This is a genomic window from Iodobacter fluviatilis (genome assembly GCF_004194535.1).
In the GTDB taxonomy this organism is placed as follows: domain Bacteria; phylum Pseudomonadota; class Gammaproteobacteria; order Burkholderiales; family Chitinibacteraceae; genus Iodobacter; species Iodobacter fluviatilis_A.
Genome location: NZ_CP025782.1, coordinates 1 through 56,235, shown reverse-complemented (window position 1 = coordinate 56,235; position 56,235 = coordinate 1). Strand labels below are relative to the sequence as shown.

70 protein-coding genes (1 of these 70 only partly in view) are annotated in these 56,235 nt (G+C 40.9%); 30 read left to right on the top strand and 40 right to left on the bottom strand.

Translation table 11 applies throughout. The annotated features are described in order from the left end of the window. The 18 genes from C1H71_RS20060 to C1H71_RS19975 form a co-directional block, all read right to left on the bottom strand. Positions 1–898, bottom strand: the 5' portion of a protein-coding gene (locus C1H71_RS20060) for an LPD7 domain-containing protein (protein WP_130108369.1). 326 nt of this gene lie to the left of the window's left edge; the window shows 898 of its 1,224 coding nt (coding positions 1–898); it begins with the start codon at positions 896–898; its stop codon lies beyond the left edge, outside the window. A 57-nt stretch (positions 899–955) separates the two neighbouring features. Then, on the bottom strand, positions 956–1,159 hold the full coding sequence (locus tag C1H71_RS20055) for a hypothetical protein (protein ID WP_130108368.1): 204 nt from the start codon (positions 1,157–1,159) through the stop codon (positions 956–958). Then, on the bottom strand, positions 1,116–1,823 hold the full coding sequence (locus tag C1H71_RS20050; RefSeq protein ID WP_130108367.1) for a KfrB domain-containing protein: 708 nt from the start codon (positions 1,821–1,823) through the stop codon (positions 1,116–1,118). The genes C1H71_RS20055 and C1H71_RS20050 overlap by 44 nt, the downstream gene beginning before the upstream one ends. Positions 1,824–1,912: 89 nt before the next feature. Next, the gene (locus C1H71_RS20045; protein ID WP_262488485.1) at positions 1,913–4,213 is read right to left on the bottom strand and encodes a type IV secretory system conjugative DNA transfer family protein; all 2,301 of its coding nucleotides are present in this window, start codon (positions 4,211–4,213) and stop codon (positions 1,913–1,915) included. 15 nt (positions 4,214–4,228) lie between these two features. Beyond that, the gene (locus tag C1H71_RS20040; RefSeq protein WP_130108320.1) at positions 4,229–5,389 is read right to left on the bottom strand and encodes an ATPase, T2SS/T4P/T4SS family; all 1,161 of its coding nucleotides are present in this window, start codon (positions 5,387–5,389) and stop codon (positions 4,229–4,231) included. After that, the gene (gene virB10 / locus C1H71_RS20035; RefSeq protein ID WP_130108319.1) at positions 5,379–6,656 is read right to left on the bottom strand and encodes a type IV secretion system protein VirB10; all 1,278 of its coding nucleotides are present in this window, start codon (positions 6,654–6,656) and stop codon (positions 5,379–5,381) included. Before virB10 (C1H71_RS20035) ends, C1H71_RS20040 begins: the two co-directional genes overlap by 11 nt. 5 nt (positions 6,657–6,661) lie before the next feature. Then, on the bottom strand, positions 6,662–7,498 hold the full coding sequence (virB9, locus tag C1H71_RS20030; RefSeq protein WP_130108318.1) for a P-type conjugative transfer protein VirB9: 837 nt from the start codon (positions 7,496–7,498) through the stop codon (positions 6,662–6,664). Then, positions 7,498–8,289 (bottom strand): virB8 family protein, encoded by a 792-nt coding sequence (locus C1H71_RS20025; protein ID WP_130108317.1) that lies wholly within the window; start codon positions 8,287–8,289, stop codon positions 7,498–7,500. Before C1H71_RS20025 ends, virB9 (C1H71_RS20030) begins: the two co-directional genes overlap by 1 nt. Before the next feature lie 108 nt (positions 8,290–8,397). Further along, a complete protein-coding gene (locus tag C1H71_RS20020; protein WP_130108316.1) occupies positions 8,398–9,609 on the bottom strand; it encodes a type IV secretion system protein in 1,212 nt (403 codons plus the stop codon). A gap of 9 nt (positions 9,610–9,618) precedes the next feature. After that, positions 9,619–10,329, bottom strand: coding sequence for a P-type DNA transfer protein VirB5 (gene virB5, locus C1H71_RS20015; protein WP_130108315.1), 711 nt, complete (start codon positions 10,327–10,329; stop codon positions 9,619–9,621). Between the two features lie 52 nt (positions 10,330–10,381). Then, the gene (locus C1H71_RS20010; RefSeq protein ID WP_130108366.1) at positions 10,382–12,844 is read right to left on the bottom strand and encodes a VirB4 family type IV secretion/conjugal transfer ATPase; all 2,463 of its coding nucleotides are present in this window, start codon (positions 12,842–12,844) and stop codon (positions 10,382–10,384) included. Between the two features lie 63 nt (positions 12,845–12,907). Then, complete coding sequence (locus tag C1H71_RS20005; protein ID WP_130108365.1) at positions 12,908–13,213, bottom strand: type IV secretion system protein VirB3; 306 nt, start codon at positions 13,211–13,213, stop codon at positions 12,908–12,910. A gap of 3 nt (positions 13,214–13,216) precedes the next feature. Beyond that, a complete protein-coding gene (locus C1H71_RS20000) occupies positions 13,217–13,528 on the bottom strand; it encodes a TrbC/VirB2 family protein (RefSeq protein WP_130108364.1) in 312 nt (103 codons plus the stop codon). A 251-nt stretch (positions 13,529–13,779) separates the two neighbouring features. Beyond that, on the bottom strand, positions 13,780–15,756 hold the full coding sequence (topA, locus tag C1H71_RS19995) for a type I DNA topoisomerase (protein WP_130108363.1): 1,977 nt from the start codon (positions 15,754–15,756) through the stop codon (positions 13,780–13,782). A 37-nt stretch (positions 15,757–15,793) separates the two neighbouring features. Next, on the bottom strand, positions 15,794–15,979 hold the full coding sequence (locus C1H71_RS19990) for a hypothetical protein (RefSeq protein ID WP_130108362.1): 186 nt from the start codon (positions 15,977–15,979) through the stop codon (positions 15,794–15,796). 199 nt (positions 15,980–16,178) lie between these two features. Then, a complete protein-coding gene (locus C1H71_RS19985; protein ID WP_262488484.1) occupies positions 16,179–16,892 on the bottom strand; it encodes a lytic transglycosylase domain-containing protein in 714 nt (237 codons plus the stop codon). A 27-nt stretch (positions 16,893–16,919) separates the two neighbouring features. Continuing rightward, a complete protein-coding gene (locus C1H71_RS19980; RefSeq protein ID WP_130108361.1) occupies positions 16,920–17,567 on the bottom strand; it encodes a hypothetical protein in 648 nt (215 codons plus the stop codon). Between the two features lie 62 nt (positions 17,568–17,629). Beyond that, positions 17,630–17,989, bottom strand: a complete 360-nt coding sequence (locus C1H71_RS19975) for a hypothetical protein (RefSeq protein WP_130108360.1) — start codon at positions 17,987–17,989, stop codon at positions 17,630–17,632. 1,472 nt (positions 17,990–19,461) lie between these two features. On the opposite strand from C1H71_RS19975, the gene C1H71_RS19970 reads away from it, so the two are divergent. The 24 genes from C1H71_RS19970 (at position 19,462) to C1H71_RS19860 (ending at position 35,418) form a co-directional block, all read left to right on the top strand. Further along, entirely contained in the window at positions 19,462–19,725 is a 264-nt protein-coding gene (locus tag C1H71_RS19970) for a hypothetical protein (RefSeq protein WP_130108359.1), read from the top strand. A gap of 1,024 nt (positions 19,726–20,749) precedes the next feature. Continuing rightward, on the top strand, positions 20,750–20,884 hold the full coding sequence (locus C1H71_RS21725) for a hypothetical protein (RefSeq protein WP_262488483.1): 135 nt from the start codon (positions 20,750–20,752) through the stop codon (positions 20,882–20,884). Between the two features lie 18 nt (positions 20,885–20,902). After that, on the top strand, positions 20,903–22,330 hold the full coding sequence (locus C1H71_RS19965; protein ID WP_130108358.1) for a DNA cytosine methyltransferase: 1,428 nt from the start codon (positions 20,903–20,905) through the stop codon (positions 22,328–22,330). Positions 22,331–22,491: 161 nt separating this feature from the next. Beyond that, a complete protein-coding gene (locus tag C1H71_RS19960) occupies positions 22,492–22,869 on the top strand; it encodes a hypothetical protein (protein WP_188053769.1) in 378 nt (125 codons plus the stop codon). Then, positions 22,850–23,383 (top strand): hypothetical protein, encoded by a 534-nt coding sequence (locus C1H71_RS19955; RefSeq protein ID WP_130108356.1) that lies wholly within the window; start codon positions 22,850–22,852, stop codon positions 23,381–23,383. The genes C1H71_RS19960 and C1H71_RS19955 overlap by 20 nt, the downstream gene beginning before the upstream one ends. Before the next feature lie 331 nt (positions 23,384–23,714). Continuing rightward, positions 23,715–24,179 (top strand): hypothetical protein, encoded by a 465-nt coding sequence (locus C1H71_RS19950; protein ID WP_130108355.1) that lies wholly within the window; start codon positions 23,715–23,717, stop codon positions 24,177–24,179. Positions 24,180–24,246: 67 nt separating this feature from the next. After that, a complete protein-coding gene (locus tag C1H71_RS19945) occupies positions 24,247–25,239 on the top strand; it encodes a replication initiator protein A (RefSeq protein ID WP_130108354.1) in 993 nt (330 codons plus the stop codon). Positions 25,240–25,408: 169 nt separating this feature from the next. Next, a complete protein-coding gene (locus tag C1H71_RS19940; protein ID WP_130108353.1) occupies positions 25,409–25,951 on the top strand; it encodes a hypothetical protein in 543 nt (180 codons plus the stop codon). Between the two features lie 435 nt (positions 25,952–26,386). Further along, positions 26,387–26,902, top strand: coding sequence for a hypothetical protein (locus C1H71_RS19935; RefSeq protein WP_130108352.1), 516 nt, complete (start codon positions 26,387–26,389; stop codon positions 26,900–26,902). Between the two features lie 1,077 nt (positions 26,903–27,979). Then, positions 27,980–28,195 carry a hypothetical protein gene (locus tag C1H71_RS19930; RefSeq protein WP_130108351.1) on the top strand — a complete coding sequence of 72 codons (216 nt, stop codon included), beginning with the start codon at positions 27,980–27,982 and terminating at the stop codon, positions 28,193–28,195. Further along, positions 28,192–28,407, top strand: a complete 216-nt coding sequence (locus tag C1H71_RS19925) for a hypothetical protein (protein WP_130108350.1) — start codon at positions 28,192–28,194, stop codon at positions 28,405–28,407. Before C1H71_RS19930 ends, C1H71_RS19925 begins: the two co-directional genes overlap by 4 nt. Before the next feature lie 125 nt (positions 28,408–28,532). Next, positions 28,533–28,946, top strand: coding sequence for a single-stranded DNA-binding protein (locus tag C1H71_RS19920; RefSeq protein WP_130108349.1), 414 nt, complete (start codon positions 28,533–28,535; stop codon positions 28,944–28,946). Next, positions 28,946–29,299 (top strand): hypothetical protein, encoded by a 354-nt coding sequence (locus C1H71_RS19915; RefSeq protein ID WP_130108348.1) that lies wholly within the window; start codon positions 28,946–28,948, stop codon positions 29,297–29,299. The genes C1H71_RS19920 and C1H71_RS19915 overlap by 1 nt, the downstream gene beginning before the upstream one ends. A 7-nt stretch (positions 29,300–29,306) precedes the next feature. After that, positions 29,307–30,092 (top strand): ParA family protein, encoded by a 786-nt coding sequence (locus C1H71_RS19910; protein ID WP_130108347.1) that lies wholly within the window; start codon positions 29,307–29,309, stop codon positions 30,090–30,092. Between the two features lie 59 nt (positions 30,093–30,151). Further along, positions 30,152–31,453: a ParB/RepB/Spo0J family partition protein gene (locus C1H71_RS19905; RefSeq protein WP_188053775.1), complete on the top strand. Its 1,302-nt coding sequence runs from the start codon at positions 30,152–30,154 to the stop codon at positions 31,451–31,453. A 47-nt stretch (positions 31,454–31,500) separates the two neighbouring features. Then, positions 31,501–31,764 carry a hypothetical protein gene (locus C1H71_RS19900; RefSeq protein ID WP_130108345.1) on the top strand — a complete coding sequence of 88 codons (264 nt, stop codon included), beginning with the start codon at positions 31,501–31,503 and terminating at the stop codon, positions 31,762–31,764. Beyond that, positions 31,754–32,182, top strand: coding sequence for a hypothetical protein (locus C1H71_RS19895; RefSeq protein ID WP_130108344.1), 429 nt, complete (start codon positions 31,754–31,756; stop codon positions 32,180–32,182). Before C1H71_RS19900 ends, C1H71_RS19895 begins: the two co-directional genes overlap by 11 nt. Positions 32,183–32,629: 447 nt before the next feature. Next, positions 32,630–33,229 carry a plasmid mobilization relaxosome protein MobC gene (locus tag C1H71_RS19890; protein ID WP_188053773.1) on the top strand — a complete coding sequence of 200 codons (600 nt, stop codon included), beginning with the start codon at positions 32,630–32,632 and terminating at the stop codon, positions 33,227–33,229. Beyond that, positions 33,222–33,749 carry a hypothetical protein gene (locus tag C1H71_RS19885; RefSeq protein ID WP_130108342.1) on the top strand — a complete coding sequence of 176 codons (528 nt, stop codon included), beginning with the start codon at positions 33,222–33,224 and terminating at the stop codon, positions 33,747–33,749. The genes C1H71_RS19890 and C1H71_RS19885 overlap by 8 nt, the downstream gene beginning before the upstream one ends. After that, entirely contained in the window at positions 33,722–34,249 is a 528-nt protein-coding gene (locus tag C1H71_RS19880; protein ID WP_262488487.1) for a relaxase/mobilization nuclease domain-containing protein, read from the top strand. Before C1H71_RS19885 ends, C1H71_RS19880 begins: the two co-directional genes overlap by 28 nt. A 62-nt stretch (positions 34,250–34,311) precedes the next feature. Next, positions 34,312–34,629 (top strand): hypothetical protein, encoded by a 318-nt coding sequence (locus C1H71_RS19875; RefSeq protein WP_130108340.1) that lies wholly within the window; start codon positions 34,312–34,314, stop codon positions 34,627–34,629. Further along, positions 34,622–34,810: a hypothetical protein gene (locus tag C1H71_RS19870; protein ID WP_130108339.1), complete on the top strand. Its 189-nt coding sequence runs from the start codon at positions 34,622–34,624 to the stop codon at positions 34,808–34,810. The genes C1H71_RS19875 and C1H71_RS19870 overlap by 8 nt, the downstream gene beginning before the upstream one ends. Before the next feature lie 13 nt (positions 34,811–34,823). Then, positions 34,824–35,135, top strand: a complete 312-nt coding sequence (locus tag C1H71_RS19865; protein WP_130108338.1) for a hypothetical protein — start codon at positions 34,824–34,826, stop codon at positions 35,133–35,135. Then, positions 35,125–35,418: a hypothetical protein gene (locus tag C1H71_RS19860; RefSeq protein WP_130108337.1), complete on the top strand. Its 294-nt coding sequence runs from the start codon at positions 35,125–35,127 to the stop codon at positions 35,416–35,418. Before C1H71_RS19865 ends, C1H71_RS19860 begins: the two co-directional genes overlap by 11 nt. Before the next feature lie 17 nt (positions 35,419–35,435). Here the strand turns inward: C1H71_RS19860 and C1H71_RS19855 are convergent, their stop codons facing one another. Next, positions 35,436–35,672 (bottom strand): hypothetical protein, encoded by a 237-nt coding sequence (locus C1H71_RS19855; RefSeq protein ID WP_130108336.1) that lies wholly within the window; start codon positions 35,670–35,672, stop codon positions 35,436–35,438. Between the two features lie 50 nt (positions 35,673–35,722). Here C1H71_RS19855 and C1H71_RS19850 point away from each other — a divergent pair, with 50 nt between their 5' ends. From C1H71_RS19850 to C1H71_RS19825, 6 genes are all read left to right on the top strand, one after another. Continuing rightward, complete coding sequence (locus C1H71_RS19850; RefSeq protein WP_130108335.1) at positions 35,723–36,025, top strand: hypothetical protein; 303 nt, start codon at positions 35,723–35,725, stop codon at positions 36,023–36,025. Positions 36,026–36,039: 14 nt separating this feature from the next. Further along, complete coding sequence (locus tag C1H71_RS19845; RefSeq protein WP_130108334.1) at positions 36,040–36,462, top strand: hypothetical protein; 423 nt, start codon at positions 36,040–36,042, stop codon at positions 36,460–36,462. A gap of 80 nt (positions 36,463–36,542) precedes the next feature. Then, complete coding sequence (locus C1H71_RS19840; RefSeq protein WP_130108333.1) at positions 36,543–36,854, top strand: hypothetical protein; 312 nt, start codon at positions 36,543–36,545, stop codon at positions 36,852–36,854. An 84-nt stretch (positions 36,855–36,938) separates the two neighbouring features. Further along, on the top strand, positions 36,939–37,337 hold the full coding sequence (locus C1H71_RS19835) for a hypothetical protein (RefSeq protein WP_130108332.1): 399 nt from the start codon (positions 36,939–36,941) through the stop codon (positions 37,335–37,337). Positions 37,338–37,342: 5 nt separating this feature from the next. Continuing rightward, the gene (locus C1H71_RS19830) at positions 37,343–37,651 is read left to right on the top strand and encodes a hypothetical protein (protein ID WP_130108331.1); all 309 of its coding nucleotides are present in this window, start codon (positions 37,343–37,345) and stop codon (positions 37,649–37,651) included. Between the two features lie 9 nt (positions 37,652–37,660). After that, positions 37,661–38,308: a hypothetical protein gene (locus C1H71_RS19825; protein WP_130108330.1), complete on the top strand. Its 648-nt coding sequence runs from the start codon at positions 37,661–37,663 to the stop codon at positions 38,306–38,308. Positions 38,309–38,376: 68 nt separating this feature from the next. On the opposite strand, the gene C1H71_RS19820 is transcribed toward C1H71_RS19825, so the two are convergent. The 21 genes from C1H71_RS19820 to C1H71_RS22085 all read right to left on the bottom strand — a co-directional run bounded on the left by C1H71_RS19820 (position 38,377) and on the right by C1H71_RS22085 (position 56,193). Further along, the gene (locus tag C1H71_RS19820; protein WP_130108329.1) at positions 38,377–38,703 is read right to left on the bottom strand and encodes an H-NS histone family protein; all 327 of its coding nucleotides are present in this window, start codon (positions 38,701–38,703) and stop codon (positions 38,377–38,379) included. Positions 38,704–38,728: 25 nt separating this feature from the next. Continuing rightward, on the bottom strand, positions 38,729–39,211 hold the full coding sequence (locus C1H71_RS19815; protein WP_188053771.1) for a thermonuclease family protein: 483 nt from the start codon (positions 39,209–39,211) through the stop codon (positions 38,729–38,731). Further along, a complete protein-coding gene (locus tag C1H71_RS19810) occupies positions 39,189–39,572 on the bottom strand; it encodes a hypothetical protein (protein ID WP_130108327.1) in 384 nt (127 codons plus the stop codon). Before C1H71_RS19810 ends, C1H71_RS19815 begins: the two co-directional genes overlap by 23 nt. 101 nt (positions 39,573–39,673) lie before the next feature. Further along, positions 39,674–40,327: an OmpA family protein gene (locus C1H71_RS19805; protein ID WP_130108326.1), complete on the bottom strand. Its 654-nt coding sequence runs from the start codon at positions 40,325–40,327 to the stop codon at positions 39,674–39,676. Between the two features lie 3 nt (positions 40,328–40,330). Continuing rightward, on the bottom strand, positions 40,331–40,663 hold the full coding sequence (locus C1H71_RS19800) for a hypothetical protein (protein ID WP_130108325.1): 333 nt from the start codon (positions 40,661–40,663) through the stop codon (positions 40,331–40,333). Between the two features lie 39 nt (positions 40,664–40,702). Beyond that, positions 40,703–41,629, bottom strand: a complete 927-nt coding sequence (locus C1H71_RS19795) for a hypothetical protein (RefSeq protein WP_130108324.1) — start codon at positions 41,627–41,629, stop codon at positions 40,703–40,705. 12 nt (positions 41,630–41,641) lie between these two features. Then, positions 41,642–42,271, bottom strand: coding sequence for a hypothetical protein (locus tag C1H71_RS19790; RefSeq protein WP_130108323.1), 630 nt, complete (start codon positions 42,269–42,271; stop codon positions 41,642–41,644). Positions 42,272–42,385: 114 nt separating this feature from the next. Beyond that, on the bottom strand, positions 42,386–43,966 hold the full coding sequence (locus C1H71_RS19785; protein WP_130108322.1) for an LPD7 domain-containing protein: 1,581 nt from the start codon (positions 43,964–43,966) through the stop codon (positions 42,386–42,388). A 57-nt stretch (positions 43,967–44,023) separates the two neighbouring features. Next, a complete protein-coding gene (locus C1H71_RS19780) occupies positions 44,024–44,890 on the bottom strand; it encodes a KfrB domain-containing protein (RefSeq protein WP_130108321.1) in 867 nt (288 codons plus the stop codon). Positions 44,891–44,979: 89 nt separating this feature from the next. Continuing rightward, the gene (locus C1H71_RS19775) at positions 44,980–47,280 is read right to left on the bottom strand and encodes a type IV secretory system conjugative DNA transfer family protein (RefSeq protein ID WP_262488485.1); all 2,301 of its coding nucleotides are present in this window, start codon (positions 47,278–47,280) and stop codon (positions 44,980–44,982) included. A gap of 15 nt (positions 47,281–47,295) precedes the next feature. Beyond that, a complete protein-coding gene (locus tag C1H71_RS19770; RefSeq protein WP_130108320.1) occupies positions 47,296–48,456 on the bottom strand; it encodes an ATPase, T2SS/T4P/T4SS family in 1,161 nt (386 codons plus the stop codon). Next, a complete protein-coding gene (gene virB10, locus C1H71_RS19765) occupies positions 48,446–49,723 on the bottom strand; it encodes a type IV secretion system protein VirB10 (RefSeq protein WP_130108319.1) in 1,278 nt (425 codons plus the stop codon). The genes C1H71_RS19770 and virB10 (C1H71_RS19765) overlap by 11 nt, the downstream gene beginning before the upstream one ends. Before the next feature lie 5 nt (positions 49,724–49,728). Beyond that, positions 49,729–50,565, bottom strand: a complete 837-nt coding sequence (virB9, locus tag C1H71_RS19760; protein WP_130108318.1) for a P-type conjugative transfer protein VirB9 — start codon at positions 50,563–50,565, stop codon at positions 49,729–49,731. After that, entirely contained in the window at positions 50,565–51,356 is a 792-nt protein-coding gene (locus C1H71_RS19755) for a virB8 family protein (RefSeq protein WP_130108317.1), read from the bottom strand. Before C1H71_RS19755 ends, virB9 (C1H71_RS19760) begins: the two co-directional genes overlap by 1 nt. A gap of 108 nt (positions 51,357–51,464) precedes the next feature. Beyond that, positions 51,465–52,676, bottom strand: a complete 1,212-nt coding sequence (locus C1H71_RS19750) for a type IV secretion system protein (RefSeq protein WP_130108316.1) — start codon at positions 52,674–52,676, stop codon at positions 51,465–51,467. Between the two features lie 9 nt (positions 52,677–52,685). Further along, positions 52,686–53,396, bottom strand: coding sequence for a P-type DNA transfer protein VirB5 (virB5, locus tag C1H71_RS19745; RefSeq protein ID WP_130108315.1), 711 nt, complete (start codon positions 53,394–53,396; stop codon positions 52,686–52,688). Positions 53,397–53,448: 52 nt separating this feature from the next. Continuing rightward, positions 53,449–54,717, bottom strand: coding sequence for a hypothetical protein (locus tag C1H71_RS19740; protein ID WP_130108314.1), 1,269 nt, complete (start codon positions 54,715–54,717; stop codon positions 53,449–53,451). After that, positions 54,704–55,051 carry a VirB4 family type IV secretion/conjugal transfer ATPase gene (locus C1H71_RS19735; protein ID WP_262488486.1) on the bottom strand — a complete coding sequence of 116 codons (348 nt, stop codon included), beginning with the start codon at positions 55,049–55,051 and terminating at the stop codon, positions 54,704–54,706. Before C1H71_RS19735 ends, C1H71_RS19740 begins: the two co-directional genes overlap by 14 nt. Further along, complete coding sequence (locus C1H71_RS22090) at positions 55,044–55,142, bottom strand: hypothetical protein (protein ID WP_374704468.1); 99 nt, start codon at positions 55,140–55,142, stop codon at positions 55,044–55,046. The genes C1H71_RS19735 and C1H71_RS22090 overlap by 8 nt, the downstream gene beginning before the upstream one ends. Positions 55,143–55,162: 20 nt before the next feature. Continuing rightward, entirely contained in the window at positions 55,163–55,912 is a 750-nt protein-coding gene (locus C1H71_RS19725; protein ID WP_130108312.1) for a VirB4 family type IV secretion system protein, read from the bottom strand. A gap of 80 nt (positions 55,913–55,992) precedes the next feature. After that, the gene (locus C1H71_RS22085) at positions 55,993–56,193 is read right to left on the bottom strand and encodes a VirB3 family type IV secretion system protein (protein ID WP_374704467.1); all 201 of its coding nucleotides are present in this window, start codon (positions 56,191–56,193) and stop codon (positions 55,993–55,995) included. Between the last annotated feature and the right edge of the window lie 42 nt (positions 56,194–56,235).

The window sequence follows — 56,235 nt, the reverse complement described above, 5'->3', positions numbered from 1 at the left end:
AAAGCCGATCTAAATCTGTTGGGCGATAGCCCTTAACTTCAATGCCGGATGATTGAGCATCAAGCCAAACTTGGCGCTTAAATTCTTCATTGCCTGTTACCGTTAATGACTTCCAGCCTTCGGCCTTAGCAACAGCGGCCATATCTTTAGCTACTTCAATTGTTGCATTTTGCGTTTTGAGCCGTTCGCTACCTAGTGCGTTTTTGTCATGCTCAAATGCCACTTTGTCAGGCGTAGCGCGATGATGATATTTACCCGCGACTACATAAAATTTTTCATCAACGTGTTTTTTGGCGTGGACTTGTTCGGGCAGCAATCGAACATCAACACCCTTTTCTTTCGATTCTGAGGCCAGTTCAGCGTCACCACGATCACCAAGAGCCAATTTAGCGCGTACAGCATCTAAAGCGCGATTCTCAGCCAGCATGCGCCTTGCTGCTGGCGTTAAACCATCGGATGAATCAGCTTCAAAATCAGTACGCACCACTTCGGAAGGTGAACCACCCGCTTTAAACGAATCTAGCTTTCTGGCCTGAGAAAGAAGGTTGCGAGTCCGATCGTCAAGAGTAATGATTTCAGCGCCTTGCGCTTTAGTCTGATCTTTGTTTGATTCGGGCTTTGGTTCACTAGCTTCTGTTTTTTCGGCCACAGGCATATCAAATGATTTGCCATTGCGTGACCAGCCAATTTCTGATTTTTCATAATCAGCAATTTTGCGCGATGTTGGGCTGTAACTTTGAAAATGAGTTACGCCTATCTTATCAGCCACTTCAATTGCATCAGGTAATGACTTTTTCAGATACACCAAATCATTTGCTTCATCTTTAACCCTGAATTCAGCTTCAATAGCTTTACTTTTCTTTGGAGCTACCGGAGTTTCTACATTTTCCGTATTCATCGTAACAATCCTTAGTAATGTAAATTGGGTAAGGCTTTGCGCCCTACCCTTTCGCTATTAACGCTCTAATTCGTTATTTTTAGCAGGTTCTTGTTTTGGGGTATTAGCAACTTCTTTTGTTGGCTGATATGCAGTAGTTCGATAGCTTGATTCTTGCGATACAGCCATAGCTTCAACATTTTTAATAAATGTATTGCGGCTATTTGCATTTGAGATATTACCTTTTGCATACTGAACAGCTTTTTTCTGTTTGTTCTGCAATGGCCTTATCACTTTGCTTATTCAATTCAGCTTCAAGCTTTTTATCTGAAACAAGCAAAGCACCGCCAGATTCAGGGTCTTTTGACAAAACAATTTTATTGTTTTGCGAAATAAACGGGGTATCAGTGGGCTTGAGCGAACGAAATTCTTTTACAGCCTGTTCAACACCATTAGTCCAAGCTTCTGTTTTATCTGAACGGACAAGATAAGCATCAACTTTTGCTTCTGGTTGCTTTGCTGGCGATGATTCTTGCTTTTCTTGGGGCGACTTATCAGCAGAGTACGGATAAGCCTTGGCCTTGCTAGTATCAGCAGGGTAATGAATTTGAACGCTCAAACCATCGAGGCGTTTACCATTTTCGGCGCGGAATTTATGATTCTGTGAAACAAATTCAACATCTTCACGCTTATGAACAACAGCAGTTTTATTTTCTTTGCCAACAGCTTGAACAAGATATTTATCAGTAGCCAAAACAATATCGCCTTTATATCCGGCATTTTGTCGGCTTGGTACGATATTGGCATTTGCTTGCAATGATGATTGCGATGAATTGATAAACGCTTTAATTTCTGGCGGTATTTCTTCTTTTGAAAAATTTACCTTGCCAGGTTCTACAGATTTAGGCGCATTGCCATTAGCTGGGATGGTTCTTTCTTGTGTCATTTAATAGCCTCTTTTACTACGTCATAAAATGCGATTTCTCGCCCTTGTCCTTTGAATAATTCAAAGGTAAATCATAATGCTATTTATGTTTAATTATCTACTGTTGAATGTTTTTCGTCAATTCCATCAATACTATATGTTGTATTGCTATCCAATCCCATTCCACCAAATAAACCATTAATTGCGCTATTTACTTCATCATCAGCAACGGCATAGTTATTTACGGAATTCTTGGAAATTCCAAGAACTTCATTTTCGGCAGAATCATTTTTTGTATCGTGATTGAATATTTCACCCGTATCGGTATCAACAAGAATTGCATCAGCGATCAATGAATTGATTGCTGGCGATGATTCAAACTGAGTGATTGCAGCAAATGCGGCTTGGGTTTCATCAAATGATGCAGCTTGATTCTCAGTTGAATCAGCTTCATCAAAATCAATATGTTCGTGATCTTCATCATATACAATTTCTGATTCATCGAGAGGCGCGGAAATATAATCTTCAACATCAGCACCCGCCATTTCAGCCGATTCGGTCATTTGAGCAAAAAAATCATCAACGTATTGTGCAACATCTTCTTCGCTTGGGTTTTCTTCATTCTGCATTTTCAATGCAGAAATATCGACACCAAGAATTGCGGCGCTTTCAATAGCAGATAAATCTTCTACGGTTGCGATACGAATTCGTTTTTCTACCTTGGCAATATGTGTATCAACATCAAGAGTTTTAGGCTCTGCTGCTGGCAGTAAACGAACTGTAAAGTTATCATCTTTGTGATATATGATTTTGCCGCAAATAATCGGCTTCACATTTTCAAGAATGATAATTTCACGTTCAAAGCCAAGCTCTTTTAATTCTTGCGGCAACATTAATGCGCGTCTTTGATCTGATACATTTTCAGACGAGCCACTATTAGAGCTATTAGAGCTTGTACCGCGAGAACGGCCAACAGACTTTGATTTTACAGTGTCATAACCAAGCATTTCAGAATATTCTTTTGCATCATTATTTTCGCGTGGCGAATAAATGATTTGCATTGCATGATTGGTTACAAATGTTTTTGCATCTTCCTTGCCATAAACTGATTCAAGCTGTGATAGGGATTGAATAATAGGCATAAGGCGTAAATTGTAACCCGCCATATAGCTAACAGATTTTGCGATAATTCCAACTTTACCAATTGATGTAAATTCATCCATGAGTAAAAGACATTGGTATTTAAGGCTTGGGTCTTGTTCTGGCAATGTTTTTGTATTTAGATTCACCAGTTGCGAGAATAAAAGATTAATCAATAAGGCTGACTCAGCCAATTTATCAGGCGTGATGCCAATATAAATTGTAATCTTTTTACGGCGCAATTCACGCAAATCAAAATCATTTGCGCTAGTGGCAGCATCAACAATAGGGTTTGCAAAATTGACCAAAGGCGCATTAAAGCTTGCCAAGATAGAAGCAAGGGTATTGTCTGAATTGCTAATAAATCGGTTTAGCGCATCTAAGCAATTGTTCGATAATGGATTGCCGGATTCAATGCGCGTATTAATAATTTCTGTAATGTATTCTTTAATCGGCTTGCCCTTCCCGCTTGATTGCCGGAGGACTTCGCCAAGCGTTCTTGGTAATGATGGTGTTTCAACCAAATAAAGAGTAAGCCCCAAAAAGAGATTACGGGCTTGATCGTTCCAAAAAGCGTCTTTAGCATCTTGAGGATATAAGGCATAACCAATACTTAAAATATCACCCACTGTAAAATGCGGATTTGTTGAAATATATTCAAGTGGATTAAAGCGGCTGGTACGCGCATCTTCTGCAAATGGATTGAATAAATGAACTTCATGGCCGTACTTAGCGCGGAAACCGGATGTTAATTTGTAATTTTCCTGCTTAATATCCATTACAACTAGACTTTGCGAATAGGTTAAGCAATTCGGTATTACAATACCAACACCTTTACCTGATCGAGTCGGCGCGGCCAGCAAAACGAATTGCTGACCAGGGAACATTAAGTATTGATCTTTGTACTTGCCAACAACAACCCCATCTTCGCCCAATAAGCCAGATTTTTTAATTTCTAAGTCAGTGGCAAAACGCGCTTCACCATGTAAAGAGCGTTGCTTCTTGGAAGAACCAAGCCACGCCATTAAAGGCACACCATAGCAAACAGCAAAGCCGCCAATTAATGCTATTTTAATTTTTTTACCGTATATTGCATGGTCACGATAATAATACCAATACTGGTAAATGGTTTCTAAGTTGGCATCTTTAGGACTCATTTTAAGCATGAGCATAAAGATAACACCAGACAAATAAACCGCACCTAGCGTTAGTAAAATTAAAACAATAATAACAAATATTGCTTTAGCCCAAATTGGCGGCTGATTTTGCATTGCATGTCTCCTTAATTAATGAGCAGAGCCGTTTTTCATTTCAGGATTAAACCAAATTTCTGTAATGTGGCGACCCTTGCCGCGATATTTATCATTATCAACACATACAACAATATCAACGGCCATATAAAGCAGGTTTTTAACTACAGAATAAGGCAATCCCGCAACTGATTGATGCTGCATGCACATCATTGCAAGGCGTTCAAAAGTACCCGCAGAATTACCCGCATGGCAGCTTGTAATACTTCCACTATGGCCGGATAAGGCCACGTTGATAAAATCAAAAGTTTCATCGCCGCGTAATTCAGCCAATAAAATACGATCTGGTTTCATACGCAGGCATGATTTCAAAAGACCTTGAGCGGTTACAGTTGATTCATTCTTGCCAGAAGAAGAAGGATAATAAAGATGAACATGATTAGGATGATTAGGCATAAACAATTCCGGCACATCTTCAATCGAAATTAAGCGTTGTTGCTCTGGTATCACTTGCATTAATGATTTCATAAATGTGGTTTTACCAGAACCAGTACCACCAGCAATTACAATTACTTTTTCATACTTCACAGCCAATTCAAGGAATTTACGCCATTCGCCTTTTTGAGCTAATACCATTAATTCTTGATCGTAATTATTCCAATGTGAAGGAATAGCACTTTTCGGCAAAGGCGGCGGCAAGTCTCGCAAATGCTCTGAATCAGGCAAATGCGTTTCAACGGTAATTTCAGGCGCGGTTTCTTCTACAGGAAATTTAAAACCGGACAATTCAGGAACATGCTTGAAATATCCCGCCCCTTCGTATTCATCAAGTGATTTTAATGTAAAGCTTGGCTTGCGAATCGTAATAGAGATTGTCCCATCTTCGCAGGCCGGAGGCATAACAACCTGAATACGCTCACCGTGGGGCATTTTTGCGGATAGAATCGGCACAAGTTCATTAATATCATTATTTGCATATCGGGCTACCGCAGTAGCCAACGATCTGCAATGCTTAAATGATAAAGCCGTAACAGTGTGTTGAATCCATTTACCGTTTGATTCAACGTAAACCTCTTGTGGACGGTTTACGCAAATCTCAGTAATGCTAGGGTCTGCCATAAAGTCTTTTAAAGGCAGCATCCAGTGATCGACTGACGCGCCCTTTTCAATATGTTCCGCATCTTGATTATTTGACATTTAATTTATAAACCCCTGAAAAGTCCAAATCACGCGCAACATAAATACCTACAGTTTCGCCTTGGTTTTTAATTAGGACAGGTGGAATATTAATATTTGCTTTCAAAGCTTCTTCGGCCATTGATTTAGCCCCATCTTGGGTATTTTCAAGGGTAATTGTGTTGCTTGATGTTTTTTGCGCTAAAGCTGCAAAACCATCTTCAAACAATGACAACAACATGGCCGCGCCGAATCTATCCCAAAACTTTGTATCTACATAACCATCAATACCGCCTTGGCCTAAATCGCCAGTAGCCGGAGAATCCAAATTGATAATCACGCCATTCTTAGTTTCAATTCGATTCCACAAAACAAACATACGCGCAGAGCCGCGTTTTAATGAACTACGGTATTCACCAGTTACGGATGAACCACGTTCAATCAGTAATACCTTGCCGTTTGTTGAATAAATATTTTCGCTCACTTTGCAAGCTGTCATACCATCAACGGTTGAATCTAGCTTTGTTTGCAAATTGCAATTAATGAATGAGCCTTTAGTAAGTAAAAAACTGCGATTTGGAAGATTGCCAGCAGTGCGATATGGCATCACAGTGCTTTGCAATTGTTTTGCAAGGGTGTTAGATGAATCGGCAGGTTGTGCTAAATCACCCTCACCGCGTACTTGTGGCGCATTAGCAGCAGCTTGCGTTTTCTTTTCTCCAGCCATAAGTGGCGCAGAGAATTTTGCAGATGCACGAACAAGGTTAGGGTCTGGTAAAGGCTTGCCGTTAGCATCGACCTGACCACCAGAGGCGGCAGCAGTTGAACCGCCAGAGTGCGCAGGATAACCATTTACCATAATCGGTTGAGAGCCACCGCCAGCAGCATTACCAACGGCAGGCACTACAGGCGCACCCGCAGCAACTACAGGGGGGGCGCTGGCAGAAGTCGCAGGTACAGCAGGTGTTCCGGCAAGGCCGGACGACTCAGGTAATTTGGGCGGTGCAACTGGAGCTTCTTTTGGAGGCTGTTTAAGAAAATCCCGCTTTCCAATATTGGAAACCGCTTGGGGTTTTTTGGCCGCAAGCGCGGCCTGTTCTTCTTCATTGTGCTTTTTAGCTTTGTAATCGCGCACAAGTTTTACAGTGACAATAATACCAATAACTAAAACGACCACTGCGAAAATAACGCCCATAAATTTACGGTTTGATTCACCTTGATTTTTCTTTTTGTTGAGCGATGGAATTTCTGCTTCGCCTTCCATGTTTTTGATAGCTGTATTTTCCATTTTTTTTATTCCGCGATAACTTTACGTTCAACACCATCAACAGTAACGCCCGTTGCTGTTGGCACACCATCAGGGTTATAAGCATCGTTATAAAGACCAACGACTTGTTTACCCTGACGTAAAACGAATTCACGGCCAATTTTGTGAATTACCATGTATTCGCCTTCGGAGTTGCTATTAACAATTTTTTCTGTTTTGTCGTCTTGCACTTGGAAAATTGCAGGCCATGAGCGACCAGCGGCGAATTTGATATATGTAAATCGACCATCATCAAAAGCTTCTGATGGTTTAATATCTGATGAATTTTCAGCAACCATCATTGAATACTTCCAATTCTTGGGAATTGGTTGAGCAGCTAATTTTTCTTTTAGCGTTGCTTGCTTCAATGCTTCTTCTGATAATACTTTTACATCTTCGGGATATGAGAATCGAATTGTATAAGCAATATTTCTATTGTTTAGAAATACCGTCGCGGTTTTGCTTGGATTATTTGGCATAATCAAGTCAAATTGATATTCACGCTTATTTGTCACTACAAGCATGTTTGTATCGGCCTTTTCTTGCTTAGGCTTCACATAAATCACATTGCCGCGATCTGCAATTTCCCATGCAGTAGAAAAACCAGTTGCAATATCAGTAACCGTTTCGCCTTCACCCAAAATAATGCGTGTGGCGATGCCAGGATATGTATTTACCGTATAGACTTCATCAGCGTTGTATTGAACTAGTTTTGTACGCGCATCACGCATTGAAGGTACAGGCACTTCGGCAGCATGAATTGCAGGGGTTATGACCCCCGCAATTAACATTGCAATAACGATATTTTTAATTCCATTTTTCATTATTGAGCAACCTCTTGTTGTGCTTCTGCTGCTGGAGCAGGCGCAGGAACAACCGGAGCAGGCGCGATTTGTACCAATTCAGGGTCACGGCGCATAGATAACACATGGAAACCGAATGGATTAATTAAACGATCTTTTTCACTCATACCATTAGCGCCCGAATACTCATAGCTAACAGTAGCAATCCATTGCTTTGTTTCGCCTTTCTTATCCGTTGAATCAATAGATTGCACCGTTTCAGTAAAACGAATTGTGGCAATTCCTTTGCTTGGGTCTGGTACTACAGAAATAATGTTTGTTAAGACGCGCTGACGCTTGCCATAGCGTTTATCACGCGCATTTTCACCTTCAAATTCTTTTAAATACTCAGCCGCAGGCTGTTGGGCGCTTAAAAGCAAAGTTGTATCATAATCAAGCTGAATCGTATTCCAATCATAGGAATAGCGATGTTGAATATATTTAGCCAAAAAATACTTATCCATTACTTCATCTTGAGGAACGGATTTGTTTTTAATTGTTGTGACAATATCAGGAATACCCGTAGAGCTATCTACGCGAATAACGTAAGGAACAACCTCTTTTAAAGGAGTAAGCAAACAAAGAGCGGTAACAGATAAGGCTGCAATTACACCAAAACTTGCCGCCATTCGTTGGGCAAAGATTTTTGATTTTTCAGCTTCACCAATAATGCTAACTTCCCATCCTTGCGCATCACTGAAAGCGTCTTTATCTTTTGCAGTTTGTTTTTGAGTTGTTTTTTCTTGTTCTCTGACTCGTTTTTTACTAAACATGCTTTTCCCTCTTTGAGAGTTTTAACATTACCAATTTACACTATTTTGGTAATCTTGGGTTTAATGAATGTCTATATTTCAATTCTTTGTCTGATTAGTGCAACCGGATTAAGCAGCCTTTTTTTCACCACTTGCGGCTGATCTTGATGGAGGACGGTAATTCATTGCCGCAGTATTTTTTGCTGCTGCTGGACGGTATGCACTGGCTGTTTGACTTTGGCTTGGTTGCGCTTTATTTGCATTAGAGCCTGAATCATTGCGTTTTACTTTTCCGTCACCAGCCGATTTGCCACGATTATAAAAACCGAGACTTCTAGCGGCTCTTGAATTAACCGCTTGGCGATATGCAGGATTTTTAGCGTAATTAACTGCCCTTGTTGAATTGGCCGCACCGCGCTGAACCGCATTTGATACTTTTGAACCGCCACGCATAACACTATTTACGGCATTAGATGCCATTGAAATAGGATTAAACGAAGATAAGCCAAGGCCACCCGCTAATGATGATGCAATACTTGGCGCTTGTAGCGCCAATAGGCCAAGAACAACAGAAACGATAAGAATGGAAAGAATGTTATAAAAAATTTGAATCATTGTTGCATCAGCATCAAACGTGATTTGACCCGCGTATTTAACAAATATGGTCATGCACAACGAAGCTACAGCAGCAGCGACAAATGCAGTTACAACATAATTCATTACAGCACTTACCCACTGATCGCCAAACTTTTGAGTCGGAGGAAAAGCGTAACCAGCAAGAAATATCGGCCCAACCCCTAAAATAATACTAAGAGCGACTTTAGAAATAATAATGTAGGAAGCAGAAATAATAGTTACTACCATCAGCGCAATCGCCATAGTAAAACCCATTATGTAATATGCAATTGTTCCCCCAACATCATCCCAATCGGCTTCATCGGCTTTCATAAACATTTTATGAACACCATCATTAACACCGTCTAAATACGCTTTATCAAGGAGGGTATATACAGTATCGCCAGGTGCGGTAATACCGAATAATTGCGGCAAACCGTCTTGAAGTCCGGTTGCCATTTGAATGATATTCCCCTGATATATTCCTAAATTAATAGCCATTGAAGCAACAATTATTAACTTTCCGCATTTAACCAGAAACTCTTGAAAAGAGTTCTGAACACGACCCGCAATAATCATGTAGCCAAAAATAGAAATATAAAGTGATGCACCTGCAATTACTACAGGAGTAATTGCAGATACAGCATTGCTGGATGCCGTAGTTACCCATGCGGAAGTCAAATTACTAATTGACACACCAAGATATTCAAAGACACCAGAGGCCATGATTTAACCTTATTGAACTGTTAGAGGTTGAACAGATTGAACAACAACCTGTTTACGACCATCTTGAATTTTCGCTTCACGCTGACGTTGGCGATACGTTTCTTTTTCAATATCTGCAATTTGTTTCATTAATTGCAGCTTGGTTTGCTCGTTTTGAATCGCGTTCATTTCATTAGTGATACGCGCTTGCAATTCGGCAATTGCTTTAGGGTCTGATGTGGTATTGATTTGTTTACCAAGTTGCGTAATTTGGTCAATTCGTTTTGATGCCGCATCATAAGCCTGATTCGCTAAGTCACGATTTTGGGCGTTACGCGCTTCTTGTTCTTGGCACAATGCTAAACGATTGCCTGTTAAGCCTTGTTGGTCACAACCGAAAATTCGGTTTGCATCTTTAATTGCTTTTGCAGTACCAGAAATACCCTGATACTTACCATTTTTAACCCCATCATAAACTTGTCGCCAATCAGAAGGTAATGCGTCACGCAAAGCAGGGTCATTAAAAATATCACCAAGGCCGCGCATACCTGAAATAGCATCGTATTGCTGTTTCATTTGATCTAACTGCGATTTCATTTGTGCTAATTGGTCTGCTGCGGTAATTACTTGCTGGACAGTTTGCGCAAGGTTAGCAACGTCCACAACGGGAATACCTGTTGCATTAGCATGTTGAGTAGCAAAAGCAGCAACAAGAACCAAAGAGATAAGCGATTTTTTCATTTAATTACTCCGGTAATGAACTCTTGGAAATTCCAAGATTGAACACCGCTAATCAGCGGCCAAAATGTTGCTTGCGCAACTCATAAAAACGAGGCAACCACAAATCAGATTTTTTACCACGTTCAGAAATAGCTTCATCCATTAGTGGCAATAAATCAGCCGAGCCAGATAAAATTGATAATTCACGATCAAATTCACGCCCGTAATTCATACGGCAAACAGTAGATAAATGTTGTTGTTTATACAGAAATTGGCGTGAATCTTCGCCAAAATGAGAAACAAGATCATATTCAGCAGACGTTAGTTTCAGGCCATTAACGTACTGGTCACGATTTGCGCGAGGATTCGGCAATAGAATTTGCGTTGCGCATTGTTGAATCAATGCAGGTGCAATTTCAGAATCAAGATAATCTTCTGGCGATTGTGTTGCAAAAATCATTACACCATTGCGCTTACGAATTGTTTTTAATTTGTCAAATACCCAATATTGCAATTGCGGGTGTTGCAGGAATTGCCAAAATTCATCCATATAGCACTGGAAACGGCGACCATCAATAATTGATTCCATTCGATAAATCAAATGTTCGGCAAGCAAACCGCCATAATTTTTATTATTAACAAACTCAGTACCATCAAATGCAATATTTGATGAAATATTAAAATCCAATGTATCTTTTGGATTGTCGAAAACAAAACCAAAACGATTACCATAAAGCCACTTTTCAAGGCGGCGAACTAGCGAACGCTGTTTATCTTCTTTGCTACCACCCTCAGTAATATTTTGTGAAAGCGTAGTTAAACGGCGCAGATGTTTAGGCATATCCATAACAGACCGCACAGCTTCATCAATTTGCTGTTCTTCCAATGGGAAAAGCACCGGATTAGCTTCATCAGTGACAAGGCCAGCCACAAAACGATTCAGGTACTCAAGATTTGCAGGCGTAGGCTCAAGACCTTGAAACGGATTAATACCTGTTGGTTCACCAGCAAGGAAGCGGAAATATTCGGCATCATTCGCACGACAAACCAATTCCATACCGCGATCTTTATCAAAGACCACAGTAGAGAAACCATCCGGCGAATTCAGTTCATATTTTTGCGAATTGCAATAAAGGGTACTCAAAAGAACGGTTTTACCCGTACCAGATGCACCGTTTAACATTGTGTGAGCCAGAGGCTTTTTATCTTCTGAATCTTCATCAACTTTTGTTGAGTGAAAATTAATATAAACCGCATTTTTTGATGCACTTTCAGTCAATAAAACAGCCTGACCCCAAGGGTTTTTATCGCGCTTGCCGCTTGCAAAGTTATGGAAAGACATAAGGCCAGCGAAATTGCGGCTTGTTAAGACACAATTGCGTAAGCGATATTTCCAATTTGTCGGGAGTTGCGCCAGGTATGGGGCAATTGTTGCGCGATCTACTTTCGCAACAACAAAACCTAATTCTTCAATGGCCGCTGCAATCTCATTGCGGTTGATTGTGCAAATCTCAGGTGTATCGGCCAGAACAAGCATACTAAAATAATATTCGCCCATCAGGATTTCACCGGATGCACAATCATCAATAGCTTCGTTCAATTGCTCAATTTGCGATTGCGCCCCATCTTCTGAGTTTTGCATTTGACGCTGTGTTTTTTCGAGAAATTCAACACCGCCACTACGCGACATAAACGTAAACGAATGGCACATGATGTATTCAGCAGCTAAATACATTGTAATGTTCAAAATACCCGCCTCAGACATTGACGGATATTCTTTAAAATCTAAAGCTTGCGCATATCGAGTTTGTCGCGGCGTACTCACACGGATTGTTTCAGTTCCGGCCAGAACATGAGCATTATTCAAATACTCATAAAGTGGCTTTTTAGGCACTCGCACACGTTGCCATTGGAAAGTAAGCAGAAAATGGAAGAATTCAAGACCTTCTGAAAATACGACTTTATCGCCAAATTCATCAAGCGTATAGGTTGTTAATTCTTCAATACCATAGCGTTTAAATGACTGGAGGCATTTGTTACCAATTTCATCTAATGCTTGAATGTGTTGCTCAAACTCAGAAATCAATAATTCACGATTACCTTTTAATGATTTAAGGCGCATTTTTGATGCAGTATCACGATAAGGCTTGTAAACAATTGCAATATACAATTCATTTACAAACAATTCTTCTTCGCCAATCTTATCATTGTATTTTTGGCAAAGGTCGCGGGTGAAATTAGTTTTAAATTCACCATCCAATTTATCATGGCGCTTTGTGCGCAACTGGTATTGCCACAAGGCGACAGTAGGCGCACCAATTGACTTATAAAATGTATGTAGCGATTCAATCCGTGATTGAATATCGACAGCATCAGCAGATTCATGCGCGATACCATCTAAACGATATAGACGAATAAAACATTCGTCTTTAGTTTTAATTGTGTTGTGATTGTAATGCGACGAAAACGGAATGTAATCGTCTAGCGTTTCACCTTCCATTGCAGCAGCAACGTGCTTTTCAATAGGCATGTTCATCTTGTTTTTTACCTCGTTATTAAAAAATCAAGGGCGGCACTAAACGCACCGCCCTAGCTTTGATTAACGCTTCTCGATTCGCTTATTGCTGATAGCAGAGTAAGAGTGCATACCATCCCAATAAGTTTTATGCTTTTGCCGCACACCAAGCAATAAACTAACACCGATAATTCTAAATGATTGATCGTCTTTTTCTGTAATTAGACGCATTGCAAAAACTGCAATTGGCGCAAGAATCATAAAGAAAAACGAAAACCAAACAGAGAAAAGAACCAGCCCACAAACTACAATAAAGAACGGCACTAGCGGCACACCGAAAACCATAGCGGGGCGAGTCGCCCCTTTAAAGATCGGGTCTTGTCGAATCATTAATTAACCCAACAGGAATACAGCCAATTGACCAGCGCCACCGATCAATAAGCCAGCAGAAACGATTTTGATAATTTCTTCTTTTTCTGCATTTTTGAACAGGAATTTATAACCCGCCCAAATAATAGCAATCGTTACAACGGCGATAGACGCGCCATTTAACACGCCTAAAATGTTATCCAAAAACGTGTTTACTTTTTCCAAACCACCAGCAGCTTGAACTTGTACGGAAACACCAGCTACAGCCAGCATTGCCGCAACTTTTGCTGATACGTTTTGAACTTTAGTTTTTGCAGCTTTGAAAAATTTACGCATTTATGAAAATATCCTGTAGTTAGTAAGTGCAACGTAAAACGGTAAGCTTTCCCCTGACCGTTGCCAAATTATACCATTTTGGTCGTAATGTGCAACGAGCTTGATACATAACTTTTCATTTGTCGCATATCCGCACAAACGCATATTTTTCATGTATTTATTGAGATTTTCGCTTGCTTTTTTTTATCCAATTACAAATAAAAAAAGGCCAGCGTAATGCTGGCCTATCAAGTCGTCGCACTTCAGGGATTCTATTTAAAAACTGGCTTACCACCTTTATCTTGATAGGATGATTTGCAGCCTTCGGAATATCCGGTACAACCCCAAAACTTGCCCTTGGCGCTGTCAATCAGTCGCAAGGGTTTAGCACACTTCGGGCATGCGTACTTTTGAGAGGCCGGAGCTTGAGCCTTTGGCTGTTTGGGTACAGGCTTGCCCTTTTCGTCATTCATTGAAACCTTGCAACCTTCTTGAAAACGGCTACAACCCCAAAAATGACCATGTTCACCCTTCATACGGCGCAAGGCCGCGCCACATGCAGGGCATGGGTGAGCAATTACCGCCGTTTCAGTCGCTTTTACATGCTCAATTTCTTGGCGTAAACGATTATAAAGTCCTGTTAAAACTACGTTTTGCTGCAATTTGCCAGTTGCAATTGCATCAAGAGCTTCTTCGAGTTTGGCCGTATATAGCAATTCAACAAATGTAAACCGCCCGATCATAAACCCCATTAACAATTCTGCTACTGGAGTAGGATAAAACAGTTTCTTTTTAACTTCGATATACCCGCGATCAAAACACCCTTTTAAAATCGCCGGATATGTAGAAGGCCGACCGATACCCGCAGATTCAAGAGCTTTAATTAATGATGCTTCTGTATAGCGCGAAGGGGCGCTTGTCTTTTTATCCATAACGCGAGTTTTAATTGCAGGTAAAATCATGCCTTCTTTCAATTCTGGTATTTCAGGAGTATCGCCCTTTGCTTCTGCATTTTCATTATCATCATCAAAATCATTAGGCGTTACTTTTCGCCAACCAGGACTAATTAATTTACGACCATTGGCCTTAAATCTATAAGTCGAATTCAAACCTTGAGCTTCAAGGACAACTTCGGTAAGGCTATAAACCGCATCTTCGCACTGCGAAGCTAAGGCACGAAGCCAGATCATTTGATACAGCTTCTTTTGATCTTCATCTTCACCAGCAGACATTACGCTGATTGAATACGGTCTAATCGCTTCATGGGCTTCTTGCGCTGAGTCTTTAGACTTGAAACGGCGAGGCTTTGCAGGCACAGCTAAACCCTTAGAAACCGCAAAATCCCTAATCAATTCGGCCTGTTCAGGCTCAAAATTTACGCTATCAGTCCGGTGATAGGTAATCGCGCCAAGTTCAAATAATTTTTGCGCCAAAGCAGCACTATCGTTTGATGTGAAACCGAGCGTAACCGATGCGGCCTGATAAAGCGTACTGGTTGAAAACGGGGGCGGCGGCGCTCTACGCGCTTCTTTTCCCCTTGAAACGGAAACAACTTTAAACTGTTTTGCCGATGCCGCTTGCTCTGCAACGCGGCGGTCAAGCAAGTATGGCGATGAATCGGCAATGTGATCTGCAACAATTAATTCAGCAGTCCACTTTGGGGCAAACTCAGCTTCTGCCGAATAATGGCTAGTCGCTTTAAATGCTCTAATTGCCTTTTCACGATCTAAAACAAGGCGTACCGCAGGCGATTGAACACGGCCAGCAGACGCATTTTGCACACCGGATAAGGATTGAATTAAAGGCGATACTTCATAGCCGATTAGCCTATCAGCCAATCGTCTTGCCTCTTGTGCGGCAAACATTGCAAGATCAATTTTTCTAGGCGATGCAATCGCCTTTTTAATTGTATCTTCTGCAATTGCATCAAATGTAATGCGGTGATAGTTATCTTTAAGTTTTAATACTTGTTGCAAATGCCATGAAATCGCTTCCCCTTCTCTATCGGGGTCTGTCGCCAGATAAACCACATCAGCGTTTTCAACATCAGATTTAAGACGCGCCACAATATCTTTTTTATCGGAATACACCTGATAAGTCGGCTTGAAATTAGTTAGATCAATCCCCATACCGCTTTGCGGTAAGTCACGAATATGGCCGCGACTTGCGCGAACTACCCAACCATCACCAAGCATTGCACCAATTTTTTTTGCCTTTGTCGGGCTTTCTACGATCATTAGATTCGGCATGATTCTTTTTCTTTAGGAGCTTGGAAATTCCAAGAAATTAAATAATTTCAATCTGAGCAGCGATTGAAACACGGTATGTTTTGCCGCAAGCATCACATTCATGTTCATCACCTCTTGGGTCTTTAATCCAGTTTTCTTGTTCCGCATTGCATGCCGGACATTCAATAACCAAAGCCGAAGCCTTAGCTTTAAATACAGATACCGTTGAATCTGAATTGCTCATAAATTCACCTATGCAATATTAAAAGAAACCGTTTCCGATACTGAAAATGAATTACCACATTTACCGCAGTTACCTTGCAATCCTTTTGGATTTAGATTTTTACAAACCAAACGGGTTAAACAATGAGGGCAATTCATAACGACTTTAAATTCATGTCTGGAAAGAAGATAATCAACTTTATTGATTACTCTATTCATTTTCAAAATACCAATTTTCGTTTTTGTTCAGGCAAATTCTTATGCAATATTGCATCATCTTGACTTTGGCTTTGCGGTTGTACCGCTTGCAACATAACAGGCGATGCCGATTCAAGAACGATAGGCGCATTGTTTTGCGCAGTTTGATTTGCCGTTGATTTAGGGCGACCAGAAACAGGGATTGAATTAGGTACAGAGCTTGGGCTTGCTTTAACTGTGAGTGCTACAGGTATCACTTGCGGCACTTTAATTGCCGTAGGGGTCACAGAAATGGCCGCAGCAACGACTTTATCAGCATACGCTGGCTGACCTTTAAAATCGGGCTTTAATCCGGTTGTGAAATTACCGGAGTAATAGCAACTAAATGCGGCCTTTAATATATCGTCTTGAGATACACCTTTAGGCGTGAGTTTCTTTGAAGCAGATGTATAGCAATCGGTCAAAATTCGACCGCCGCCCTTCATATTGTGACAAGCATCAAAAGCGGTTTCATAAGACAAACCAAGCGATGCCAGGTTATAGCGGTTCACTTGGCTAATACCAAGTGAAAAATTATAACCCAAACGCTCTAATTCTTTAGCTGTAGCTACCGCTTCAACTAAATTCTTAGGCTGGCGCTCTAAACGGCCTTTAACTACGCCAATAGCGTAAGGGTTATATTGTGATTCGACCTTAACAACAGCCGCCATTGTTTGGGGGTGAACATCGGGGCGCACTGTTGCGCCAAGGCCATGAAATCCATTTTAATCTTCGCTATTGCTATTTACACGTTTGAACAATTTACCTTCAATTGTTACATCAACTGTAAAACCACCTTGATACGCCGATTTAACAACAACATCATCAACAACCATTACAGTTCGATTAATGAATGTTGAATTGTTACCGCATTGATTAGCGCAATTTGGATTCTTTACAATTGAAAAATTTTGAACAAATGTTGCAGACACTGGCTTTTTAACGCAAATCATTGATGGATATTCTTTTCGCCCATTTTGACCGCCAGAATAAACACCTTTTAATTCACTTCCCATATAAACAGGAATGTTATTGCTAACATTTCCATTTGGTAAGCGGTTTTGTGCAAATAATTGCTTCGTAGTCGCATAAGCGCCATTTTGAAGCACCTCAAAACCTTCATCACAAAGCGGATATTCTGCGTTTGACAGTTCGGCACTATTACCAGCACCGCCCATTACGCACGTTGGGAACGCATGACCTTTTGCTAATTCTTTCCAAAGCTTTTTAATTGGGGGTACACATTCAGAAACGGCAGTTGCGCCGTTGGGATTGCTTAGACATAAAAGAACCTCACAACCCCAGTCGTCTGCATGAGCAAAAGGAACTGCGAGAAGTGAGGCTGTTGTAAGGATTGCGGCTAGTTTCTTCATTTACGGTTACTCTCTCAGGTAAGAAGTAACCGCTAGTGTATCAGGTTTGCTACCAAATTATACTATTTTGGTTGCGTTTGTTGCGGGGTAAATACAAGTTGTATTGTTGGGAGTTCACTTAGTTCCGATGCTTCTTGCGTGAAAAAAAAGCGGTGCATATTCAGTTTGTATTTTCTGATTTCAGGCGTGATCGAGCGAAAATGCTTCAACATTCGGTCAAGATCGACAAATGTTCGGGCTTCATTTTGATTTCTACGAGTACACAAAGCCAAAGGATGCCTAGTCCAAGAAATTATTGCGTCCACGACAAATTCAGTATTTTCAAGTTGAGTAATTCTTAATTCAAGGACTCCCCCCGCTTTAGAGACTTTCGCCAATTGAACATCAGTTATTGTTTTTTTATCTTGCCATTTAGTTAGCATCTTTTTTGCCCTGTATTGCCGCGTTTGCGCTTGTTATTTTAGATTCCTTGCCACAAGTTGCTTATAAGTTTAGATCAGCGATGATTAAAAATGGTGTTGGATTATGACCAAAATATGGCATTTTGGAAATAGGTAATAATTTATTGTGGGGCGTTCGCTACGCGAAACCTACCTTGCCCTATGGGTCAAGCCAAGCCAAGCCAAGCCAGCTTGTCTTGCTGGCCGGAGGCCACTAACGGCACTCGCCCTTGCGTCATCCTGCCGCTTAATGCTCAAAAGCAACTTATCCACAGATTTAGGCGTTAATTCTTACTGCGCAAAAGATCGAAACCCGATCTACACATACCGAAACCCCGATCTACACATACCAAGACCCGATCTACACATACCAGAGGCCGATAAGCAGGCACTTAGAAGAGGCAAGGGCGCGAATTATTACAAAACTAAGCATATTTCAGTTGTTTTTCTGACTCAATCAGTTAGAAATTGTGGGTAACTTCACAGAAAAAACCACACAACAAGTACATGAAACCCGATCTGCACATACCAAAACCCGATCTACACATACCAAAAGACCCGATTTACACATACCATGAAACCCGATCTACACATACCGAGACAGCATAAAAATGTAATAAAATCATATAGCTATAAAACCGTAACCGCGCATGCGTTTAACTTTAAAACTATTGTTATCTTTTAACCTGAAAAAACCCCGAAAAACTAAGCAAAACAGAGAAAAAACAGATCAAGTAAGGCCAAAGAGGAAAGACCACAGGAAATAATACCAACGCCTTACAAAAAGATCATCAGGCAAAGTAAATCAATAGGGAAAACCCTTGAATAAGTAAGCTGAACTACCGATTTACACATACCAAGTAATCTTAAAAATCTACCGATCTACACATACCAGCTACCGATCTACACATACCAAAGACCGATCTACACATACTCTAAAATCCGATCTACGCATACTAAAATACCCGATCTACACATACCAAGAAGCTATTTATAAGTAATTAATTCAAAAGGTTACAAAACCGTAACCGCGTGCGTATAACTGCCAACTATTGTTATCTTCTTATCCTATTAACACCGCACATTCACCAGCGCGAAGGCATGGCCTTGCCATGCTGATACTTAATAGGTAATTGACCATTTAAAACCAATGTTTTTAGGATAAGGCGAAGGGTTTGCTTTCTTACTGAGTGCTTGCGCCTTGCGCATTAGTATATCTATCTACATTTTCTAATAGTTTAAAGCTATTGTTTCAGGTTTTAAGAGTTTAAGACATTTTACTACATCTTGATTAACCTTAGCTTAAGTGGGGCTACCCGCCCCTACCGCAAAGCTTCCCCCGCTCAATTTCCCGCATAGCCTGGGGGCTATGCCCTCTTGTTTTGGTCTTGCAAGGCTTGGCAAACCCCTTTTTCGTCGGGTTCTACTTCTTGCCATTATCAAAGCATTTAAACATGATGTGCGCTTTTACGTTTATTGCAAAAACTAAATCAGCAAAGTATCTTACTTTGCAAACGGCTTGGGGCGCTTACGCGCCAGATGAAAGCACCAAATTTAATTTTGGTGTTTCACCTGAAATTAAACTTAATTCTGACAAATCAGAATTATTACTATTGATAGACCAAGCCAGAAAGATGAATAAAAATAGATTTAGAAACAATGCAGATTTAATATTCAATGAATTGATTGCAGCAAATAAAGAAAATCAATTTAATTAGGGGGAAATAATGAAATCGCAAGACGAACATCAAGAGCGAGAAAGAAGGCAAAGAGAGCCGATACCAGATCGAACAGACAGACGATAAATTAAACCCGCGTGTGCGGGTTTTTTATTTGCCATAAGTTTATGAAAATTATTGTCTTTTCGGATTTTGGAGAGGTTGCCTAGCGGCAACACGCACCTTGCCCGATGGGTCAAGCCAAGCCAGCTTGTCTTGCTGGCCGGAGGCCACTAACGGCACTCTCTCTTGCGAACTCCGTTCGCTTTCAATGCAAAGCCAGACTTGCAGCACAAAAACAGAACGACAGATAAAAATAAATCAGACCATACGACAATTTAAAAACAGACTAGCGGATATAAAACAAGCAGACCAAACGATAAAAAAGAATCGGCCTAGCTGATTAATAAAAGACCGATGGTCTGACAATATGAAGGCGTTTGATCTGTTTTTATTTAGGCTTTTGGTCTGACTGAATATTGTCATTTCTTGGAAATTCCAAGCCGCCCTTGGCGGTGGCGCTACGCGCAAGGCGCGACCCCTAGCCTTTGACTGTAAACCACCCCTAACACCCAAAATAACCACCCACCTATCAGCATGGCAAGGCCACGCCTACACCCTGTTAAAGCGGCCTAAAAAGCGCCAGCTCAAAGGGGCTACCCGCCCCTACCGCAAGGTTTCCCCGTTCGCAGGGGCGCAGGCTTCCCCCGCTCAATTTCCCGCATAGCCTGGGGGCTATGCCCTCTTGTTTTGGTCTTGCAAGGCTTGGCAAACCCCCTTTTTCGTCGGGTTCTACTTCATTCGCTGGTGTTTCGCAGCCCTAGATTTATCGCTGGCCGCGCCTGATTAACAAGTACCGCTTCGCTCAAGCTCTACACCCGTTCGCGGCTTCGCCTTGCGCATGCGGCTTTGATCTTGTCCTTGTCAATCCGGCTTATCCGGCCAGCTTCAAAACGGGCTAACCGCGAAACGCCAGTCCGAAGTGAAGTGATAACAAACCCTCTACAAAAAAGGATGCCAAACCATGCAAAATCAAAATTCTACTTCCCGCTCTACTACCGAACCGAGCAAAATGATGATCTTTGAATTCTTAAATTCAGATAAAGGCGTAATGTCTTTTTGTGTTTTGGCTCTTGCTGTTGTTGTTCGTTATTTCTAATTGATAGGGGTGTTGAAAATGAAATCAGTTCACATTGCAAAAATTGGTGAAAATAGAAATGCCCCTCGCGTTTGGCTTGAAGGTGGAGCATTAAAAGCCGCAGGTTTTGAAGCTGGAAAGCAATTTGATGTTTTGCTGGATAATGAAAAAAAATCAATTCGTTTGACTGTATGTGAAAACGGTACGCGCATTGTTTCTATGAGAAAACGGAACGATAAGGTTGTGCCAATTATTGATATTAATGCAAGTCAGTTGCTAGAGTGTTTTTCTGGCATGAATTCGGTAAAAGTTATTTTTGATAACGATACAATTTATATTGTACCCGTACCATCAGAAAAAAAACGGATTGAAAGAGAATCGCGCTTGATGGAATTGATTAAATCAGGCCAATCAATCCCTTGCGGTTCAATTAGTCATGGCGGTGGAATTTTAGACCATGCTTTACATTCTGGTTTTGAATCAGTAGGAATTAAAACAAAATTGGTATGGGCTAATGATATTTCTGCTGAAATGTTAGAGCATGCACAAGAGCATAATTCTTTATGGGATAAAAATACCGTATCGCTGGCAATGCCAATGCAAGAATTAGCATGGGATTTTGATACCTTGAACGCATTACCTGAAACGCTATTTTTAGCGGCAGGTATTCCATGCCAAGGCGCAAGCGTAGCAGGCCGCGCAAAAAAAGGCACTGCATGCGCTGAACAACATGAAAGCGTGGGAGGGCTTGTCGCTTCTTTTCTGGCTATTATTGGAAAATTAAACCCATCAATTTTATTAATTGAAAATGTTGTACCTTATCAATCTAGTGCGAGTATGTGGATTATCCGTAATCAATTAAGAGATTTTGGCTATACATTACACGAAGAAATTTTAAATGCCGATGATTGGAATGTACTTGAAAACCGTTCGCGGTTATGTGCAATAGCGGTATCTTCTGGATTAAATTTTAATTTATCTGATTTAAGCCGACCAGAAAAAGAACAAAAAAGACTTGGTGATATTCTTGATGATGTGCCACTTGATGATTCAAGATGGTCTGAAATGAAAGGTTTGCTTGCAAAGCAAGAGCGAGACATTGCAGACGGTAAGGGTTTTCAGATGCAGGTTTGCGATGCTGAAAGCGTGAAAGTGCCGACAATCGGCGCAGGGTATGCCAAAGTGAGATCAACTGAGATCAAAGTGCGCCACCCCGTTAATAAAAATTTGATGCGCCAAGTCACAGTTAAAGAGCATGCACGTTGCAAAATGATTCCAGAAACGCTAATTTCTGATAATGTTAGCCTTACTTTTGGTCATCAGCTATTAGGCCAAAGCATTTGCTACCCCCCTTTTGTAGCTGTTGGCGAATTGATAGGTAAATGCCTGTTGAATTTGAAAAATGTATTTAAAGATGTTCATGTTAAATCAAATTCTAATGCGGCTTATCAGGCTGAATTGTTTTAATTGATAGCGCCGTTTATTGGGCGTTATGTGATTTATATCACGAAGCATTAAATTAATACGGTTATTTGTTTTTTATTTACTATAATTAAGTTGTAAATAATTTCAATTGAAAGGGGTCTATCATGGTATCAAGTAATGTTGTAATGTTTCCGAGAAAAAACATGAATAAATCAAATACTACAAAGCGCGTCAATCCAGTGGCTAACAATAAACCACTAGAAAGCAAAATTAAAAGCAATGGTTTTTCTGATAAAGCCGCTGGCTTTGGTCGTGATCTGTTGAAGATTGTACGTTATGTTATTTTCTTTTCTTTGATGGTTTTGCGCGTACCGCTTACTTTTGTTTCACATATCGCAATCGGTTTATCATTTATCATCATTCCAGTGGCTTACTTTGTTGATGCACCGAACAAAGTAATTTATTTCATGCTTGGTTTTGATGTAGTTTTGTTTGGCCTGATGTGGTTTTATGATTCTTTGTTGTTTGCGGTTTCACCTGAAAAAATCATACTTGGCGGCGATGCAGGCCGTTACAATTAATATGTTTTACAAGTCAGTACGAATTAAAGGAACTTACAAAGTTTCTCGTTTTCGCGTGACCGGAGAAGGCAAGGAATTGTGCAAGTATGCAAGTGAAAAAAACGAAGCTATCGCAAATAATTACTTAATTGAAAAACTAGAATCCAGCCTTGCAACAAGGTACTTAAAGCCGAAAAAAGCGAAAAATAAAAAAGGTGATGTTCTTGCGACATTCACCTTAATTTGCGCTGATGGTTCACCTTCTTATATTGGTGTGCAGCATCTTAAAAATAGAAATACTGTATATATTCGTGTAGTCGTCGGGCAGGCCGAAGGCATGAAAAGGCAGACGCATAAAATAAATTTAAGCAACGGACAATTTAAAACCGTTTATGGCGCATTTTTAGCGGCTATTAATTGGCTGTCTTTATTCTTGAAGCTGAATAGCAGGCAGAAACAAAGCATTATTGAAACATGGCCGTATTTTATAAAGAAATATGACCAACTCAGTTTTGCAAAAATTCCTTTGGTTTAGCGCAAGGCGCGACCCCTAGCCTTTGACTGTAAACCACCCCTAACACCCAAAATCACCACCCACCTATCAGCATGGCAAGGCCATGCCTACACCCTGTTAAAGCGGCCTAAAAAGCGCCAGCTCAAAGGGGCTTGCCGCCCCTGCCGCAAGGCTTCCCGCGCAGAAAGCCGCACAGCCTGGGGGCTGTGCATGTCTGATTTTATACAATCCGACTAGCGGATATTTTCTTATCATGCTATTCCTATGTTTTTGGCGTATAGTCTGATTAATAGTTGTCAGAGCTTGGAAATTCCAAGCTTTTTACTTCCTGATAATTATTTGTGTAGTCTGCTTGTTTTTAATCAGTCTATGCAATATAATTACTATAAATCTCATGGGGTTAATTATGATTGTTCGATTGCAGGGGCGTAAATATCAGGTGATTCGCTCAGTTTATGATTCAGACTTGAAGCGTTGCCGCCAAAAAATGATTGGCTCTTTTGATTCATATTTGAATTCGTTTCCGTCCTCGATTATTGATCTTCTGACGGATGATGAAAAAATTGAAGCCGAAAAATGGGGCAATGAAAAAACCGCATCTCACAATCGCTCAATGAAGTTTTTTGCTATTTCTAATGCGCCGGAAAAGTTCAAGCAACTTACTGAATTAGTGAGTTCTACAGACGCAGATACGCAGGCACAGGTAGACAAATATCTTGAAGCAATGCTTGTCAATGTGGATTTGCTACGCAAAGCCTTGAAAAAGCGCGAAAAAGCAAAAAAATCTTTAAGCGTTAAGGCCGAAGCAGAGCAATAAAAAAGAAAGCCCACGCATCGGGAGTGCGCAGGCTTTGGGGTCGTCACTATCATTAGGGTAAATAATAATGAATACAAATAATAGCACAAGCGCGGAAAATCCTGAAAGTCTTATACAACTTGATTTGTTTGATGCTTGCTTTACCGATCTTTCGCCAAAGAGCGACCTTAGCACCTTAATTGCGCCTTTCTTTTCGATTAGCAAAGACGTTAGATACAACCTCAAGCCGCGTAATTATTTCAACCCATCTACAAAGTATCGCGTTCGGGTTACGCCAAGCGAAAAATACGGTTGCGCTACAATCTTTGACAAAGAATTAATCATGTTCGCATGTTCGCAATTACTTTATGCGCGAGATAACGGCCTACCCGTTTCACCTACTTTATTAATTGATACGCATAAATTTCTTGTTTACGCAAAACGCGGCGATAGTGCTACCGCTTACTCTAATATTTTTAAAACTATTATTCGTTTGCGCCGGACTTTTTATGAAACAAATATGCCTTCTAATGGCACAATTAATATTGGCGAATTCTCATTAATATCTGAGTTCGACTTAGTTGATGTTTCTTTAAAGTCAGACATTGAGCAGCCTTCTTCTAATGATGGTTTAGTTTCGCCTGATGATGTTAAATCAATTCGCAGCTTTAAAATTACGCTTTGCAATTGGCTTTATAATCATTTGACAGGTGAAAAAGTTGAAGCTCTTACGATAGATGAACAATTCTTTGATTTGAAATCAGGCTTTGATCGTCGTTTATTAGAAATTGGCTCTAAACATTTAGGCGCACAAACTATTTTTGTTATTGGTCTTGATAAATTGCATCATAATGTTGGGTCTGCGCGAGATATTAAATTCACTAGGCAGGCTGTAAGAGAAGCTATTAAATCAAAATCAATTAATAACTTTAATGTGGCATTTGATGCAAAATCAGATAACGTGGTTTTTTATTGTAAAGATAGTCGTCGTTTTTCTATGTATTTACTTGAACAACAAAAAACTAATGGTCAGCGTGATTGCCGCTGGTATGACAGTTTAGAACGTAGCGATAATGCTTAATTCTATCAGCATGGGGGAGGTTGCTACGCAACACGTACCTTGCCCTTCGGGTCAAGCCAAGCCAGCTTGTCTTGATGGCCGGAGGCCACTAACGGCACTCTCCCTTGCGAACTCCGTTCGCTTGTAAATTTGATTTGATGTGATTTTATTTTTAAAAGGAATGTAAAGCATGAGTGATTTTATTCAAGAAAACGAAGAACTTTTTAAACTTGCAACAGTAGTTGCTAACACAGATGATGAATCAAAAGAGTTAATAACTCTTGTGGCTGATTTATTAAAAGTTCAAGATAAGCACACTAATGATTTAGCCGCAGTGTCTTTTATGCCTGTTGTGAATAACAACCCAAACCCATATCAAAAACGAAAATGCTTAAACAACATTGTTTTCGCAATGGGCGAAAACGCAAGATTAAGTCACCAAATTAAAACAACGATTGTTGATGCTTTGTACCCCAATAACCAATCATCACCATACACGCAACGACTTGGCGATATTACCGCTCAATATATGAGAGCGGCACAATGGTACAAAGATACATTTGATGTTAGCTATATTAATGATGTTTGCGCCAATCCAAACAGCAATTTAATTAATGCCGCCCCTAAATTGCTTGAAGTGGCTCAAGCAATTCTTGCTGATGATCTTCGCTCTTACTTGCCTGATGAATACATCACCAAAGTACGCGCAGCCATTGATAAAGCAATTGGATAACATCAAAATAAATCAAAAAGAAAAGCCGCGCTATGCGCGGTTTTTTATTGGGCGCAGCTCAAAGGGGCTACCCGCCCCTACCGCAAGGTTTCCCCGTTCGCAGGGGCGCAGGCTTCCCCCGCTCAATTTCCCGCATAGCCTGGGGGCTATGCCCTCTTGTTTTGGTCTTGCAAGGCTTGGCAAACCCCCTTTTTCGTCGGGTTCTACTTCATTCGCTGGTGTTTCGCAGCCCTAGATTTATCGCTGGCCGCGCCTGATTAACAAGTACCGCTTCGCTCAAGCTCTACACCCGTTCGCGGCTTCGCCTTGCGCATGCGGCTTTGATCTTGTCCTTGTCAATCCGGCTTATCCGGCCAGCTTCAAAACGGGCTAACCGCGAAACGCCAGTCCGAAGTGAAGTGATAACAAACCCTCTACAAAAAAGGATGCCAAACCATGCAAAATCAAAATTCTACTTCCCGCTCTACTACCGAACCGCAGCAAAATGATGTACTTGAACGGCCTGAATTCAAACACCCTACTTTTACGCCTTGGCAAGCTGCGCTTATGGGCTTGAAGTTGTGGATGCCTAAAGCCCAATTGGGCGCGATGGTTGAAGGTTTGCGTAGTCGTGAAGAAAGACAATATTTTCGTGATAAGTCGCTAGAAATGGCGGTTCGTGTTCTCGATATGCCTAAAACATACGAGCAGGACGGCAAAGGCGATGCAGCCATTGTTTACTTGCATTATTTCATTGGGGGCTTTGATTTTTACATTACAGAAAAAGACGTTACTGATGGAGTTACGCAGGCGTTTGGTTTTGTGAATTCGCTCGATTGCGGCGAGCTTGGCTATATTTCCATTACAGAAATTGTGTCATGCGGTGCAGAGCTAGATTTGTTTTTTGAGCCTACCCCGCTTGCAGAAATCAAGAAAAAACACGGCATACCGCTTGCCGATTCTGATGATTAATTAATGCGCGAAAGGGGCTTATAGCCCCTTTCCTTATTTTTAACCCGAAAGGAGCATAAACAATGCAAATTAGCTGCAAATGCGGCCATTGCGCCGATTTTGAGGACTTTACAAAGACTTTAACGGGCAATCTACCATTAGGGCAGTTCCAATGCCCGAAGTGCGGTAGAGCGTGGCGACTGGTTCAAGATCAAGCCGCGCACATATCAAAATATGGGTTCTATTACCCGCCGACTGTAAAGATAGAAGGTGCGCAGGCTCAAATCTAAAAATCGCGCCTTGGCCGGAAACCCCGCCCGACCAAGGCGCTATCATCATCCTTTTTGCGGTTTGAGTGGATTTTATTGTGTCGCTGTATTTATGACAAAAAACAACCAGACTACGCGAGCATATAAAGACAGAATAGCGGATACAAAACAAACAGACCAAACTATAAAAAAGAATCAGCCTAGCTGATTAATAAAAGACCGATGGTCTGACAATATAAAGGCGTTTGATCTGTTTTTATTTAGGCTTTTGGTCTGACTGAATATTGTCATTTCTTGGAAATTCCAAGCCGCCCTTGGCGGTGGCGCTACGCGCAAGGCGCGACCCCTAGCCTTTGACTGTAAACCACCCCTAACACCCAAAATAACCACCCACCTATCAGCATGGCAAGGCCATGCCTACACCCTGTTAAAGCGGCCTAAAAAGCGCCAGCTCAAAGGGGCTACCCGCCCCTACCGCAAGGTTTCCCCGTTCGCAGGGGCGCAGGCTTCCCCCGCTCAATTTCCCGCATAGCCTGGGGGCTATGCCCTCTTGTTTTGGTCTTGCAAGGCTTGGCAAACCCCCTTTTTCGTCGGGTTCTACTTCATTCGCTGGTGTTTCGCAGCCCTAGATTTATCGCTGGCCGCGCCTGATTAACAAGTACCGCTTCGCTCAAGCTCTACACCCGTTCGCGGCTTCGCCTTGCGCATGCGGCTTTGATCTTGTCCTTGTCAATCTGGCTTATCCGGCCAGCTTCAAAACGGGCTAACCGCGAAACGCCAGTCCGAAGTGAAGTGATAACAAACCCTCTACAAAAAAGGATGCCAAACCATGCAAAATCAAAATTCTACTTCCCGCTCTACTACCGAACCGAGCAAAATGATGGACTTAAAAATCGGTGAAACTGTAATTCATGGCCGTACTGGAAAACCTGTAAAAATTAAGCGCGTTGCAAATGGCGTGGTTGATTTTGACGGTGCGGTAAGTGGTTTTATGACTTTTGGCGCTGTTGTGAAAGGTGGTCTTTTGAAGGGGGGTAATGTATGAAAACCGTTGATATGTTGTCGCGTGATGAAAAATTGGCGCTGATCTTTAAGCACACCCACCACGATTACAAATCGCACACCGATGGAGTTAAAGCCATTCTGGTTTGTCGTGGCGCTACTGCTATCGTTCCAATGGAGCAATTAACTGATGCTGAAATTGCGGCGCGTATTGATTATGCGGTAAACAAAGAAAACAAACTAAAACGGCGCTAAGGCAAAGGGCGAAAGCCCTTTGTGGTGAAAATCACACTTTTATGCTATCTGTTTGTTTTGTGTTTGCTATCTGTTTGTTTTGTGTGTATTATTAAATCTCTCTCTTCTGATGCTGGAGCTTCAAAATGCAATCAAATATGTTTATCGGTCGTCTTGCTGCTACCCCTGTTATTTCTGGTTCTGGTGATCGTGCGGTATGCAAGTTCACGCTGATTCAAAATGTTTACGCTGGTAAAGATGATTCAGGCGCAGCGCGTGAAAAAACGGTTTCTTTGCAATTTACTGCTTTCCGTGGTCGCGGTGAAGCAATTGCAAAAAATTGCATGAAAGGCGATCAATTGATCGTGAATTACACAATTGATAATAACAATTACAAAAACGGCAGCGGTGAAGATGTTTTTGGTTACAACTTCAATGTGCAAGAATTTGAGTTTGGCGCAGCAGGCGCGGAAAAACGCAAACAACTGAACCAACAAAGCAGCAACGGCGAACAAAGCCAATCAGCAGGCGCTAATGCTTATCAACAGGCCAAAGGCTAATGGCGATTGATAAGGCCGCTTTTGATAAAGCTAAGGCCAGCGCAAGCCGCTGGTCTGACAATGCCTTAGATTGTGCCTTTGCCGTATTGGTCGAAGGGCTTGGTACAAAAGAAGCGGCAGCCAAGTTTGATCTAAAGCCACAGCGCGTTACAAACATTAAAAGGCTTTTTTTGGCGCTGGTGAAAAAGCAAGAGCTTGAAGAATTTACAAAGAAACACCCTAGCCTTTTAAGTTTTCAGGGTGAAGTAAAACGACTACGGGAGTCGGGTTACGCAAATTCTCAAATTCTTCAATTTTTGAAAAAAGCCGGTATCGAAATTACAGAAGCCGAATTAATTAATTTTTTAGGGTAAAGAAAAAATGAAAACTCTTGTGGTTACAAATCGAAAAGGCGGCGTTGGTAAATCAGCCGTAGCTGGCCAGCTTGGTTATCACCTTCATTTGCAGCGCGGCCTTCGCGTTTTGGTTCTTGATTTTGACCATCAGGCCAATTTGTCAAAAGCATATAAAACAGGCGGCATTGCAAAACTAGCTAATTTTGGCGCGGGTGATCTGATTGCAAATGGTGCAAATGGCAAATCTTTGCCGGACAACACAGGCTTTGTGATTGTTACAGCAGACAACGACAAATTGCTTTGTCTTGAAAGCCAAGCTGAAAAACATGCGCAATTTATCGTAAATGTTCGGGCTTTCTTGAACGCGGTAAGTAATGAGTTTGATATTTGCATTATTGATACAAACCCTAATCCTGATGTTCGCGTACAAATCGGTTTAAATGTTTGTTCGCATGTTGTCAGCCCTATTGATTTGAACCAAGAGAGTATCGACGGTATTGGAGGCCATTTGCAAGATGTTACTTTGGCCTTGAAAACAAACAAGGCTATGCAGCATCTTGGCTTGTTACCGACCAAAGTAGAGCCTACCCCGTTTCAGAAAAAGAACCTTGCAAGCATCATTGCACAACGCGGGAAAATGCTGATGAAACGGAATGAAACGGCATTTTGTTTTATTCCTTTGCGCAGCAGTATTGCCAGAGCGCAGGCCGAAGGTAAGCCAGTTTGGAAGTTGGATTTAACGAGCGCAAAAGACACTTATAAAGAAATTGCGCCAGTATTTGATCACATTGCAAAAGAAATGGGGGTTTAACCATGTTGGATTTATCGGCTTTGGATATAGGCGAAAAAGTGAGCGACGGTAAGCCGCTCATGGTTGAAATTGAAAAAATCATTCCCGACCCTGAAAACCCACGCACAGAAATTGATTGGGAGTACATCAAAAGTTTGGCCTTAGATATTAAAACTGTTGGTCTTACTCAGCCAATCGTTTTGCGCCCTCTTGATGATGGTAATTTTCTTTTGCGTGTTGGGTTTTGCCGCTACTTGGCACACAAAGACATTTTGAAAGAAACGGCGATTGCTGCAACGATTGAGATTCACGAAATCAACGACTTCGCCCAGGTTTCTGAAAATGAAAAGCGCAAGGGGCTTTCTCTCTTGGATATGGCGCGATTCGTTCAAAAGAAACTTGGTGAAGGCTTGACAGCAAAGGTTGTGGCGGCTCAATTGGGTATTGATGCTGGTGAAGTGTCATATTACAAAACCATCATCAATGCGCCCGATTGCGTTATGCAGGCATACAAAGACGGACGGACAAGCACAGTAAAATATGTATATACACTGTGCAAACTCTATGAAGAAAACAGCGAAATTGTAGAAGCTTGGCTTGCGTCTGATGTGGTCATTAAAAAGCCTACTCTTGATGCTTTGCGGGATTCGATTAAAGGCAAAAAGCCAGAAGGCAACGGCGATAAAACCGAAGCCCAACAGCAGAAAGGCAAGGGCGACAAAACCGAAGCCCAACAGCAAGAAGGCAACGGCGATAAAACCGGAGGCCAACAGCAAGAAGGCAACGGCGATAAAACCGGAGGCCAACAGCAAGAAGGCAACGGCGATAAAAACGAAGCCCAACAGCAGAAAGGCAAGGGCGACAAAACCGAAGCCCAACAGCAAGAAGGCAACGGCGATAAAACCGGAGGCCAACAGCAAGAAGGCAACGGCGATAAAAACGAAGCCCAACAGCAAGAAGGCAACGGCGATAAAAACGAAGCCCAACAGCAGGAAGGCAACGGCGATAAAACCGAAGCCCAACAGCAGGAAGGCAACGGCGATAAAACCGAAGCCCAACAGCAGGAAGGCAACGGCGATAAAACCGAAGCCCAACAGCAGGAAGGTAACGGCGATTTTAAAGTAACTGGTTTTGCCGACCAGACTAAAAAAACAAATTTGCCTTATCACAATCCGAACAACGAAAAAGAAGCAAAAACAGAGGGTTTAGATAAGTACAAAAATCCTGTAATGCTGGTTTCTGTTGGTGGTCTTGAGGCAATGTTATTGCTGAAACGTAAAGCTGATTTTGGCCGTGTTTGGGTTAAGTTTGAAATTTCAGGCGAAGAAGTTGAAATCAATGTTGCCGAAATGACAGTTGAAGGCGTTATTGAAGGTAATTAAATTTTAACGGCCAGCCAATGACTGGCCGTTTTTTAAGGTGTTCTGAAATGAGTAATGAACTGGTTTTTTCAGAAAGAGCAAAAAAAAGGCTGCGGATTGTTAGCAAGTTCTTTAAGCCTTTGAAGATCGAATTCAAGGCCGCAAGGGATGAATTTTATCCGGCGGTGGTGGAAAAGGTTAAAGCTCTTGATGAAGAGACTAGGGAGGCTCTTAGAGGTCTTACAGATTGGGTTGAAGAGTACGAGCGTGAAGAGGCGGAATGTTACCCAACTGAAAAGAAAAAAAATGCAGAGGCGAAAAATGCAAAGTGATGTAACGCAGCGTGTTTTGCTAATTATTGAAAAAGTAACTAGCGAGAACAGGAGAAGCAAAACGCTTGAAGAAGAAACAGGCATACCAAGTTCAAGCTGGCGTAATGTTTTATGTGGAAGGCAAAACCCGACTATTTCAATGATAGAGGCAATTTCAAGACGCTGGCCTTGTTTTGCTTTTTGGCTGGCAACTGGAATTACAGACGAGGAAAACGGACACATAAACCCGAACATACCTATTGATGCACAAGAAGCGGAACATAAGCTAAACATGAAAATTTATTTTCAGAATCTTGAGTATGGGAACAACAGCCAGGGAATTGCAGGGGATTTACACAAGGCCATATCTGATATTGCATTTAATAGGCGACAGAGGTTTTTAGAATCGGAGTTTGAAGGCAGTAAAACCGGAAAATGAAAATAGCCCAACAGTGTATGTTGGGTTTTTTTTTTGCAAGGCAAAAATAGGCTGTGAGTTCTGGCCGTGATGGTTCAGGTATCAGTGGTGATGATTTTTACCTACCCCCTTTTCTGATTGCCCTGATTTTGGTTTTCCCGAAACTAGGTTTCGGGTTTAAAGAATAAAAAACTAACAAAGCCAAAGAAAACCAGATGAAGCGAAATTTAGAGCGAAAAAACCAAAGCAAGTACGGAAGAACGAAGCAAAACCAAAGAAAACCGGATGAAGCGAATTTTAGAGCGGAAAAAACAAAGCAAGTACGAAAAAGCTTGGAAATTCCAAGATTCAGAGGCGATAATTAAATAGTGCAGGATAGGCTAACGCCGAAAAACGTATAACATACGTTTTTTGCGAGGCTTACGCTCGCAGTTTCGCCAGTGGCGATTTCATTAAGGGGTGATGTACTTGGAAAAAGCTAAAGGGAAAGAATCAGGGAAATTAATAGCGTTAAGGCTAGGGGATTTAAAGGCAGATTGGGATAAGCATTGCAAGGAGCGAGGCTACAAACCTTCTTCGGTTTTGGTTGATCTTGTAAAAAGAGAGTTGGCAAAAGCCAAGCAAGAAAAGCAGAAGCCAGTTTTTGAAACTGGTCAATCAGCAGACGATACAATTTCAGATAAGGCCGGAGGCGGTAGAGTCGAGGTTAGGTTAAGAAAATCAGAGCTTGAAGCTGTTGAGGCAATATCAAGTTTCTACGGGCTGACCAAGCAAGAATTTATAGTTAGTCTGACTCGCGCATGGATTGCGGATTCACCAGAATTTGCGGTTAAAGAAATTGATATTTTGGGAGAGGCGAGTTATCAGCTTTCTTCTATCGGTAGAAACTTAAACCAGATAGCACACGCGATCAATGAAGATGTTTTTAAACATCATCATTCACTAACATTGCCTTTCCTAGAAAAATTGGCGGTTGAAATCAATAAGCATACAGAAGTAACGCGCAAAGCAATTTTGGCATGCCAGAAAAGATGGAAAATAAAAACGGGGAAATTCAAAAATGAGTAGGACTGTTGATGGTGTATTAGTTGCATGGGGCGAAAGGACTTCATGGAAAGGAAAGGGCGGCAAAAAAGGGAAGGACATTAAATTTAAAAACGGGAAGCTGACCGGAGGGAACAAACAAAGCAAAGGAAGCGGGAGCGGTGCGGCCATACGTTCAGAAATGTCACCGAAGCAAGCAAAAGCAAAGCTAGGGCGCACTTTAAAAAAATCGCCCGAAGTTATGGTAAAGATTACCGGAGCAGGCAAGACGGTTGAAAAGATCAAAGCACACCTTGATTACATATCGCGTGACGATAAATTAAAGCTGGAAAATGAAGAAGGCCGAGAAGTAGACGCAGAAGAAACAATCAATCGTTTCACAGAAAAAGGGGCAAAGATCGAAAGGGAGGGTGAAGGTGCAAGGTCAAAATCAGCGTTTCATATTGTTCTATCAATGCCCCAGGTACAGACCCGCAAGGAGTCAAAGACGCAGCAAGAGAGTTTGCAAAAACAGAATTGGCAGGGCATCAGTATGTTTTCGTAAGGCATGACGACGAAAAACACCCGCATGTTCATATTGCAGTTAAAGCGGTATCAGATCGAACTGGAGAGCGTTTAAACCCGCGTAAAGCTGACTTGCAGCGATGGAGAGAAACCTTCGCTGAAAAATTAAATGAACGTGGTATTGATGCAAATGCGACCCCAACATGGGCGAGGGGGAATTTCAACAGAGGCCGAAGGACAAGAAGTTATCACGCAATCAAAAATAAAGGCGAGTTGGATAAGCCGAGAATTAAAGCGCCAGAGCATGAAGAAAAGAACAACATAAGGATGAAAGCTCTTTATGAAGATGTTGCTAAGGCTTTAGCTGTGACAGGCAGCAACAATGATAAAAAAATGGCTCTTGATACTGTTAGCTTCTTAAAAGAACGTACAACGCTTGCTTCAAGTGGGAATAGCAAATCAATAGAGCCTAAAGATACACCTAAAAAAATAAATGCCGAGCTTGGCAAAAATCAAACAGACAAAGACAAAGAAAGATGAATATCTTGATATACTCGTTTAAACGGGTACAATCAAAAACAAGCAAACTGAAAGGAAAAATCATGTCAGAGGATGCAGTAAACGTACTAAATTTTGAACTTCTGAGAACCATTCCAGCTACAGCAGCAGCGATGGATTTTTCAGGAACAACTTTGCATTTGTTTGGTGATGGAACGGCAATGCTTTGGGATGATGAATACCCATTCTTTAAGTATTCTCCACGTTTAAAAATTGATGAACTTGAAACATTCTGCTTAGAACACTCAGCCCGATATGAGGCATTCTTTTTTGAGAATGAAGCAAAGCTAGATAATGGTGAAATTGTTGAAATGTCACCTTGGTGGAATATCACTAGCAATGGAGCATTACTAAATGGCTAAAGCAAAGATTCATTCATGCAAAGTAGGTACTCAGCCAGCACTTGTGATTTTAAAAGGAAATACGAAGCCAGCACTAGGTAAAGTAATTTCATTCCGTGACGCTAAAAACGGAAGTCCTTGGCGAACTGGTTTAGTAGATCGTATAAATCCAGACGGTTATTTTTTTATGGCGCTAATCTGACAAGGCCAGCAGCGTGAAAACACATTTGGTTTTAGCCCATTTTTGGGATGAATCTATTTTATTGCTTATCCCCAAAAAAAACGACAAAGGCTATTTAAAGCAGCCAGTAGGAGGCCATAGAAACGCGCTGTGCAAGCTCTGTGAAGAGACATTCTTTTATGATGTGAGCGGCTTTGATGGTCATTTAGTAGTGCATACAGGGCGAATATTTGACCGCGAGAAGTTAATAGAAACGGTAATTAAGCCAATTGCATCTTACTGCGGTACTGATTTTAAAGTCGTAGATGAAAATATTTTTTGGAGTAATCACCCAAATGTTAGCTAAAGAAAGCATGGCAAACTTTTGTGCGGAAGCTTTAGTAATATTAATAAAGCTTTTGGGTCTTGGTCTTATTGCTGGTTTTTTATACGGAGTGCATATATTAGTTCTTTCATTGGACATTGTTAAAAATAGCCTAATTGCTGGCTCTTTGACTGGCATAGTAGACGTTGCTTTGTGCCTGATGTTCATAGGTTTTGCACTCATAGTTTATGCAATTAAACTGAGAAGTTCAGCAATGCACGAACTAAAGAAATTAATGCGTAGACATTTATTCCGGTTGCAGTAAATAGAATCTTAAAAGGGTTAATAAATGACGAATGAGCAATTCAACTGCTGCACAACAGGACGCAGCGCGACTGGCTCAGAGGCTGCAAGGCTTGTGCTGGTCAATGGTGTATCGGTCAAAGATGCTGCAATACAGACAGGACTAAATGAGCAAAGTGTGCGTAATGCGATGGTGCGAATAAGCAAACGGTTTGCTGCAATTTGCGCGGCTGCACCTTGGCCGACAAGCGGTAAATAAAAGTTTGATATACTCATTTAAACGGGTATAATAATTTTATCGAATCAACACTACTCGGAATAATTTAATGGGCACTAAAGGCAGCGCAACCACAAATCATACCCAGCCAATATCTGCGCGAGTTGATGCCAAAATTTACAAGAAATACTTTGATTTATGCGATGGCCGCGATTGCACTGTTTCTGAGCTAGTAGCATCGTTACTTGAAAAAGCCATAGTCGAAGGGATTGCTGAATCTCAAGTGCATGAAGTTGAAAAATCAAATGCAATTGAACGATCTAAATTTAGCAAAATCGAAATGCAACGAAAGTTAGATGCAGCCAAAAAACAGGTTTCACTTTTTGAAGCTGCATTGGCTAATAAATCATAAGGATGAATTATTTTATGAATAAAAAGAAAATGCCGATTTTATCAAAAACACGACGTATTCTTGCTCGCTTGCAACTTGACCCTGTTAATCGTCGTATTGAATACGTGCAATCTAGCCGCATTGGTTTAGTGGTTGCAAAGCGACAGGGGCAATTTGCAACAAAGGTGCTGGAAAACTTGTTAGATCATCATATTTCAGAAATTGAAAGTAAGTTGAATTATGCCCCTGTTTTTTGTTCTACATGGCTGTGCAACAATTCAGAGGCACTTAAAGCGGCTTTAACAGTAAAACGACAACTTGCCTTAAATTCTCGACGTAGCACGACACGCGAAAAGAGGAATGAAGCAAGTATTAATCGTCGTTATGAAAAATCGATTTTTGAACTGCAATTGTTTTCTGATGAAATGGAAAATTCATTGAAGAGTAAATCAGAATGATAAAGAAACTATTTGCTTTATTTTGACAACCCAAGACTTACAGTAGCGATTTTGTAAAATATATAAGACAGAGTTAAAAAATGAAGAAGAAGCCAGTAGCAAATGCCGATATTTATACTGGCGATCTTCTCGCAGGAATTACACCGCCTCAAGTCGGGAGGCCAGCAATTTACACAACACCGACTCAGAAGAAAGAAGCAGCCAGGCAGCAGGCTATCAAAGCAAACCGCGACTATCGGGCGCGTCGAAAAAATCAAATCACCAAAATCAACGAGCTAAGTAATGAGGCCAGAACAATACTGGCTTCAATTGCTGAATCCAATGAAAGCATAAATGCTTGTATGTCACTTATTGATGAAATCTTATCAATATCAAAGTGTAGAAATAAGTAAGCACAACACAACCAAAATTACCCATTTTGGTACATTTGGCGGTATAATACCTTTGTGTTTATTTGAATACATAGGGGGGGCAAAATGCTTGGTCTGATTCGTTGGATGTTTGGTAGTAAGAATTCAATTACAGAGCCAAGCCTTAAAGCTGAAACCGCATTTGTACCTACAACAAACGGAAAAACTCGATTGACTGAGGAGCAGCTTGCTACTGTCAGATCAAACCGGATGCTGTTTGAAGGTGTGGTATATCGTATTAAAAAAGACTCTTTAAGCCTTGTTGCAGAGCTAAATCAAGGCCGTGAAGATATTGATTGCGAGAAGCTTGCAAGGCAAATGGTATTTTTTCAGTCTCAATTAATTCAGGCCAGTTATAACGACCCGAATGTAACAGTTGAGCAAAGACAGGTTCTTTTGAACTATCACCAAATCAATGTAAAAACCGCGCTGGGTGAAAAACGCGGTACTTCAAGAAGGAATTAAAACGAATGTCATCTTCAAAAATGCTAGGCATAGAAAATGCAGGCCGTGTAAGTGTTTTGGCTGAAAAAAACGGCGATCTGACAACCGCAGAGGCAATCAAAGTAACAATGCGCGCAGATTACGCGGCCTTGTCACCGGACGATAAACCTAAAACGCATCAGCAATGGGTAGGCTTAGGGGCAGAAGTAAACAAAGCATTTCCACCCGCAGCCGATCAATTGAAAGCACTCAATGCAGGCGATTTAAAGGTGCGTGACTTGCTCAATAAAGACAAGGTAAACGAAGTGGTCAAACCAATTGAAGCATCACGCTAGGGGCTTGCAATGGTAGGTCTATTGGTAATTATGAAACGGTGGCGGCAAATTGGCGACATTTTAAGCGGTGAAAAATCAGGCGTTAAAAGCCAGATTGAAGAGCTAGATAGAATGATTGCAGATGTTCAAGCAATGCCAAAAACACCAACAACAGAAAGTCTTATGGAAAGCCTGCAAGCAAACAAAGATTTTCTGATTGAATTAAATTCAGCATATTACGCAAACAATTCACTAAGAACAAAGTATTATTTGGATAATAAGGAAATCATAAGTTCAATTGAAAATATCTCTCTTGATAAGCCAATGAGCTTTTCTGGTTACTGCCTGAAAAAAGGTAATTTTGAGCTAGTAACGCCAATTAAAACATTAACGCCAGAACAAACTAATACTTTATTGGCATATCTATTAAATTGTGAGTATCGCAGCCACTACGATAAAGACTTACAGTGTATTTCACAGACTATAAAGGGGGAAGCTTTATTGACAGGATGGATGCCAAAATCTGTTTTTAAAGATTTTTTAGATTTAGCAAAAAATGATTGCAGTATTGAAATCGAGTTGCAAGGAATTATAACTTCACTTGCTGAGATGTTTTATTCTTGGGATGAAAATTCAATTACAGATGTATTTTTTGATGGTTATCGTAAAGCTACCTGATTTATCATCAGGTTCAAATTAAAAAGCCCCTGCAAGTATGCAAGGGCTTTTTAATTGGGCGCTAAAAATCAAATCTTGAAATCTTCCACTGTCCGGCCAGCAGCAAGAGCTTCAACTAGCCACGTTGGTTTACGACCACGACCCGCCCAGGTTTGGGTCTTGTCGGCAGGGTTAGCATAAAGGGCGGTAGATGCAGATTTTGCATAAGGGCGTTTTGAAGTCAATTGTGGTAAAAGTTCAGCCAGCGTAAAACCATTGGCCGCAGCCTTTTGCTGGAAATCAGCGATCAAGGCGGCACGTTCTGAAACTTGTTTTTCATTAATTGCATGAGCTACTTGTTTTTGTAGATCAACCAATTCAAGGTATGACAGATTGCTAATATCTAATGAAGCCATTGCTTTGATTCCTTAATGTTAAGTGCTAACGAGATTTTTTATTACTTTTACGATATTCCCAAGGAGGAATTGGGTTCTGATCTGACCATAAGCCAAGCCTTGCTTGTCTTGCTTGGTTTTGCAGGTCTACATAGTTGGGGTCTTTATTAAACGCAGTGTAAACCCACGCATTACCGGATTTTAATTGAGCAGCGTTAATATCCTCGCCTTGCGAGAAAATCTTACAAACACTTCGCTTATATTGATCTGTATCGACAACAATATACGAAACCGTTTTACCAAAAATCAAATCAGAAAGTGCTTTCTTTGATGCTTTACCCCCTTGTTGATTCTTTTCAGGGGCATCAATTTGAGCCAACCGACATTTTACCTCTTTTGTACCGTCAGATATTTTAACGGTATCACCATCCATTACACCACGAACAACGCCAGATAGAGTATCTGGCGCGTTTGACTCAGTGCCGAGCAATGGCGGCTTTGGTGCATCACAGCCGGCTAAATTGCTCACTGCCACTGTGAGCAGGCCGGATATAAGAATATTTCTGATCTGGTTCGGATTCATCATTTTGTCGGTCTGGTAATTGAATAAAATCAGGGTTGATTATCCAGCATGCGGCTTCAATGTATTTTGCAAATGGGGCAAGCTGATACTCGTAGCCTGGGGCTACGGTAGGCTTACCCATTGCCGCCGCTTTCATGTTTGCTTCATAAATATGAACGCCATGAGCGCCATTTTCGCCATGATAAAGACGGATTACCAAAGCAATTTTTTCAAGTGCATCGAGCTTGTCTTTAGTAATTTCATGGGGGCGATCTTTGCTCAAACCAGACATAAAAGCAAAAACCAAAGACCACGCTTTATCAGGCATTTTAAGCACCTCAAAGGCTGTTGAATTATTTGCGCAAGGCGCAAAGTGGCATTTGCCACCCTGCTAAACCATGCGGGGCGTAGCGCAAGGCGCAGCCCTTATCAATCCATTACTTCAATTTCGACACGGCGATTCTGTGCGCGGCCTTCAACTGTTGTTGAGTCAGCAATAAATGAACCGTGGGATTGGAAAGAAATCGTGATCTTTTCCGATGGTACGCCCTTGCTTACCAAAAATGCTTTTGCACCATTGGCGCGTAACATCGCTACTTTCTGGTTTGCGGGGTCATGCTTAGGGCTATCGGTAAACCCGCGAATTTCTACTTTGTCAGATTCAAGCGCAGAAGGAATCAAGTTATTGTGCAATTCACGGTTTGGCCGGAATTCAGTACGATTAAACGGGTAATTCACTACAAATAATTTTTGGGGCGTAGGAGATACATAAACCGTTTTTGCTTTCTGATTCACAGGTTTAACGGCTTGCGTACCGCTGGCCTCTTTTGCTTCTTGATACGCGACAACACTAGCCTCATAAGACTGTTTAAGGTCTTTGACTTCGGTTTCTAGCAGGCGCAAGCGTTGTTTTGCTTCTGCCAATTGGGAACGCATAGCAAGCGATTCAACACTTTCAGGAGCGTTTACAGTTTCACGCTTTGTACCGTCCACTGTTGGCGCTGGCGGTGGAGTCATGCAGCCAGAGAGCATTACAGATGCAATCGCAGATGCCATTAAACTAGGAATCAGAATTTTCTTCATTTTTTAACTCGCAGGTTTTACTTCGGTTGTTTCAATGGTTTTATTTGCGCCAATCGCTTTAATACGGTCTAACATTTCTTGCGCACGTTGTTGCTTGGCTGAATCATTAGCGTATTTCTTTTGGTACTCATAAACTTGTTGCCGATATTTGCGCAATTGGCTATTCGGCATTTTTTCTACTTCAATATCAGAAACGGGGAAATCATCTTTAATAATTTCCTTGGCAACTTCTTTTACTTTTTCAGCAGTTTCTTGATTTGATTTTTCATCATTGCATGCTGATAAACCAGCGATCAATGAGGCCAAAACAAGCATTTTAATAATAGGTTTAATCATTGGTTTCTACCTTTTCAGATAATCTTGGAAATTCCAAGTTTATCGTTCTATGTCGCCTTTTGTTTTGGCAGGTTCAACTTTGGCTTGAGTTTGGGGCGCTTTTTGTGCGTTTTGTTCGTTCGCACGTTCAGCAGCCTTTGCTTCAATAATTTCTTTAACACGGCCTTGAACTTGTTGCGGGGCTTGATTAACAGCTTGTTCAATCACCTTTTGAAACGCCGGATTGTTATAAGCAAAATCAATGGCCTTTTCCATTTTCTGTTCACGGCCTTGCACTGCCTTATTTACTTCAAACTGGACATTTCTAACTGTTGCATCGTGAAATTTATTGTACTCAGGGTTATTCTTTTCTGGATTGCTATTACTGTAAATTTCTTTATTAAAACGCTCACCTAGAAACTTTGCATCTTCTTTGGGGATTGTTCCGGTTTTTACGCCGTGGTCAATAGCAGCATTAATTTTAAGCATGTGTTGAACAAGCTTTTCTTTGGCTTCGTCAGATTTGCCGTTTACAGAAACTAGCGCATCTTGTCTTGAGCCTTGAATTGCATAATCAACACGGCCACGATTCATATAGCTTTCAATGACAATCGTGTTTTTTAATTGCTTGCCTTGCTCAATCATTTTTCGCATGTCGTCAGACATACCAACGCTACGAACATCAAGCTTTTGTGTTCTAGGCTCAATTTGAGCCTGAACAGATTGATAGGACTGTCCATAAGCTTGTTCTAATCCGGCCTTACCCCTTGCAATCAATTCACTGGCAGCTTGGCCGCGCCCAGGTTCTTGAAGGCGTTGCGCCAAGTCGGAAGGCTTCAATTGATGCTCTTTAGCAACTTGAACAATCGCATTCATTAATGCAACTTGATTGACTGCGCTAATTTTTGAAGGCGTAGTTGGTTCAGATAATTCCTTCACGCGGTATTGCTGTTGTGCAAACCGTATTGCTAGTAATTTATCATCCATATAAAGCCCTTTTTAGTGCTGGCTATCTTCAATCTCTTGAATAATGCGTCGAGATTGAATTACCAAATCTGTTTGGTTTTTGCCTTCATTTAGCGCAGTGTGAATATCAAAATTCTTGTTCTTATATGCAAAATGAGCAGCGCGGTAAATAACAAATGGGCTATCTTCAAGCTTTAATAACTCACCGTATAAGTCGTTAAATTTTGAAGCACTTTCAGGCTCAGTTTGGAGCAAGTTTGCAATCCATTCGTTTGTGTCGCCAATCGCAATAGGATTGGCTAAAGCATGAATAGGCCATGCAATTTGCGGATCTTCCGACAATTCAACATAAGATTCGCCAGTTAAATCGACAACAACAACTTTACGGAAATTACCAAAGAAATCATCAATTTCAATGAGAGCGTTTGGCGGGAACGAAACATAATCAGACTTTTCAAGCATGGTGCGATTCCTTATTAGATTCACCGCATATTGAGCGATGGACATTTCAATAATTTGCTTTTTGTTTTTACGGCCTTTAAACAAATCTAATATGATTTGAAAGGCATTAGCTGAAGTCTGGTTTATGTTTGCCTCAAGCCGTAAACCACCTTTTTTCTGGTTGTTTCTTCGGCTCTTAGTCATTCTTGAAATATCAGTCATTACCAACCTTCATGCCTTAATTGTATCCGGTTACACACATAAAGCAAATTATTTTTCGTCAATTGTCTGCTTTTTTTCAAGTCATTTAATGATTCCTCATAGTAATGTGTGATCTTAGCCACGTTGCCGTTCTGAATCTTTCGATTTAGTCTGAATTTGCGAAGGCTGTTCAACAGATTTAGCTTTGGCATCATATACAGCAACATCGGGTAAACCTTTGCCATTATTAATTTGTTGTTGTGACCGTTCGGCAATTGCTTTAAATGCGGCTTGTTGCGCAATTGGGCTGGCAATTGTTGCAGCTACAATTAATTCAGCACCTTTTAGTAAACTATCCCGCTTGGTGTTTTGTTTTACTTCCCATTCATTGCGGTGCGTATTTACAGGCACTTCACGACCAGTTTTTTTACCCATATCATCTTTTTCCTTAGCTGTTACGGTTACGGACATATCACCCAATTTTGTAAGCGTTACATTGTCGCCCTTTTGCACATTGCTTTTCTTAATCCCATTTTCAAGGTCTTTTCCCCAAATGGTTTTTGTACCCGCAGTGGTTTTAAGGGTTACATAAAATGATGGTTTTTCATCTTTTTCAAACTTATATGGCGCATGGCCGTAATCAACAACATTACCTTCATGGCTTTGATCTTTCTTCTTAAAATCAACAACATTAGAGGCGTTTTGTTGTTGGTCTTGACCAGGTACTTTTTCCTTTGCAGATTCTAATTTCTGCACTTCGCCGTATTGCTTGTTATTCAATGGGTCTTTTTCTTTGGCCTTAATTTTTTCTTCAAGCAAAAGCCGATCTAAATCTGTTGGGCGATAGCCCTTAACTTCAATGCCGGATGATTGAGCATCAAGCCAAACTTGGCGCTTAAATTCTTCATTGCCTGTTACCGTTAATGACTTCCAGCCTTCGGCCTTAGCAACAGCGGCCATATCTTTAGCTACTTCAATTGTTGCATTTTGCGTTTTGAGCCGTTCGCTACCTAGTGCGTTTTTGTCATGCTCAAATGCCACTTTGTCAGGCGTAGCGCGATGATGATATTTACCCGCGACTACATAAAATTTTTCATCAACGTGTTTTTTGGCGTGGACTTGTTCGGGCAGCAATCGAACATCAACACCCTTTTCTTTCGATTCTGAGGCCAGTTCAGCGTCACCACGATCACCAAGAGCCAATTTAGCGCGTACAGCATCTAAAGCGCGATTCTCAGCCAGCATGCGCCTTGCTGCTGGCGTTAAACCATCGGATGAATCAGCTTCAAAATCAGTACGCACCACTTCGGAAGGTGAACCACCCGCTTTAAACGAATCTAGCTTTCTGGCCTGAGAAAGAAGGTTGCGAGTCCGATCGTCAAGAGTAATGATTTCAGCGCCTTGCGCTTTAGTCTGATCTTTGTTTGATTCGGGCTTTGGTTCACTAGCTTCTGTTTTTTCGGCCACAGGCATATCAAATGATTTGCCATTGCGTGACCAGCCAATTTCTGATTTTTCATAATCAGCAATTTTGCGCGATGTTGGGCTGTAACTTTGAAAATGAGTTACGCCTATCTTATCAGCCACTTCAATTGCATCAGGTAATGACTTTTTCAGATACACCAAATCATTTGCTTCATCTTTAACCCTGAATTCAGCTTCAATAGCTTTACTTTTCTTTGGAGCTACCGGAGTTTCTACATTTTCCGTATTCATCGTAACAATCCTTAGTAATGTAAATTGGGTAAGGCTTTGCGCCCTACCCTTTCGCTATTAACGCTCTAATTCGTTATTTTTAGCAGGTTCTTGTTTTGGGGTATTAGCAACTTCTTTTGTTGGCTGATATGCAGTAGTTCGATAGCTTGATTCTTGCGATACAGCCATAGCTTCAACATTTTTAATAAATGTATTGCGGCTATTTGCATTTGAGATATTACCTTTTGCATACTGAACAGCTTTTTCTGTTTGTTCTGCAATGGCCTTATCACTTTGCTTATTCAATTCAGCTTCAAGCTTTTTATCTGAAACAAGCAAAGCACCGCCAGATTCAGGGTCTTTTGACAAAACAATTTTATTGTTTTGCGAAATAAACGGGGTATCAGTGGGCTTGAGCGAACGAAATTCTTTTACAGCCTGTTCAACACCATTAGTCCAAGCTTCTGTTTTATCTGAACGGACAAGATAAGCATCAACTTTTGCTTCTGGTTGCTTTGCTGGCGATGATTCTTGCTTTTCTTGGGGCGACTTATCAGCAGAGTACGGATAAGCCTTGGCCTTGCTAGTATCAGCAGGGTAATGAATTTGAACGCTCAAACCATCGAGGCGTTTACCATTTTCGGCGCGGAATTTATGATTCTGTGAAACAAATTCAACATCTTCACGCTTATGAACAACAGCAGTTTTATTTTCTTTGCCAACAGCTTGAACAAGATATTTATCAGTAGCCAAAACAATATCGCCTTTATATCCGGCATTTTGTCGGCTTGGTACGATATTGGCATTTGCTTGCAATGATGATTGCGATGAATTGATAAACGCTTTAATTTCTGGCGGTATTTCTTCTTTTGAAAAATTTACCTTGCCAGGTTCTACAGATTTAGGCGCATTGCCATTAGCTGGGATGGTTCTTTCTTGTGTCATTTAATAGCCTCTTTTACTACGTCATAAAATGCGATTTCTCGCCCTTGTCCTTTGAATAATTCAAAGGTAAATCATAATGCTATTTATGTTTAATTATCTACTGTTGAATGTTTTTCGTCAATTCCATCAATACTATATGTTGTATTGCTATCCAATCCCATTCCACCAAATAAACCATTAATTGCGCTATTTACTTCATCATCAGCAACGGCATAGTTATTTACGGAATTCTTGGAAATTCCAAGAACTTCATTTTCGGCAGAATCATTTTTTGTATCGTGATTGAATATTTCACCCGTATCGGTATCAACAAGAATTGCATCAGCGATCAATGAATTGATTGCTGGCGATGATTCAAACTGAGTGATTGCAGCAAATGCGGCTTGGGTTTCATCAAATGATGCAGCTTGATTCTCAGTTGAATCAGCTTCATCAAAATCAATATGTTCGTGATCTTCATCATATACAATTTCTGATTCATCGAGAGGCGCGGAAATATAATCTTCAACATCAGCACCCGCCATTTCAGCCGATTCGGTCATTTGAGCAAAAAAATCATCAACGTATTGTGCAACATCTTCTTCGCTTGGGTTTTCTTCATTCTGCATTTTCAATGCAGAAATATCGACACCAAGAATTGCGGCGCTTTCAATAGCAGATAAATCTTCTACGGTTGCGATACGAATTCGTTTTTCTACCTTGGCAATATGTGTATCAACATCAAGAGTTTTAGGCTCTGCTGCTGGCAGTAAACGAACTGTAAAGTTATCATCTTTGTGATATATGATTTTGCCGCAAATAATCGGCTTCACATTTTCAAGAATGATAATTTCACGTTCAAAGCCAAGCTCTTTTAATTCTTGCGGCAACATTAATGCGCGTCTTTGATCTGATACATTTTCAGACGAGCCACTATTAGAGCTATTAGAGCTTGTACCGCGAGAACGGCCAACAGACTTTGATTTTACAGTGTCATAACCAAGCATTTCAGAATATTCTTTTGCATCATTATTTTCGCGTGGCGAATAAATGATTTGCATTGCATGATTGGTTACAAATGTTTTTGCATCTTCCTTGCCATAAACTGATTCAAGCTGTGATAGGGATTGAATAATAGGCATAAGGCGTAAATTGTAACCCGCCATATAGCTAACAGATTTTGCGATAATTCCAACTTTACCAATTGATGTAAATTCATCCATGAGTAAAAGACATTGGTATTTAAGGCTTGGGTCTTGTTCTGGCAATGTTTTTGTATTTAGATTCACCAGTTGCGAGAATAAAAGATTAATCAATAAGGCTGACTCAGCCAATTTATCAGGCGTGATGCCAATATAAATTGTAATCTTTTTACGGCGCAATTCACGCAAATCAAAATCATTTGCGCTAGTGGCAGCATCAACAATAGGGTTTGCAAAATTGACCAAAGGCGCATTAAAGCTTGCCAAGATAGAAGCAAGGGTATTGTCTGAATTGCTAATAAATCGGTTTAGCGCATCTAAGCAATTGTTCGATAATGGATTGCCGGATTCAATGCGCGTATTAATAATTTCTGTAATGTATTCTTTAATCGGCTTGCCCTTCCCGCTTGATTGCCGGAGGACTTCGCCAAGCGTTCTTGGTAATGATGGTGTTTCAACCAAATAAAGAGTAAGCCCCAAAAAGAGATTACGGGCTTGATCGTTCCAAAAAGCGTCTTTAGCATCTTGAGGATATAAGGCATAACCAATACTTAAAATATCACCCACTGTAAAATGCGGATTTGTTGAAATATATTCAAGTGGATTAAAGCGGCTGGTACGCGCATCTTCTGCAAATGGATTGAATAAATGAACTTCATGGCCGTACTTAGCGCGGAAACCGGATGTTAATTTGTAATTTTCCTGCTTAATATCCATTACAACTAGACTTTGCGAATAGGTTAAGCAATTCGGTATTACAATACCAACACCTTTACCTGATCGAGTCGGCGCGGCCAGCAAAACGAATTGCTGACCAGGGAACATTAAGTATTGATCTTTGTACTTGCCAACAACAACCCCATCTTCGCCCAATAAGCCAGATTTTTTAATTTCTAAGTCAGTGGCAAAACGCGCTTCACCATGTAAAGAGCGTTGCTTCTTGGAAGAACCAAGCCACGCCATTAAAGGCACACCATAGCAAACAGCAAAGCCGCCAATTAATGCTATTTTAATTTTTTTACCGTATATTGCATGGTCACGATAATAATACCAATACTGGTAAATGGTTTCTAAGTTGGCATCTTTAGGACTCATTTTAAGCATGAGCATAAAGATAACACCAGACAAATAAACCGCACCTAGCGTTAGTAAAATTAAAACAATAATAACAAATATTGCTTTAGCCCAAATTGGCGGCTGATTTTGCATTGCATGTCTCCTTAATTAATGAGCAGAGCCGTTTTTCATTTCAGGATTAAACCAAATTTCTGTAATGTGGCGACCCTTGCCGCGATATTTATCATTATCAACACATACAACAATATCAACGGCCATATAAAGCAGGTTTTTAACTACAGAATAAGGCAATCCCGCAACTGATTGATGCTGCATGCACATCATTGCAAGGCGTTCAAAAGTACCCGCAGAATTACCCGCATGGCAGCTTGTAATACTTCCACTATGGCCGGATAAGGCCACGTTGATAAAATCAAAAGTTTCATCGCCGCGTAATTCAGCCAATAAAATACGATCTGGTTTCATACGCAGGCATGATTTCAAAAGACCTTGAGCGGTTACAGTTGATTCATTCTTGCCAGAAGAAGAAGGATAATAAAGATGAACATGATTAGGATGATTAGGCATAAACAATTCCGGCACATCTTCAATCGAAATTAAGCGTTGTTGCTCTGGTATCACTTGCATTAATGATTTCATAAATGTGGTTTTACCAGAACCAGTACCACCAGCAATTACAATTACTTTTTCATACTTCACAGCCAATTCAAGGAATTTACGCCATTCGCCTTTTTGAGCTAATACCATTAATTCTTGATCGTAATTATTCCAATGTGAAGGAATAGCACTTTTCGGCAAAGGCGGCGGCAAGTCTCGCAAATGCTCTGAATCAGGCAAATGCGTTTCAACGGTAATTTCAGGCGCGGTTTCTTCTACAGGAAATTTAAAACCGGACAATTCAGGAACATGCTTGAAATATCCCGCCCCTTCGTATTCATCAAGTGATTTTAATGTAAAGCTTGGCTTGCGAATCGTAATAGAGATTGTCCCATCTTCGCAGGCCGGAGGCATAACAACCTGAATACGCTCACCGTGGGGCATTTTTGCGGATAGAATCGGCACAAGTTCATTAATATCATTATTTGCATATCGGGCTACCGCAGTAGCCAACGATCTGCAATGCTTAAATGATAAAGCCGTAACAGTGTGTTGAATCCATTTACCGTTTGATTCAACGTAAACCTCTTGTGGACGGTTTACGCAAATCTCAGTAATGCTAGGGTCTGCCATAAAGTCTTTTAAAGGCAGCATCCAGTGATCGACTGACGCGCCCTTTTCAATATGTTCCGCATCTTGATTATTTGACATTTAATTTATAAACCCCTGAAAAGTCCAAATCACGCGCAACATAAATACCTACAGTTTCGCCTTGGTTTTTAATTAGGACAGGTGGAATATTAATATTTGCTTTCAAAGCTTCTTCGGCCATTGATTTAGCCCCATCTTGGGTATTTTCAAGGGTAATTGTGTTGCTTGATGTTTTTTGCGCTAAAGCTGCAAAACCATCTTCAAACAATGACAACAACATGGCCGCGCCGAATCTATCCCAAAACTTTGTATCTACATAACCATCAATACCGCCTTGGCCTAAATCGCCAGTAGCCGGAGAATCCAAATTGATAATCACGCCATTCTTAGTTTCAATTCGATTCCACAAAACAAACATACGCGCAGAGCCGCGTTTTAATGAACTACGGTATTCACCAGTTACGGATGAACCACGTTCAATCAGTAATACCTTGCCGTTTGTTGAATAAATATTTTCGCTCACTTTGCAAGCTGTCATACCATCAACGGTTGAATCTAGCTTTGTTTGCAAATTGCAATTAATGAATGAGCCTTTAGTAAGTAAAAAACTGCGATTTGGAAGATTGCCAGCAGTGCGATATGGCATCACAGTGCTTTGCAATTGTTTTGCAAGGGTGTTAGATGAATCGGCAGGTTGTGCTAAATCACCCTCACCGCGTACTTGTGGCGCATTAGCAGCAGCTTGCGTTTTCTTTTCTCCAGCCATAAGTGGCGCAGAGAATTTTGCAGATGCACGAACAAGGTTAGGGTCTGGTAAAGGCTTGCCGTTAGCATCGACCTGACCACCAGAGGCGGCAGCAGTTGAACCGCCAGAGTGCGCAGGATAACCATTTACCATAATCGGTTGAGAGCCACCGCCAGCAGCATTACCAACGGCAGGCACTACAGGCGCACCCGCAGCAACTACAGGGGGGGCGCTGGCAGAAGTCGCAGGTACAGCAGGTGTTCCGGCAAGGCCGGACGACTCAGGTAATTTGGGCGGTGCAACTGGAGCTTCTTTTGGAGGCTGTTTAAGAAAATCCCGCTTTCCAATATTGGAAACCGCTTGGGGTTTTTTGGCCGCAAGCGCGGCCTGTTCTTCTTCATTGTGCTTTTTAGCTTTGTAATCGCGCACAAGTTTTACAGTGACAATAATACCAATAACTAAAACGACCACTGCGAAAATAACGCCCATAAATTTACGGTTTGATTCACCTTGATTTTTCTTTTTGTTGAGCGATGGAATTTCTGCTTCGCCTTCCATGTTTTTGATAGCTGTATTTTCCATTTTTTTTATTCCGCGATAACTTTACGTTCAACACCATCAACAGTAACGCCCGTTGCTGTTGGCACACCATCAGGGTTATAAGCATCGTTATAAAGACCAACGACTTGTTTACCCTGACGTAAAACGAATTCACGGCCAATTTTGTGAATTACCATGTATTCGCCTTCGGAGTTGCTATTAACAATTTTTTCTGTTTTGTCGTCTTGCACTTGGAAAATTGCAGGCCATGAGCGACCAGCGGCGAATTTGATATATGTAAATCGACCATCATCAAAAGCTTCTGATGGTTTAATATCTGATGAATTTTCAGCAACCATCATTGAATACTTCCAATTCTTGGGAATTGGTTGAGCAGCTAATTTTTCTTTTAGCGTTGCTTGCTTCAATGCTTCTTCTGATAATACTTTTACATCTTCGGGATATGAGAATCGAATTGTATAAGCAATATTTCTATTGTTTAGAAATACCGTCGCGGTTTTGCTTGGATTATTTGGCATAATCAAGTCAAATTGATATTCACGCTTATTTGTCACTACAAGCATGTTTGTATCGGCCTTTTCTTGCTTAGGCTTCACATAAATCACATTGCCGCGATCTGCAATTTCCCATGCAGTAGAAAAACCAGTTGCAATATCAGTAACCGTTTCGCCTTCACCCAAAATAATGCGTGTGGCGATGCCAGGATATGTATTTACCGTATAGACTTCATCAGCGTTGTATTGAACTAGTTTTGTACGCGCATCACGCATTGAAGGTACAGGCACTTCGGCAGCATGAATTGCAGGGGTTATGACCCCCGCAATTAACATTGCAATAACGATATTTTTAATTCCATTTTTCATTATTGAGCAACCTCTTGTTGTGCTTCTGCTGCTGGAGCAGGCGCAGGAACAACCGGAGCAGGCGCGATTTGTACCAATTCAGGGTCACGGCGCATAGATAACACATGGAAACCGAATGGATTAATTAAACGATCTTTTTCACTCATACCATTAGCGCCCGAATACTCATAGCTAACAGTAGCAATCCATTGCTTTGTTTCGCCTTTCTTATCCGTTGAATCAATAGATTGCACCGTTTCAGTAAAACGAATTGTGGCAATTCCTTTGCTTGGGTCTGGTACTACAGAAATAATGTTTGTTAAGACGCGCTGACGCTTGCCATAGCGTTTATCACGCGCATTTTCACCTTCAAATTCTTTTAAATACTCAGCCGCAGGCTGTTGGGCGCTTAAAAGCAAAGTTGTATCATAATCAAGCTGAATCGTATTCCAATCATAGGAATAGCGATGTTGAATATATTTAGCCAAAAAATACTTATCCATTACTTCATCTTGAGGAACGGATTTGTTTTTAATTGTTGTGACAATATCAGGAATACCCGTAGAGCTATCTACGCGAATAACGTAAGGAACAACCTCTTTTAAAGGAGTAAGCAAACAAAGAGCGGTAACAGATAAGGCTGCAATTACACCAAAACTTGCCGCCATTCGTTGGGCAAAGATTTTTGATTTTTCAGCTTCACCAATAATGCTAACTTCCCATCCTTGCGCATCACTGAAAGCGTCTTTATCTTTTGCAGTTTGTTTTTGAGTTGTTTTTTCTTGTTCTCTGACTCGTTTTTTACTAAACATGCTTTTCCCTCTTTGAGAGTTTTAACATTACCAATTTACACTATTTTGGTAATCTTGGGTTTAATGAATGTCTATATTTCAATTCTTTGTCTGATTAGTGCAACCGGATTAAGCAGCCTTTTTTTCACCACTTGCGGCTGATCTTGATGGAGGACGGTAATTCATTGCCGCAGTATTTTTTGCTGCTGCTGGACGGTATGCACTGGCTGTTTGACTTTGGCTTGGTTGCGCTTTATTTGCATTAGAGCCTGAATCATTGCGTTTTACTTTTCCGTCACCAGCCGATTTGCCACGATTATAAAAACCGAGACTTCTAGCGGCTCTTGAATTAACCGCTTGGCGATATGCAGGATTTTTAGCGTAATTAACTGCCCTTGTTGAATTGGCCGCACCGCGCTGAACCGCATTTGATACTTTTGAACCGCCACGCATAACACTATTTACGGCATTAGATGCCATTGAAATAGGATTAAACGAAGATAAGCCAAGGCCACCCGCTAATGATGATGCAATACTTGGCGCTTGTAGCGCCAATAGGCCAAGAACAACAGAAACGATAAGAATGGAAAGAATGTTATAAAAAATTTGAATCATTGTTGCATCAGCATCAAACGTGATTTGACCCGCGTATTTAACAAATATGGTCATGCACAACGAAGCTACAGCAGCAGCGACAAATGCAGTTACAACATAATTCATTACAGCACTTACCCACTGATCGCCAAACTTTTGAGTCGGAGGAAAAGCGTAACCAGCAAGAAATATCGGCCCAACCCCTAAAATAATACTAAGAGCGACTTTAGAAATAATAATGTAGGAAGCAGAAATAATAGTTACTACCATCAGCGCAATCGCCATAGTAAAACCCATTATGTAATATGCAATTGTTCCCCCAACATCATCCCAATCGGCTTCATCGGCTTTCATAAACATTTTATGAACACCATCATTAACACCGTCTAAATACGCTTTATCAAGGAGGGTATATACAGTATCGCCAGGTGCGGTAATACCGAATAATTGCGGCAAACCGTCTTGAAGTCCGGTTGCCATTTGAATGATATTCCCCTGATATATTCCTAAATTAATAGCCATTGAAGCAACAATTATTAACTTTCCGCATTTAACCAGAAACTCTTGAAAAGAGTTCTGAACACGACCCGCAATAATCATGTAGCCAAAAATAGAAATATAAAGTGATGCACCTGCAATTACTACAGGAGTAATTGCAGATACAGCATTGCTGGATGCCGTAGTTACCCATGCGGAAGTCAAATTACTAATTGACACACCAAGATATTCAAAGACACCAGAGGCCATGATTTAACCTTATTGAACTGTTAGAGGTTGAACAGATTGAACAACAACCTGTTTACGACCATCTTGAATTTTCGCTTCACGCTGACGTTGGCGATACGTTTCTTTTTCAATATCTGCAATTTGTTTCATTAATTGCAGCTTGGTTTGCTCGTTTTGAATCGCGTTCATTTCATTAGTGATACGCGCTTGCAATTCGGCAATTGCTTTAGGGTCTGATGTGGTATTGATTTGTTTACCAAGTTGCGTAATTTGGTCAATTCGTTTTGATGCCGCATCATAAGCCTGATTCGCTAAGTCACGATTTTGGGCGTTACGCGCTTCTTGTTCTTGGCACAATGCTAAACGATTGCCTGTTAAGCCTTGTTGGTCACAACCGAAAATTCGGTTTGCATCTTTAATTGCTTTTGCAGTACCAGAAATACCCTGATACTTACCATTTTTAACCCCATCATAAACTTGTCGCCAATCAGAAGGTAATGCGTCACGCAAAGCAGGGTCATTAAAAATATCACCAAGGCCGCGCATACCTGAAATAGCATCGTATTGCTGTTTCATTTGATCTAACTGCGATTTCATTTGTGCTAATTGGTCTGCTGCGGTAATTACTTGCTGGACAGTTTGCGCAAGGTTAGCAACGTCCACAACGGGAATACCTGTTGCATTAGCATGTTGAGTAGCAAAAGCAGCAACAAGAACCAAAGAGATAAGCGATTTTTTCATTTAATTACTCCGGTAATGAACTCTTGGAAATTCCAAGATTGAACACCGCTAATCAGCGGCCAAAATGTTGCTTGCGCAACTCATAAAAACGAGGCAACCACAAATCAGATTTTTTACCACGTTCAGAAATAGCTTCATCCATTAGTGGCAATAAATCAGCCGAGCCAGATAAAATTGATAATTCACGATCAAATTCACGCCCGTAATTCATACGGCAAACAGTAGATAAATGTTGTTGTTTATACAGAAATTGGCGTGAATCTTCGCCAAAATGAGAAACAAGATCATATTCAGCAGACGTTAGTTTCAGGCCATTAACGTACTGGTCACGATTTGCGCGAGGATTCGGCAATAGAATTTGCGTTGCGCATTGTTGAATCAATGCAGGTGCAATTTCAGAATCAAGATAATCTTCTGGCGATTGTGTTGCAAAAATCATTACACCATTGCGCTTACGAATTGTTTTTAATTTGTCAAATACCCAATATTGCAATTGCGGGTGTTGCAGGAATTGCCAAAATTCATCCATATAGCACTGGAAACGGCGACCATCAATAATTGATTCCATTCGATAAATCAAATGTTCGGCAAGCAAACCGCCATAATTTTTATTATTAACAAACTCAGTACCATCAAATGCAATATTTGATGAAATATTAAAATCCAATGTATCTTTTGGATTGTCGAAAACAAAACCAAAACGATTACCATAAAGCCACTTTTCAAGGCGGCGAACTAGCGAACGCTGTTTATCTTCTTTGCTACCACCCTCAGTAATATTTTGTGAAAGCGTAGTTAAACGGCGCAGATGTTTAGGCATATCCATAACAGACCGCACAGCTTCATCAATTTGCTGTTCTTCCAATGGGAAAAGCACCGGATTAGCTTCATCAGTGACAAGGCCAGCCACAAAACGATTCAGGTACTCAAGATTTGCAGGCGTAGGCTCAAGACCTTGAAACGGATTAATACCTGTTGGTTCACCAGCAAGGAAGCGGAAATATTCGGCATCATTCGCACGACAAACCAATTCCATACCGCGATCTTTATCAAAGACCACAGTAGAGAAACCATCCGGCGAATTCAGTTCATATTTTTGCGAATTGCAATAAAGGGTACTCAAAAGAACGGTTTTACCCGTACCAGATGCACCGTTTAACATTGTGTGAGCCAGAGGCTTTTTATCTTCTGAATCTTCATCAACTTTTGTTGAGTGAAAATTAATATAAACCGCATTTTTTGATGCACTTTCAGTCAATAAAACAGCCTGACCCCAAGGGTTTTTATCGCGCTTGCCGCTTGCAAAGTTATGGAAAGACATAAGGCCAGCGAAATTGCGGCTTGTTAAGACACAATTGCGTAAGCGATATTTCCAATTTGTCGGGAGTTGCGCCAGGTATGGGGCAATTGTTGCGCGATCTACTTTCGCAACAACAAAAACCTAATTCTTCAATGGCCGCTGCAATCTCATTGCGGTTGATTGTGCAAATCTCAGGTGTATCGGCCAGAACAAGCATACTAAAATAATATTCGCCCATCAGGATTTCACCGGATGCACAATCATCAATAGCTTCGTTCAATTGCTCAATTTGCGATTGCGCCCCATCTTCTGAGTTTTGCATTTGACGCTGTGTTTTTTCGAGAAATTCAAACACCGCCACTACGCGACATAAACGTAAACGAATGGCACATGATGTATTCAGCAGCTAAATACATTGTAATGTTCAAAATACCCGCCTCAGACATTGACGGATATTCTTTAAAATCTAAAGCTTGCGCATATCGAGTTTGTCGCGCGTACTCACACGGATTGTTTCAGTTCCGGCCAGAACATGAGCATTATTCAAATACTCATAAAGTGGCTTTTTAGGCACTCGCACACGTTGCCATTGGAAAGTAAGCAGAAAATGGAAGAATTCAAGACCTTCTGAAAATACGACTTTATCGCCAAATTCATCAAGCGTATAGGTTGTTAATTCTTCAATACCATAGCGTTTAAATGACTGGAGGCATTTGTTACCAATTTCATCTAATGCTTGAATGTGTTGCTCAAACTCAGAAATCAATAATTCACGATTACCTTTTAATGATTTAAGGCGCATTTTTGATGCAGTATCACGATAAGGCTTGTAAACAATTGCAATATACAATTCATTTACAAACAATTCTTCTTCGCCAATCTTATCATTGTATTTTTGGCAAAGGTCGCGGGTGAAATTAGTTTTAAATTCACCATCCAATTTATCATGGCGCTTTGTGCGCAACTGGTATTGCCACAAGGCGACAGTAGGCGCACCAATTGACTTATAAAATGTATGTAGCGATTCAATCCGTGATTGAATATCGACAGCATCAGCAGATTCATGCGCGATACCATCTAAACGATATAGACGAATAAAACATTCGTCTTTAGTTTTAATTGTGTTGTGATTGTAATGCGACGAAAACGGAATGTAATCGTCTAGCGTTTCACCTTCCATTGCAGCAGCAACGTGCTTTTCAATAGGCATGTTCATCTTGTTTTTACCTCGTTATTAAAAATCAAGGGCGGCACTAAACGCACCGCCCTAGCTTTGATTAACGCTTCTCGATTCGCTTATTGCTGATAGCAGAGTAAGAGTGCATACCATCCCAATAAGTTTTTATGCTTTTGCCGCACACCAAGCAATAAACTAACACCGATAATTCTAAATGATTGATCGTCTTTTTCTGTAATTAGACGCATTGCAAAAACTGCAATTGGCGCAAGAATCATAAAGAAAAACGAAAACCAAACAGAGAAAAAGAACCAGCCCACAAACTACAATAAAGAACGGCACTAGCGGCACACCGAAAACCA

Coding starts and splice junctions, on each gene's coding strand:
- C1H71_RS20050 (WP_130108367.1), bottom strand. CDS start 1,823: ATGACACAAGAAAGAACCATCCCAGCTAATGGCAATGCGCCTAAATCT.
- C1H71_RS20045 (WP_262488485.1), bottom strand. CDS start 4,213: ATGCAAAATCAGCCGCCAATTTGGGCTAAAGCAATATTTGTTATTATT.
- C1H71_RS20040 (WP_130108320.1), bottom strand. CDS start 5,389: ATGTCAAATAATCAAGATGCGGAACATATTGAAAAGGGCGCGTCAGTC.
- virB10 (WP_130108319.1), bottom strand. CDS start 6,656: ATGGAAAATACAGCTATCAAAAACATGGAAGGCGAAGCAGAAATTCCA.
- virB9 (WP_130108318.1), bottom strand. CDS start 7,498: ATGAAAAATGGAATTAAAAATATCGTTATTGCAATGTTAATTGCGGGG.
- C1H71_RS20025 (WP_130108317.1), bottom strand. CDS start 8,289: ATGTTTAGTAAAAAACGAGTCAGAGAACAAGAAAAAACAACTCAAAAA.
- C1H71_RS20020 (WP_130108316.1), bottom strand. CDS start 9,609: ATGGCCTCTGGTGTCTTTGAATATCTTGGTGTGTCAATTAGTAATTTG.
- virB5 (WP_130108315.1), bottom strand. CDS start 10,329: ATGAAAAAATCGCTTATCTCTTTGGTTCTTGTTGCTGCTTTTGCTACT.
- C1H71_RS20010 (WP_130108366.1), bottom strand. CDS start 12,844: ATGAACATGCCTATTGAAAAGCACGTTGCTGCTGCAATGGAAGGTGAA.
- C1H71_RS20005 (WP_130108365.1), bottom strand. CDS start 13,213: ATGATTCGACAAGACCCGATCTTTAAAGGGGCGACTCGCCCCGCTATG.
- C1H71_RS20000 (WP_130108364.1), bottom strand. CDS start 13,528: ATGCGTAAATTTTTCAAAGCTGCAAAAACTAAAGTTCAAAACGTATCA.
- topA (WP_130108363.1), bottom strand. CDS start 15,756: ATGCCGAATCTAATGATCGTAGAAAGCCCGACAAAGGCAAAAAAAATT.
- C1H71_RS19990 (WP_130108362.1), bottom strand. CDS start 15,979: ATGAGCAATTCAGATTCAACGGTATCTGTATTTAAAGCTAAGGCTTCG.
- C1H71_RS19980 (WP_130108361.1), bottom strand. CDS start 17,567: ATGAAGAAACTAGCCGCAATCCTTACAACAGCCTCACTTCTCGCAGTT.
- C1H71_RS19975 (WP_130108360.1), bottom strand. CDS start 17,989: ATGCTAACTAAATGGCAAGATAAAAAAACAATAACTGATGTTCAATTG.
- C1H71_RS19970 (WP_130108359.1), top strand. CDS start 19,462: ATGATGTGCGCTTTTACGTTTATTGCAAAAACTAAATCAGCAAAGTAT.
- C1H71_RS21725 (WP_262488483.1), top strand. CDS start 20,750: ATGCAAAATCAAAATTCTACTTCCCGCTCTACTACCGAACCGAGCAAA.
- C1H71_RS19965 (WP_130108358.1), top strand. CDS start 20,903: ATGAAATCAGTTCACATTGCAAAAATTGGTGAAAATAGAAATGCCCCT.
- C1H71_RS19960 (WP_188053769.1), top strand. CDS start 22,492: ATGAATAAATCAAATACTACAAAGCGCGTCAATCCAGTGGCTAACAAT.
- C1H71_RS19955 (WP_130108356.1), top strand. CDS start 22,850: ATGCAGGCCGTTACAATTAATATGTTTTACAAGTCAGTACGAATTAAA.
- C1H71_RS19945 (WP_130108354.1), top strand. CDS start 24,247: ATGAATACAAATAATAGCACAAGCGCGGAAAATCCTGAAAGTCTTATA.
- C1H71_RS19940 (WP_130108353.1), top strand. CDS start 25,409: ATGAGTGATTTTATTCAAGAAAACGAAGAACTTTTTAAACTTGCAACA.
- C1H71_RS19935 (WP_130108352.1), top strand. CDS start 26,387: ATGCAAAATCAAAATTCTACTTCCCGCTCTACTACCGAACCGCAGCAA.
- C1H71_RS19930 (WP_130108351.1), top strand. CDS start 27,980: ATGCAAAATCAAAATTCTACTTCCCGCTCTACTACCGAACCGAGCAAA.
- C1H71_RS19925 (WP_130108350.1), top strand. CDS start 28,192: ATGAAAACCGTTGATATGTTGTCGCGTGATGAAAAATTGGCGCTGATC.
- C1H71_RS19920 (WP_130108349.1), top strand. CDS start 28,533: ATGCAATCAAATATGTTTATCGGTCGTCTTGCTGCTACCCCTGTTATT.
- C1H71_RS19915 (WP_130108348.1), top strand. CDS start 28,946: ATGGCGATTGATAAGGCCGCTTTTGATAAAGCTAAGGCCAGCGCAAGC.
- C1H71_RS19910 (WP_130108347.1), top strand. CDS start 29,307: ATGAAAACTCTTGTGGTTACAAATCGAAAAGGCGGCGTTGGTAAATCA.
- C1H71_RS19905 (WP_188053775.1), top strand. CDS start 30,152: ATGGTTGAAATTGAAAAAATCATTCCCGACCCTGAAAACCCACGCACA.
- C1H71_RS19900 (WP_130108345.1), top strand. CDS start 31,501: ATGAGTAATGAACTGGTTTTTTCAGAAAGAGCAAAAAAAAGGCTGCGG.
- C1H71_RS19895 (WP_130108344.1), top strand. CDS start 31,754: ATGCAAAGTGATGTAACGCAGCGTGTTTTGCTAATTATTGAAAAAGTA.
- C1H71_RS19885 (WP_130108342.1), top strand. CDS start 33,222: ATGAGTAGGACTGTTGATGGTGTATTAGTTGCATGGGGCGAAAGGACT.
- C1H71_RS19875 (WP_130108340.1), top strand. CDS start 34,312: ATGTCAGAGGATGCAGTAAACGTACTAAATTTTGAACTTCTGAGAACC.
- C1H71_RS19870 (WP_130108339.1), top strand. CDS start 34,622: ATGGCTAAAGCAAAGATTCATTCATGCAAAGTAGGTACTCAGCCAGCA.
- C1H71_RS19860 (WP_130108337.1), top strand. CDS start 35,125: ATGTTAGCTAAAGAAAGCATGGCAAACTTTTGTGCGGAAGCTTTAGTA.
- C1H71_RS19855 (WP_130108336.1), bottom strand. CDS start 35,672: ATGAGTATATCAAACTTTTATTTACCGCTTGTCGGCCAAGGTGCAGCC.
- C1H71_RS19850 (WP_130108335.1), top strand. CDS start 35,723: ATGGGCACTAAAGGCAGCGCAACCACAAATCATACCCAGCCAATATCT.
- C1H71_RS19845 (WP_130108334.1), top strand. CDS start 36,040: ATGAATAAAAAGAAAATGCCGATTTTATCAAAAACACGACGTATTCTT.
- C1H71_RS19840 (WP_130108333.1), top strand. CDS start 36,543: ATGAAGAAGAAGCCAGTAGCAAATGCCGATATTTATACTGGCGATCTT.
- C1H71_RS19835 (WP_130108332.1), top strand. CDS start 36,939: ATGCTTGGTCTGATTCGTTGGATGTTTGGTAGTAAGAATTCAATTACA.
- C1H71_RS19830 (WP_130108331.1), top strand. CDS start 37,343: ATGTCATCTTCAAAAATGCTAGGCATAGAAAATGCAGGCCGTGTAAGT.
- C1H71_RS19825 (WP_130108330.1), top strand. CDS start 37,661: ATGGTAGGTCTATTGGTAATTATGAAACGGTGGCGGCAAATTGGCGAC.
- C1H71_RS19820 (WP_130108329.1), bottom strand. CDS start 38,703: ATGGCTTCATTAGATATTAGCAATCTGTCATACCTTGAATTGGTTGAT.
- C1H71_RS19810 (WP_130108327.1), bottom strand. CDS start 39,572: ATGCCTGATAAAGCGTGGTCTTTGGTTTTTGCTTTTATGTCTGGTTTG.
- C1H71_RS19805 (WP_130108326.1), bottom strand. CDS start 40,327: ATGAAGAAAATTCTGATTCCTAGTTTAATGGCATCTGCGATTGCATCT.
- C1H71_RS19800 (WP_130108325.1), bottom strand. CDS start 40,663: ATGATTAAACCTATTATTAAAATGCTTGTTTTGGCCTCATTGATCGCT.
- C1H71_RS19795 (WP_130108324.1), bottom strand. CDS start 41,629: ATGGATGATAAATTACTAGCAATACGGTTTGCACAACAGCAATACCGC.
- C1H71_RS19790 (WP_130108323.1), bottom strand. CDS start 42,271: ATGACTGATATTTCAAGAATGACTAAGAGCCGAAGAAACAACCAGAAA.
- C1H71_RS19785 (WP_130108322.1), bottom strand. CDS start 43,966: ATGAATACGGAAAATGTAGAAACTCCGGTAGCTCCAAAGAAAAGTAAA.
- C1H71_RS19780 (WP_130108321.1), bottom strand. CDS start 44,890: ATGACACAAGAAAGAACCATCCCAGCTAATGGCAATGCGCCTAAATCT.
- C1H71_RS19775 (WP_262488485.1), bottom strand. CDS start 47,280: ATGCAAAATCAGCCGCCAATTTGGGCTAAAGCAATATTTGTTATTATT.
- C1H71_RS19770 (WP_130108320.1), bottom strand. CDS start 48,456: ATGTCAAATAATCAAGATGCGGAACATATTGAAAAGGGCGCGTCAGTC.
- virB10 (WP_130108319.1), bottom strand. CDS start 49,723: ATGGAAAATACAGCTATCAAAAACATGGAAGGCGAAGCAGAAATTCCA.
- virB9 (WP_130108318.1), bottom strand. CDS start 50,565: ATGAAAAATGGAATTAAAAATATCGTTATTGCAATGTTAATTGCGGGG.
- C1H71_RS19755 (WP_130108317.1), bottom strand. CDS start 51,356: ATGTTTAGTAAAAAACGAGTCAGAGAACAAGAAAAAACAACTCAAAAA.
- C1H71_RS19750 (WP_130108316.1), bottom strand. CDS start 52,676: ATGGCCTCTGGTGTCTTTGAATATCTTGGTGTGTCAATTAGTAATTTG.
- virB5 (WP_130108315.1), bottom strand. CDS start 53,396: ATGAAAAAATCGCTTATCTCTTTGGTTCTTGTTGCTGCTTTTGCTACT.
- C1H71_RS19740 (WP_130108314.1), bottom strand. CDS start 54,717: ATGTCTTTCCATAACTTTGCAAGCGGCAAGCGCGATAAAAACCCTTGG.
- C1H71_RS22090 (WP_374704468.1), bottom strand. CDS start 55,142: ATGTCTGAGGCGGGTATTTTGAACATTACAATGTATTTAGCTGCTGAA.
- C1H71_RS19725 (WP_130108312.1), bottom strand. CDS start 55,912: ATGAACATGCCTATTGAAAAGCACGTTGCTGCTGCAATGGAAGGTGAA.